This window comes from Streptomyces sp. NPDC041814 (assembly GCF_055590565.1).
On the sequence record NZ_JBVJAM010000009.1, the window covers coordinates 161,333 to 217,386 of the forward strand.

Genomic DNA, 56,054 nt, shown 5'->3' on the forward strand with positions numbered 1-56,054 from the left:
GGCCCCTGCCGGCCCGACCCGTCCGCCGGCGGGGGCCTCCCCGGGTATGTTGGGGGGGGGCGGGGGGGGGGGGGGGCGGCCGCCCCCCCCCCCCCCCCCGGGGGGGGCCCCAAACCCACCCCCCAGCACCGTCACACCCTAACGCGAATATCCGTTAGGTGTTCGACAATGCCGACCGGTGAACGGCAGTGTTTCTCCCGGGCGAAGGCAGCGTCAAGGGATGTGACGTACGAATCGATCGTTACGAGGGGAGCCGGCCCGGTACCGGCAGGCTCAGAAGCGGCGGGCGCCCAGGTCCCGCGAGACCGCGCGGGCGCAGTCGCGGACCGCCGCGACCAGCTCCGGGCGCAGCTCGCCGTCCTTGCAGACGCGCTCCACCGCGCCGGTGACGGCTATGGCTCCCACCGGCATCCGGCGCCGGTCGTGGATCGGCGCGGCCACCGCGGCCACGCCCTCCCAGGTCTCCTCCACGTCCGACCCCCAGCCCCGGGCCCGCACGACGTCGAGCACCGACTCGAACTCCTCGGCGCCGGTCACCGTCCGGGGCGTGAACAGCCGGCGCTCGGCCTCCATGGCCTCGGTGTGTGCCACCGGGTCGTACGCGGCCAGCACCTTGCCGAGGGCCGTGGAGTGCAGCGGCTGCATGGCGCCCACCTCAAGCACCTGCCGGCTGTCGTCGGGCCGGAAGACGTGGTGGACGATGAGGACGCCCTGCTGGTGCAGCACGCCCAGGTGGACGCTCTCGCCGCTGGACCGGGCCAGGTCGTCCGTCCATACCAGGGCCCGGGCCCGCAGCTCGTGCACGTCGAGATAGCTGTTGCCCAGGCGCAACAGCTCCGCGCCCAGCTGGTAGCGGCCGGAGGCGGCGTCCTGCTCCACGAAGCCCTCGTGCTGGAGGGTGCGCAGGATGCCGTGCGCGGTGCCCTTGGCCAGGCCCAGTGAGGAGGCGATGTCCGACAGCCCGAGCCGCCGCTCGCCGCCTGCCAGCAGGCGCAGCATCGCGGCCGCCCGCTCCAGCGACTGGATGTTCTTGGCCATCGCGCCGTACTCCTCCACCTTGTTCGACAATGCTGAACACTATCGGTCGATGCCGACCTGCGCTCGGTCACGGTAGAAGTCCGCAGCACCCCGCGACACCGGAACCCCCGTCATCAGGATGCCGTCCGGCTCGTGGGACAGAGTGACGGCCCAGGTCGCCGCCCGGCTACCCTGGCCGGGTGCGCCTTCCGCCGAAGACGCAAAGCCGACAGCCGTCGCATCCCAGGGAGTACATCCATGGCCTCGTCGCCGACCCCTTCCGCCGACAGCCGGAACCGATCCGCAGCCCTCCGTGAGGCACTCGCCACCCGCGTGGTGGTGGCCGACGGCGCGATGGGCACCATGCTCCAGGCCCAGGACCCCACGCTCGCGGACTTCGAGAACCTCGAAGGCTGCAACGAGATCCTCAACCTCACCCGGCCCGACATCGTGCGCTCCGTGCACGAGGCGTACTTCGCCGTCGGCGTGGACTGCGTCGAGACGAACACCTTCGGGGCCAACACGGCGGCGCTCGGCGAGTACGACATTCCCGAGCGGGTCCACGAGCTGTCCGAGGCCGGGGCGCGCATCGCCCGCGAGGTCGCCGACGAGTACACCGCCTCTTCCGGTGAGCAGCGGTGGGTCCTCGGCTCCATGGGCCCCGGCACCAAGCTGCCGACCCTCGGCCACATCGCGTACGCCACCGTCCGCGACGGCTTCCAGGCGAACGCCGAGGGCCTGATCGCAGGCGGCGCGGACGCGCTGATCGTCGAGACGACGCAGGACCTCCTCCAGACCAAGGCCGCCGTCCTCGGCGCCCGCCGCGCCCTCGACGCCCTGGGCAGCGACCTCCCGCTGCTGTGCTCCCTGGCCTTCGAGACGACCGGCACCATGCTGCTGGGCTCCGAGATCGGCGCGGCCCTGACCGCCCTGGAACCCCTCGGCATCGACATGATCGGCCTGAACTGCTCGACCGGCCCGGCCGAGATGAGCGAGCACCTGCGCTACCTCACCCGGCACTCCCGCATCCCGTTGCTCTGCATGCCCAACGCCGGACTGCCGGTCCTCACCAAGGACGGCGCGCACTTCCCGCTCGACGCCGAGGGTCTGGCCGACGCGCAGGAGACCTTCGTCCAGGAGTACGGCCTCTCGCTGGTCGGCGGCTGCTGCGGTACGACCCCGGAGCACCTGCGCCAGGTGGTCGAGCGCGTCCGCGGCACGGTCCCGGGCGCCCGCGAACCGCGCCCCGAACCCGGCGCCGCGTCGCTCTACCAGACCATCCCGTTCCGCCAGGACACGGCGTACCTGGCGATCGGTGAGCGTACGAACGCCAACGGGTCGAAGAAGTTCCGTGAGGCCATGCTCGAAGGCCGTTGGGACGACTGCGTCGAGATGGCCCGCGACCAGATCCGCGAGGGCGCGCACATGCTCGACCTGTGCGTCGACTACGTCGGCCGCGACGGCGTCGCCGACATGGAGGAGCTGGCCGGCCGGTTCGCCACCGCCTCCACCCTGCCGATCGTCCTGGACTCCACGGAACTGCCCGTGCTCCGGGCGGGCCTGGAGAAGCTGGGCGGCCGCGCGGTCCTGAACTCGGTGAACTACGAGGACGGCGACGGTCCCGAGTCGCGTTTCGCGAAGGTGACGCAGCTGGCGGCCGAGCACGGTGCCGCGTTGATCGCGCTGACGATCGACGAGGAGGGTCAGGCCCGCACCGTCGAGCACAAGGTCGCCGTCGCGGAGCGGCTGATCGAGGATCTGACCGGCACCTGGGGCATCCAGGAGTCGGACATCCTCATCGACACCCTGACCTTCACGATCTGCACCGGTCAGGAGGAGTCCCGCAAGGACGGGGTCGCCACCATCGAGGCGATCCGGGAGCTGAAGAAGCGTCACCCGGACGTGCAGACGACGCTGGGTCTGTCGAACATCTCCTTCGGCCTGAATCCGGCCGCGCGTGTCGTGCTGAACTCGGTCTTCCTGGACGAGTGCGTGAAGGCGGGCCTGGATTCCGCGATCGTGCACGCGTCGAAGATCCTGCCGATCGCCCGGCTTGAGGAGGAGCAGGTCGAGGTCGCCCTCGACCTGATCTACGACCGCCGCGCCGAGGGCTACGACCCCCTCCAGAAGCTCATGGAGCTGTTCGAGGGCGTCAACATGAAGTCGATGAAGGAGGGCAAGGCCGAGGAACTGGCCGCCCTCCCGCTGGACGAGCGGCTTCAGCGCCGCATCATCGACGGCGAGAAGAACGGCCTGGAGGACGACCTCGCCGAGGCGCTGAAGGACACTCCGGCGCTCGACATCGTCAACAACACCCTCCTGGAGGGCATGAAGGTCGTCGGCGAGCTGTTCGGCTCCGGGCAGATGCAGCTGCCGTTCGTCCTCCAGTCCGCCGAGGTCATGAAGAGCGCGGTCGCCTACCTGGAACCGCACATGGAGAAGTCGGACGCCGAGGGCAAGGGCACCATCGTGCTGGCCACCGTCCGCGGCGACGTCCACGACATCGGCAAGAACCTGGTCGACATCATCCTCTCCAACAACGGGTTCAACGTCGTCAACATCGGCATCAAGCAGCCCGTCTCCGCGATCCTGGAGGCCGCCGAGGAGCACAAGGCGGACGTCATCGGGATGTCCGGCCTCCTCGTCAAGTCCACGGTGATCATGAAGGAGAACCTGGAGGAGCTGAACCAGCGCAAGCTGGCCGCCGACTACCCGGTCATCCTCGGCGGCGCCGCGCTGACCCGCGCCTACGTCGAGCAGGACCTCCACGAGATCTACGAGGGCGAGGTGCGCTACGCGCGCGACGCCTTCGAGGGCCTGCGCCTGATGGACGCCCTCATCGCCGTCAAGCGCGGCGTCCCCGGCGCCGCACTGCCCGAGCTGAAGCAGCGCCGCGTCCCCAAGCGCGACACCGCCGTCCTGGAGGTGAACGAGCCGGAGGAGGGCGTCCGCTCCGACGTCTCCGTCACCAACCCGGTCCCCACCCCGCCGTTCTGGGGCAGCCGGGTCATCAAGGGCATCCAGCTCAAGGAGTACGCCTCCTGGCTGGACGAGGGCGCCCTGTTCAAGGGGCAGTGGGGCCTCAAGCAGGCCAGGGCCGGTGACGGACCCACGTACGAGGAGCTCGCCGAGAGCGAGGGACGCCCGCGGCTGCGCGGCCTCCTCGACCGGCTCCAGACGGACAACCTGCTCGAAGCGGCCGTCGTCTACGGCTACTACCCCTGCGTCTCCAAGGGCGACGACCTGATCCTGCTCCACGAGGACGGCTCCGAGCGCACCCGCTTCACCTTCCCGCGCCAGCGCCGCGGCCGGCGCCTCTGCCTGGCGGACTTCTTCCGGCCCGAGGAGTCCGGCGAGACGGACGTCGTCGGCCTCCAGGTCGTCACCGTCGGCTCCAGAATCGGCGGCGAGACCGCCAAGCTCTTCGAGGCCAACGCCTACCGCGACTACCTGGAGCTGCACGGCCTCTCCGTCCAGCTCGCCGAGGCCCTGGCCGAGTACTGGCACGCCCGGGTCCGCTCGGAGCTCGGCTTCGCGGGGGAGGACCCGGCGGAGGTCGAGGACATGTTCGCCCTGAAGTACCGGGGCGCGCGCTTCTCGCTCGGCTACGGCGCCTGCCCGGACCTGGAGGACCGCGCCAAGATCGCGGACCTGCTGCAGCCGGAGCGGATCGGCGTCAGCCTCTCCGAGGAGTTCCAGCTGCACCCCGAGCAGTCGACCGACGCGATCGTCATCCACCACCCGGAGGCGAAGTACTTCAACGCGCGGTAAGACGCCGTTCGACGCGTCGTAGCGGATCACGTCGTACACTGGTCGGTCCAGCGCAGGCCGGTCGCCCATCCTCCGGGACGGGTGGCCGGCCTTCTCGTCCCTCATGGAAGGTGTGCCGGATGACCAGCACGGTTCCCGCGTCCCTGACCCGCACGGCGGAAGGCGCTGCCCTCCAGGCCGTCTTTCTCGACATGGACGGCACCCTGGTCGACACCGAGGGCTTCTGGTGGGAGGTCGAGGTCGAGGTCTTCGCCGGCCTCGGCCACCGGCTGGACGAGGCGTGGCGGGACGTGGTCGTCGGCGGGCCGATGTCGCGCAGCACCGGCTACCTCATCGAGGCGACCGGCGCCGACATCACCCTCGAAGAGGCCGCCGTACTGCTCAACGACCGGTTCGAGAAGCGCATCGGCAACGGGGTCCCACTGATGCCCGGCGCCGCCCGCCTCCTCGCCGAACTGCGCCGCCACGAGATCCCCACCGCCCTCGTCTCCGCCTCGCACCGCCGCATCATCGACCGGGTCCTGGACTCGGTGGGCCACCACCACTTCGCGCTCACCGTCGCCGGCGACGAGGTCACCCGCACCAAGCCGCACCCCGAGCCGTACCTCACCGCCGCGCACGGCTTCGGGGCCGACCCCCGGCTGTGCGCCGTCATCGAGGACACCGCGACCGGGGTGGCCGCCGCCGAGGCCGCCGGCTGCCGAGTGGTCGCCGTGCCCTCGGTCTCCCCGATCGCGCCCGCCGAAGGCCGGGTGGTCGTGCGATCGCTGGAAGAAGTGAATCTCACATTCCTCCGGGGCCTCATCAACTGAATGCGTCGGTGCGGGCACCGAGAGTATTTCTGTGAATGAACAGAAAAGCTCTCGCGGTGGCCGTGCGAAAGAATTCTTCGCACGCCCCCCGTCCGGCATTCCGGAACGCGCCCGTTAATGTATTTCTCCCTGAACCGATGAGGGAGAACGGCCCATCATGAAACGCAAGACCCTGGTGCTGCCGGCCGCCGCGGCCGTCCTGGCGCCCGTGCTCGCCGGGTGCGGCACGGCGGGAGGCGGCATCACGGGGAGCGGCACCGGCGCCATCGTCGTCGGCACCACGGACCGGATCGCCGCATCCGCCGGAGCCCCCTCCCCGCTCGACCCGGCCGTCGGCTACGAGGCGGGCGTCTGGAACGTCCTGCGGCAGACCGTGCAGACCCTCATGGCCACCCCGCGCGGCGGCGGGCTCCCGGTCCCCGAAGCGGCCGAGAGCTGCGGATTCACGGACCGCGAGAGCGAGAGCTACCGCTGCCGGCTGCGTGCCGGGCTCACCTTCGCCGACGGCACCCCGGTCACCGCCGACGACGTCAAGTACTCCCTCGACCGGGTGCGGCGGATCAAGTCCGCGAACGGGCCCGCCGCCCTCCTCGACAACATCGACACCGTCGAGACCTCCGGCACCCGCGAGGTCGTCTTCCACCTCAAGACCCCCGACGCCACCTTCCCGTACAAGCTCGCCACGCCGCCCGCCGGAATCGTCCCGCACGATGAGTACCCGGCGAATTCCGCCCGCAGCGGATTCCAGGTGGATGGCTCGGGGCCGTACACCATGAAACCGGAAGTGAAATCCGGGCGGCTCGTGAAAATCTCCTTCACCAGGAATCCCCATTACCGGGGGAGTTACGAGGTGCGGAGCGGGTCCGTCGAACTCGATCTCTTTCCCGACGCCACCGCCATGGGCAAGGCGTTCGACGGCGAGAAGATCGACATGATGGCCCGCACCCTCTCCACCGAGCAGGCTCAGCGCATGCTGGCCAAGCCCGAGAACGGGGTCAGGCTCAGCGAGATGCCCGGACTCGCCATCAGCTACCTCGGCTTCGACACCGAGGAAACCGTCCTCCGGAACAAGGCCGTCCGCCAGGCCGTCGCCCAGGTGGTCGACCGGGGCAGGATCGCGAGCGAGGTCTACGGCGCCACGGTCGAACCGCTGTACTCACTCATCCCGAGCGGGATCACCGCCCACGACAACGCGTTCTACAGCACCTACGGCGAACCCAGCGCCGCCAAGGCCGCCGCCCTCCTCAGGAAGGCGAAGGTCCACACCCCGGTGCGGTTCACGCTGCACTACACCGACGACCACTACGGCCGGGACACCGCCACCGAGTTCCAGGCGCTGAAGAAGCAGCTCAACGACACCGGGCTCTTCGACATCACCGTCCAGGGCACCCCCTGGAGCCGCTACCGCCCCGCCGAACTCCGCGGCGACTACGCCGCCTACGGCATGGGCTGGTTCCCCGACTTCCCGGACCCCGACAACTACACGGCGCCCTTCCTCGGCCCGGACAACTTCCTCGGCTCGCCGTACACCTCCACCGAGGCCCGGGACCTCATCGCGCACTCCCGCCGACAGGCCGACCGGGGCGCCGCCGCGCCCGCCTTCGAACGGCTCCAGGACATCGTCGCCCGGGACGTGCCCGTCCTCCCGCTCTGGCAGGGCAAGCAGTACGTCGCCTCCCGCGAGGACCTGAGCGGCGTCGAGTGGGCGGTCGACTCCGGTGCCGACCTCCACCTGTGGGAACTGGGACGGGGCACCGACTAGGGCGTGGTTCGAAAGTCCCGCCCGTCCGGCGGGCGGACGGCGCTACTTCCGCAACACGCCCTGGCGCCCACCGCGCCCCGGGGTCACTGCGCGCCGGGGCGCACCAGGCCGCTCTCGTACGCGTAGACCGCGGCCTGGACCCGGTCGCGCAGGCCCAGCTTCGTCAGCACATGGCCCACATGGGTCTTCACCGTCGTCTCGCTGACGAACAGGTCGGCGGCGATCTCCGCGTTCGACAGGCCGCGCGCCACCAGCTTCAGCACCTCGACCTCCCGGTCCGTCAGCGTGTGCAGCGTGTCCGGCACGGGCTCCTCGCCCGACGGCAGATGATCCGCGTACTTGTCGAGCAGCCGGCGCGTCACGCTCGGGGCGAGCATCGCCTCACCGCCCGCCACCACCCGGATCGCCTGCACCAGCTCATCGGCCGGGGCGTCCTTCAGCAGGAAGCCGCTGGCCCCGGCCCGCAGCGCCTCCACCACGTACTCGTCCAGGTCGAACGTGGTCAGCACCAGCACCTTCGCCGGACCGTCCCGGCCCGGACCGGTGATCTGCCGGGTCGCCTCGACCCCGTCCATCCGCGGCATCCGGATGTCCATCAGCACCACATCGGGCTGGAGCGCGCGCACCTGGTCGAGCGCCTGGAGGCCGTCACCGGCCTCACCCACCACCGCCAGATCGCCCTCGGCCTCCAGAATCATCCGGAAGCCCGTGCGCAGCAGCGGTTGGTCATCGACCAGAAGGACGCGGATAGCCACCAGATCTCCTCAATGCCCGTCGAGGGCCACAGGCCGGCCGGCCTCGGCCCGGACCGGCTCCATTCTGCCCTGGTCATCCTCCGCCGGACCGGCCGGGCGGACCGACAGCGGATACACCGGGGGAGTCCCGCCGAATTCCGGACAGAGCGCCTGGTGGTCGCACCAGCCGCACAGCTTCGTCGGACGCGGCCGCCACTCACCCGTCCGCGTCGCCAGCGAGATCGCCTCCCACAGCGCCAGCAGCTTGCGCTCCACCCGCTCCAGGTCCGCCACCACCGGGTCGTACGTCAGCACGTCACCGCTGCCCAGGTAGACCAGCTGGAGCCGGCGCGGCACGACACCCTTCAGCCGCCAGATCACCAGGGCGTAGAACTTCATCTGGAACAGCGCCCCCTCCGCGTACTCCGGACGCGGCGCCTTCCCCGTCTTGTAGTCCACGATCCGGACCTCGCCCGTCGGCGCCACGTCGATCCGGTCGATCACCCCGCGCAGCCGCAGCCCCGACTCCAGCTCCGTCTCCACGAACAGCTCGCGCTCCGCCGGCTCCAGCCGCGTCGGGTCCTCCAGCGAGAACCAGCGCTCCACCAGCTGCTCCGCCTGCCCCAGCCACCGCGCCAGCCGCTCGCCCCCCGGATCCTCCGCGAAGAGCTCCCCCAGCTCGGGCTTCGACTCCAGCAGCCGGTCCCACTGACCCGGGATCAGCGCCGTCGCCCTGCCGGGCGTGCGCTCCACCGCCGGGTTGTCGAACAGCCGCTCAAGCACCGCATGGACCAGCGTCCCCCGGGTAGCCGCCTCGCTGGGCTTCTGCGGCAGCTTGTCGATGACACGGAAGCGGTACAGCAGGGGGCACTGCATGAAATCGCTCGCCCGCGAGGGGGAGAGCGAGGAGGGTGGCTGCGGCACCGGCTGGGACGGCGGCGGAACGGAGGTCATGCAAAGACCCTACGACCCGCCACTGACACCAATCGGCATACCATCGACCACAGACCCCCGAACACCGCATCATCGTGCCGAAAGGCACCGAACCGAAGGGACCTCGTGGACGAGAGCGGCGACGGCCCGCGGCCGCAGCCCGGCCCGACGGGCCCCGGCCCCGGCGGCGGCCCCCGCAAGGACGCGCCCCCGCGCCGGGACGAGCCCGGAGGCGGCATCCTCATGGGCCGCCCCTTCGGCGTGCCCGTCTACGTCGCGCCCAGCTGGTTCCTGGTGGCGGCCCTGATCACCTGGGTCTTCGGCGGCCAGCTCGACCGGGTGCTGCCCGACCTCGGCGCCGCCCGGTACCTCGTCGCGCTCTTCTTCGCGATCGCGTTCTACGCCTCCGTCCTCGTCCACGAGCTCGCCCACACCATCGCCGCCCTGCGCTACAAGCTCCCCGTCCGGCGTATCCAGCTCCAGTTCTTCGGCGGCGTCTCGGAGATCGAGAAGGAGTCCGAGACGCCCGGCCGCGAATTCGTCCTCGCCTTCGTCGGCCCGCTGCTCTCCCTCGTCCTGGGCGGGCTCTTCTACGTGCCCCTGCGCTTCGTGGAACGCGGCACCGTCCCCGCCGTCCTGCTCGGCGGCCTGATGATCTCCAACCTCATCGTCGCCGCCTTCAACCTGCTGCCCGGCCTCCCGCTCGACGGCGGCCGCATGCTCAGGGCCGTCGTCTGGAAGATCACCGGCAAGCCGATGAGCGGCACCGTCGCGGCCGCCTGGGTCGGCCGCGCCCTCGCCGTCGGCACCCTCGTCGGCCTCCCGCTCCTCACCCGCAGCGGTTCCCTGGGCAACGACGCGAGCGAGATCAGCGGCATGGACACCCTCACCGACGCCCTGCTCGCCGCGATCCTCGCCGCCATCATCTGGACCGGCGCCGGCAACAGCCTGCGCATGGCCCGGCTCCGCGAGCACCTGCCAGAACTGCGCGCCCGCAGCCTCACCCGCCGCGCCGTCCCCGTCGAGGCCGCGACCCCGCTCTCCGAGGCGCTGCGCCGGGCCAACGAGGCCGGTGCCCGCGCCCTCGTCGTCGTGGACGGCACCGGGGAGCCCAAGGCCCTCGTCCGGGAGACGGCCATCGTCGCCGTCCCCGAGCACCGCCGCCCCTGGGTCGCCGTCAGCGGCCTCGCCCAGGACCTCACCGACGGCATGCGGGTCCCCGCCGAACTCGCCGGCGAAGCGCTCCTGGACCGCCTCAAGGCCACTCCCGCCACCGAGTACCTCGTGGTGGAGGAGACCGGCGAGATCTACGGCGTCCTGTCCACCGCCGACGTCGAGCGCGCCTTCGTCGCCGCCATGGCCCGCCCCGCCGCCTGACGCCCGCCGGCACACCCGTACATCCGTACGGGCGGCGGGTCGGCGGCCCCCGAAACACCGGTACGCTGGTCACATGTCTGAACCGACCGGTGCCGCCCGCCGACGCGGGCCCTTCAAGGTCGGGGACCAGGTCCAGCTCACCGATCCCAAGGGACGCCACCACACCTTCACGCTCGAAGCCGGAAAGAACTTCCACACCCACAAGGGTTCTTTCCCGCACGACGAGCTGATCGGTGCCCCCGAGGGCAGTGTGGTCCGTACCACGGGAAACGTCGCCTACCTCGCGCTGCGCCCCCTGCTCCCCGACTACGTCCTGTCCATGCCCCGCGGCGCCGCCGTGGTCTACCCGAAGGACGCGGGCCAGATCCTCGCCTTCGGCGACATCTTCCCCGGCGCACGCGTCGTGGAGGCGGGCGTCGGCTCGGGCGCGCTCTCCACCTTCCTGCTCCGCGCCATCGGCGAACAGGGCATGCTGCACTCCTACGAGCGCCGCGAGGACTTCGCCGAGATCGCCCAGCAGAACGTCGAGCGCTACTTCGGCAGCCCGCACCCGGCCTGGCAGCTCACGGTCGGCGACCTCCAGGACAACCTCACGGACACCGACGTGGACCGCGTCGTGCTGGACATGCTGGCGCCCTGGGAATGCCTGGACGTCGTCTCCAAGGCGCTCGTCCCCGGCGGCATCCTCTGCGCGTACGTCGCCACCACCACCCAGCTCTCCCGGACGGTCGAGTCCATCCGTGAGATCGGCTGCTTCGCCGAGCCGCAGCCCTGGGAGTCGATGATCCGCAACTGGCACGTGGAGGGCCTGGCCGTGCGCCCGGACCACCGCATGATCGGGCACACCGGCTTCCTCGTCACCGCCCGCCGGCTCGCCGACGGCGTCGAGGCCCCGGCCCGTCGCCGCCGCCCCTCCAAGGGCGCCTACGGCGAGGACTACGACGGCCCGGGCGGCCGGAGCGGCCCCTCCCGCGACTGACCTCGCGGCAACGTACCGGCGCCGCCGCCGAGTTCCCGGACCGACCCGGGGCCCGGCGGCGGCGCCCTCTCCGTATGCGGCGCGTCATCCTTGCCCACCCCACCGTTCCGCTGCCGTGTGAGGTGTGGCACGATGCTGGCCACCCCCGTACCGCCGACGCCGACGGTCGCACCACAGGAACCACAGGAGACAGCCCGCGTGCAGACCTCCGCGCTCCCGGACCTCGCGCACACCGACAGCAGGCCCATGCACTGGCTCGCCACCGCGGCGGCCATGGCCGCCGTCGTCGCGGCAGCCGGTCTGCTCCAGCCGGACAACAGCGCCTCGGCCTCCACCCGGCACCGCACCGCGGCCCAGCAGCAGCACGAGGAAGCGGCCGTCGCTCCCGACCCGGCCAAGGCGGACTTCCCCCTGGACTGCGGCAACGTCGGCAACACCGTCGCCAAGCAGGCCCCCGGCGACCTCGACGGCGACAGCAGGCCGGAGACCGTCGCGGTGGTCCACTGCGCGGCCGGATCGGGCACGCCGCCCAGCGGCGTCTACGTCCTCACGCAGGCGGGCGGGGCCGCACCCCGGATCGTCGCGACCCTGGTGGACCCCACCCAGCAGCTGACCATCGGCGACTTCACGGTCCGCGACGGCGTCATCTCCGCCACGCTCCTCGGCTACTCCTCGTCGTCGGTGCCGTCGTGCTGCCCCGACGAGCAGGAGAAGGTCACGTGGCGGTGGAAGAACGGGGCGTTTCTCCGTGACAGCGAAAAGGCCGGAGCCTCCCGCTCCGGCGCCTGACGGTCAGGCCGCCTCGGGCCCGTAGACCTCGACCCTGTCCGAAACGCGACGCACATGAATGCAGTCGCCCGGGCACTCCTTGGCCGAATCCACGACGTCCTGGAGCAGCGGCAGCGGCACCGGTGTGGTCGCGCCCTTGTCCTGGAGCAGCTCGTCGTCCTCGCTCTTCACGTACGCCAGACCGTCGATGTCCAGCTCGAACACCTCGGGCGCGTACTGCACGCAGATGCCGTCCCCCGTGCACAGGTCCTGGTCGATCCACACCTCCAGGTCCTGCGCCTCGCCACCGGTGGGAGCGTCCTGCCGCACGGTCATGTCGCCTGCCGTTTCCTGCGTAGCCGGACCGGGAAAGAGCCAGCCCTGACGGGTGTTGAACGCTTTGACGATACAACCGGCCGCTTTCCGATGTTGAAGGGCGGGTATCCCCTTGGGACGGGGGAGAGCGCAAGGGTGAAGATCGGACACACCTCACAGTCTTTGTGATCTAGGGGTTTCAATCACCACCCACGCAGGTAGGGTCAGGAAGCGTCCAGCTCCCCTTGGAGGAGGTGAGGACCGTGGCAGCCCACGACGACGACATCAACCGCGGCATCCGGCCCGGGCGGGGGTCCGAAGACCCAGCCGGCCAGGTCGCCTATCTCGAGCAGGAAATCGCCGTCCTGCGACGTAAGCTCGCCGACTCTCCGCGCCATACGAGGATTCTCGAAGAGCGGATCGTCGAGTTGCAGACCAACCTCGCAGGCGTGTCCGCCCAGAACGAGCGGCTCGCCAGCACACTCCGCGAGGCCCGCGACCAGATCGTGGCCCTCAAGGAGGAGGTCGACCGGCTCGCACAGCCGCCGGCCGGCTTCGGGGTGTTCCTGCAGGCGAACGAGGACGGCACCTGCGACATCTTCACCGGGGGCCGCAAGCTCCGGGTGAACGTCAGCCCCAGCGTCGAACTCGAAGACCTCAGGCGTGGCCAGGAGGTCATGCTCAACGAAGCGCTCAACGTGGTCGACGCCATGGAATTCGAGCGTGCCGGGGACATCGTCACCCTCAAGGAGATCCTTGAGGACGGCGAGCGCGCCCTGGTCATCGGGCACACCGACGAGGAAAGGGTGGTGAGGCTCGCCGAGCCGCTGCTGGACATCACCATCCGCCCCGGCGACGCCCTGCTGCTCGAACCCCGGTCCGGGTACGTCTACGAGGTCGTGCCCAAGAGCGAGGTCGAAGAACTCGTCCTCGAAGAAGTACCGGACATCGACTACGACAAGATCGGCGGCCTGGGCGACCAGATCGAGCTGATCCGCGACGCGGTCGAGCTTCCCTATCTCCACCCCGACCTCTTCAAGGAGCACGAGCTCCGCCCGCCGAAGGGCATCCTGCTCTACGGCCCGCCCGGCTGCGGCAAGACGCTCATCGCCAAGGCCGTCGCCAACTCCCTGGCGAAGAAGGTCGCCGAAGTCACCGGACAGCCCGCCGGAAAGAGCTACTTCCTCAACATCAAGGGCCCCGAGCTCCTCAACAAGTACGTCGGCGAGACCGAGCGCCACATCCGCCTGGTCTTCCAGCGTGCCCGCGAGAAGGCGAGCGAGGGCACCCCCGTCATCGTCTTCTTCGACGAGATGGAGTCGCTCTTCCGCACCCGTGGATCGGGCGTCAGCTCGGACGTGGAGAACACCATCGTCCCGCAGCTGCTCGCCGAGATCGACGGCGTGGAGGGCCTGGAGAACGTCATCGTCATCGGCGCCTCCAACCGCGAGGACATGATCGACCCGGCGATCCTGCGCCCGGGCCGGCTCGACGTCAAGATCAAGATCGAGCGCCCCGACGCGGAGGCGGCGAAGGACATCTTCGCGAAGTACCTCACGCCTTCGCTGCCGTTGCACGCGGACGACCTGGCCGAGCACACGGGCTCCAAGGAAGCCGCGGCGCACGCCATGATCCAGTCGGTCGTCGAGCGGATGTACACCGAGTCCGAGGAGAACCGCTTCCTGGAGGTCACGTACGCCAACGGCGACAAGGAAGTCCTGTACTTCAAGGACTTCAACTCCGGCGCGATGATCCAGAACATCGTGGACCGGGCCAAGAAGATGGCCATCAAGGCCTTCCTCGACCACGGCCAGAAGGGCCTGCGCGTCTCCCACCTCCTCCAGGCTTGCGTGGACGAGTTCAAGGAGAACGAGGACCTGCCGAACACCACCAACCCGGACGACTGGGCCCGTATCTCCGGCAAGAAGGGCGAGCGGATCGTCTTCATCCGCACCCTCGTCACCGGAAAGCAGGGCGCGGACACCGGCCGCTCCATCGACACGGTGGCCAACACCGGTCAGTACCTGTAGAAGGCCGTACCGGCTGCGGATGCCCGCCCGGGCATCCGCAGCCGGTTGCTTTCCGGCCAGTCGCGGCGACACCGCGGCAATGACGACGCAATTGATCTCCCCACCGGCACGCGGGCGTTCTAGGCTCAGGCGTACCGCCCGTCACGCAGCGCGGGACGGGCCGACCGCGCACGCACCGACAAGCAGCGGTACTTGAGCGCCGCCCCCGGAAGGGAGCGCCGCCGGGCAAGGAGGGCCGCATGACCGTACGGCGAGTAATGGGCATCGAGACGGAGTACGGGATCTCCGTCCCCGGACACCCCAACGCCAATGCCATGCTCACCTCGTCCCAGATCGTCAACGCCTACGCGGCGGCGATGCACCGGGCGCGCCGCGCCCGCTGGGACTTCGAGGAGGAGAATCCGCTGCGGGACGCGCGAGGCTTCGACCTCGCCCGCGAGACCGCCGACTCCAGCCAGCTCACGGACGAGGACATCGGCCTGGCCAATGTCATCCTCACCAACGGGGCCCGGCTCTACGTCGACCACGCGCACCCCGAGTACAGCTCCCCGGAGATCACCAACCCCAGGGACGCGGTCCTGTGGGACAAGGCCGGCGAGCGGATCATGGCCGAGGCGGCCGAGCGTGCGGCGCTGCTCCCGGGCGCCCAGCCGATCCACCTCTACAAGAACAACACCGACAACAAGGGCGCCTCCTACGGGACGCACGAGAACTACCTGATGAAGCGGGAGACCCCGTTCTCGGACATCGTGCGGCACCTGACGCCGTTCTTCGTCTCGCGGCAGGTGGTCACCGGCGCCGGACGGGTCGGGATCGGCCAGGACGGCGGCGAGCACGGCTTCCAGATCAGCCAGCGCGCCGACTACTTCGAGGTCGAGGTCGGCCTGGAGACCACGCTCAAGCGGCCCATCATCAACACCCGCGACGAGCCGCACTCGGACGCCGAGAAGTACCGCAGGCTCCATGTGATCATCGGCGACGCGAACCTCTCCGAGATCTCGACGTATCTGAAGCTGGGCACCACCTCGCTCGTCCTGGCCATGATCGAGGACGGCTTCATCAACGTCGACCTGGCCGTCGACCAGCCGGTGCGCACCCTGCACCAGGTCTCCCACGACCCCGGGCTCCAGCAGCTGATCACGCTGCGCAGCGGCCGGACACTCACCGCGGTGCAGCTCCAGATGGAGTACTTCGAGCTGGGCCGCAAATACGTCGAGGAACGGTACGGGGCGGACGCCGACGAGCAGACCAAGGACGTCCTGAGCCGCTGGGAGGACACCCTCAACCGGCTGGAGAACGACCCGATGAGTCTGGCCGGTGAGCTGGACTGGGTGGCGAAGCGGCAGCTCATGGACGGCTACCGGCGCCGCGACGGCCTGGACTGGGACGCCGCCCGGCTGCATCTGGTGGACCTCCAGTACGCGGACGTACGGCAGGACAAGGGGCTGTACAACCGTCTGGTGGCCCGCGGCCGGATGAAGCGCCTCCTAGACGAGCGGGACGTCGAGCGGGCCCGTACGGCGCCGCCCGAGGACACCAGGGCGTACTTCCGCGGCCGCTGCCTCGAACAGTACGCGGACGACGTGGCCGCGGCCTCCTGGGACTCGGTGATCTTCGACCTGCCGGGCCAGGACTCCCTCCAGCGGGTGCCCACGATGGAGCCGCTGCGGGGCACCCGGGAGCACGTGAAGTCCCTCCTGGACCGGTGCCGTACGGCCCAGGAGCTGGTCGAGGTCCTCTCGGGCCGCTGAAGGCGCCTGAAAGGGCTCCCGGCTGGGAATCATTCCGATGACCTCCGGACGTTGAGACAAGTACCGGGCCAATGTCGGACCCCATGGGTAGGGTCTGATCAAGTGCTTCGAACCGAGCGGGGTGAGCTAGATGGCGACCAAGGACACCGGCGGCGGACAGCAGAAGGCGACGCGCTCCACGGAGGAGGTCGAGGAGCAGGCGCAGGACGCGCAGGCTTCCGAGGACCTCAAGGAACGCCAGGAGAAGCTGAGCGACGACGTGGACGACGTCCTGGACGAGATCGACGACGTACTCGAATCGAATGCCGAGGACTTCGTCAGGTCATTCGTGCAAAAGGGCGGCGAGTAACCGGCCCCGCGCCGGAGACCGGCGCCGGGTGTGCGGCACGGGCGGACCGCCCGTGCCGCACACCGCGGGCATCGACCGCGCTCCCCGTCCGATTGCCCGCGGCTTCTATGTGGATCACCGCCGCCGGGCGGGTAGGGTCCGGGGCGTAATGTGCTTCAACTGCAATACGGCGCAGGGCCATCGCATACCTGGAGGGAAACGCGTGGAAGCCAACACTCGTAGCACCGGGCGTCTACCAGCTGCCTTCCTGACGCCGGGTTCGTCGTCCTTCATGGACTTCCTGTCCGACCAGGCTCCGGACATGCTGCCGGGCAACCGCCAGACACCGCCCCTGAAGGGCGCCGTGGAGGCGCCCCACGGCACGACGATCGTGGCCGCGGCCTTCCCCGGCGGCGTCGTCCTCGCCGGTGACCGGCGGGCGACCATGGGCAACATGATCGCGCAGCGCGACATCGAGAAGGTCTTCCCGGCCGACGAGTACTCGGCGGTGGGCATCGCCGGCACGGCGGGTCTCGCCGTGGAGATGGTCAAGCTCTTCCAACTGGAGCTGGAGCACTTCGAGAAGGTGGAAGGCGCCCAGCTCTCCCTGGAGGGCAAGGCCAACCGGCTCTCCACGATGATCCGGAGCAATCTGGCGATGGCCATGCAGGGCCTCGCCGTCGTCCCGCTCTTCGCCGGTTACGACATCGACCGCGAGCGCGGCCGCATCTTCAGCTACGACGTCACCGGCGGACGCTCCGAGGAGCACGTCGGCTACGCGTCCACCGGTTCCGGCTCGATCTTCGCCCGGGGCTCGATGAAGAAGCTCTACCGCGAGGACCTCACGGAGGAGGAGACGCTCACGCTGGTCGTGCAGGCGCTGTACGACGCGGCGGACGACGACTCGGCGACGGGCGGCCCGGACGTGGGCCGCCGTATCTATCCGATCGTCACCGTCATCACGGACGAGGGCTTCCGGAAGCTGACCGACGCGGAATCCGCCGGGATCGCCCGCTCGATTCTGGAACGCCGCCTGGAACAGCCCGACGGCCCGCGCGCCGCGCTGCTCTGAGCACGCGTTCGTATCCAGCCTTCTTCGATGCTCCCGCCACTGACAGAAAGGGACGGATAGCCGGTGTCGACGCCGTTCTATGTCTCACCTCAGCAGGCCATGGCCGACCGGGCGGAATACGCCCGGAAGGGCATCGCCCGCGGTCGCAGCCTGGTTGTGCTGCAGTACGCCGACGGAATTGTTTTCGTCGGCGAGAACCCGTCCCGTGCGCTGCACAAGTTCAGCGAGATCTATGACCGGATCGGTTTCGCCGCCGCCGGCAAGTACAACGAGTACGAGAACCTCCGCATCGGCGGAGTCCGTTATGCGGATCTGCGCGGTTACACCTATGACCGCGACGATGTGACGGCCCGTGGCCTGGCGAACGTCTACGCCCAGACGCTCGGCACCATTTTCTCCAGCGCGGCCGAGAAGCCCTACGAGGTGGAGCTCGTGGTCGCCGAGGTGGGCGCCGAGCCCGAGGGCGACCAGATCTACCGGCTGCCGCACGACGGTTCGATCGTGGACGAGCACGGCTCGGTCGCGGTCGGCGGCAACGCGGAGCAGATCAGCACCTTCCTGGACCAGCGCCACCGCGACGGGATGTCCCTCGCCGAGGCGCTGAAGCTGGCGGTGCAGGCGCTCTCCCGCGAGGCCAACGGCAACGAGCGGGAGATCCCCGCCGACCGCCTGGAGGTCGCGGTCCTGGACCGCACGCGGCCGCAGCAGCGCAAGTTCAAGCGGATCGTCGGCCGGCAGCTGGCCCGGCTCCTCGAAGCCGAAGCCGCCGCGTCCACCCCGACCGACGCCCCGTCCGACGCGGAGGACGGCGAGTCCACGGACAGCCCGACGGCCACGACGGACCCGAAGAGCACCGATACGACGGATTCCGGCGGCGACGTGGAGTAACGGCTTCCCGCCCGCCGAGCCCCGGCCCGCCCGTCAGGCGAGCCGGGGCTCCGTCATGCGGGCGGCGGGGCGGTGGAGCCCCGGACCACCAGCCGCACCGGCAGGCTGCCCGGCTCGGCGGCGCGCCCGTCCAGAACCGCCAGCAGGGCGGCCATCCCGCGCTCGCCGACCTGCACGGCGGGCAGCCGGACCGTGGTCAGCTCCGGCTCCACCGCGGTGGCCAGGGCCAGGTCGTCGAAGCCGGTGACCGAGACGTCGTCCGGCACCCGCAGCCCGAACCGCCGGGCCGCCTTGCACGCGCCCGCCGCCAGGATGTCGTCGTCGCAGACGATCGCGGTCGGCCGGGGCCCCGGCTCCCCGAGCGCGCGTTCCGCCGCGTCCCGCCCCGCACGCACGTCCAGCGCGGCGGCCACCGTGCGGACCTCGGTGCCGGGGGTCCGGCGCAGCTCCTCGTGCAGGGCGTCCGCCCGGCAGGCGAAGGTCCAGGTGTCGACGGCCGAGGCGAGGTGGAGGAAGCGCCGGTGGCCGAGGGCGAGCAGATGGCGGGCCACCTGGCGCATCCCGTCGGCGATGTCCAGGTTGACCCGGGCGGCGGGCCCGGGCGCCGAGGGGTCGCTGTCCAGCATCACGAGGGGGACGTCCGCCCCGTGCAGGGCGTCGAGCGCGTCGGCGGCCATGGAGGAGGCGATGACCCCGTCCAGCGCGGCCCGGGCCGACGGGAAGGGGTCGCGGGCGGGTCCGGTGCCGTCGGGGGAGGGGTAGAGGACGACCCCGAAGCCGTGCTCGGCGGCGACCGCGGCGGCCCCGGTGTACACCCGGGCGAAGAACTCGTTGGTCAGGGCCGGGACGACCAGGAGCGCTGTCCGGGTGCGGCCCAGGCGCAGATTGCGGGCGGCGAGATTCGGCCGGTAGCCCAGACCGCGGGCGGCGTCGCGCACCCGGCCCGCCGTGGACTCGGAGACCCGGCCCCGCCATTTGTCGCCGAGCACCAACGAGACCGTGGCCTGCGAGACGCCGGCGGCGCGGGCAACGTCGCGGCTGGTGGGCCGGGGCGGGCCGGGTGGTGCGGGGCTGGTCACGCGGGCCTCCGGGCCGGTCGGTTCAGGCCCGTCAGGTGGACCTGCGGACGGGCTCATGGTACGTATGAACTCCGAAGTTATACGTAAAACCTCGCAGGCCCGCACAGGCACCCGGGGGAGAGGGGCGGGACATGGCCGCGGGATATCTGGACATCCTCCGGGCGCGGCACGCCGCCAGGCTGCTGACGGGCACTCTGGTGGGACGGCTGCCGAACGGCACGGCGAGCATCGCGATCGTGCTGTTCGTCCGGGCCGAGGGCGGCAGCTACAGCCTCGCGGGCGCGCTCGCGGCGGTGTACGGGCTGGCCACGGCGGTCGGACAGCCGTTGCTCGGCCGTGCGGTGGACCTGTACGGGCAGCCGCGCGTCCAGCTGCCCGCCGCGGTCGTCTCCGCACTCGGCATGGCCCTCCTCGCCGTGGCAGGCACCGGCTCGCCGGTGCTCGCCTACACGGCGGTGGCCGTGGCCGGTCTCTTCACGCCCCCGCTGGAGGGCGGCCTGCGGGCGCTGTGGCCGAGCGTGCTGGACGGTGAGGACCGGGTGCACCGGGCCTACGCCATGGACGCCGTCGCGCAGGAGGTCATGTTCACCGCGGGACCGCTGCTCGTGACGCTCCTGACCGCCCTCTGGTCGCCCGCCACGGCGCTGCTGGTCATCAACGCGATCGGGGTGCTCGGCGCGCTGTCGGTGGTGCTCTCGCAGCCCTCGCGGACCTGGCGCTCCGCCCCGCGCGAGGCGCACTGGCTGGGCGCGCTGCGCTCGCCCGGGCTGCTGGCGCTGCTCGGCTCGTTCTTCTTCGTGGGCCTGGCGCTGGGCTCGATCACCGTGGCCGCGATGGCGTACGCCGACGACCGGGGCCGGGAGTCGGTGTACGGCTGGCTGATGGCCGCGCTCGGCCTCGGGGCCCTGATCGGCGGGGCGGTGTACGGGGCGCGGCAGTGGGCGGGGGCGCCGGAGCGACGGCTGCGGGGCATCGTGGGGCTGCTCGCGCTGGGCTATCTGCCGCTGGCGCTGACGCCGGGACCGGTCGCGATGACCGTGCTGGCGGCCGTCTCCGGGGTGTTCCTCGCGCCGGCCGTCGCGTGCTCGTTCATCGTGGTCGACCGGCACGCGCCGCGCGGGACGGTGACGGAGGCGTTCTCGTGGCTCGTGACGACCTTCGGGGTGGGCGCGGCCGCGGGCACGGCGGTGGCCGGTCCGGCCGTCGAACTGGGCGGGACGGCGTGGAGCTTCGCGGTCGCGGGGGCCGGTGGAGTGGCGGCGCTGCTGGTTCTGCTGGCCACCGGATCGGTGCTCACGGCTCCCGCCCGTACCGCCGTAGCGGTGCGAGGATCGGAAAATGATCGAAACGGTGCTGCCGAACCCGGTTTCAGCTCGGGCCATCAGGCGTAATGTTCAGTCATGGACCGCCGCATTTTCGGGCTGGAGAACGAGTACGGCGTCACGTGCACGTTCAGGGGACAGCGCCGACTGTCTCCTGATGAAGTGGCGCGCTACCTCTTCCGCCGTGTTGTGTCATGGGGCCGCAGCAGCAATGTCTTTCTGCGGAACGGCGCCCGCCTCTACCTCGACGTGGGATCGCATCCGGAATATGCAACCCCCGAATGCGACAACCTGACCGAGCTGGTCACCCACGACAAGTCCGGCGAGCGCATTCTCGAGGGCCTGCTCGTCGACGCCGAACGCCGCCTGCACGAGGAGGGAATCGCCGGCGACGTCTATCTCTTCAAGAACAACACCGACTCCGCGGGAAACTCCTACGGCTGCCACGAGAACTACCTCGTGGCCCGGCACGGGGAATTCTCCCGCCTCGCGGACATCCTCATTCCCTTCCTCGTCACCAGGCAGCTGATCTGCGGCGCCGGCAAGGTGCTCCAGACCCCCCGGGGCGCGGTCTACTGCGTCAGCCAGCGTGCCGAGCACATCTGGGAGGGTGTCAGCTCCGCGACGACGCGCTCCCGCCCGATCATCAACACCCGCGACGAGCCGCACGCGGACGCGGAGCGCTACCGCCGCCTCCACGTCATCGTCGGCGACTCCAACATGTCCGAGACGACCATGCTGCTCAAGGTCGGCGCGACCGACCTGGTGCTCCGCATGATCGAGGCGGGCACCGTGATGCGCGACCTGACCCTGGAGAATCCGATCCGGGCGATCCGCGAGGTCAGCCACGACACCACCGGTCAGCGCAAGGTCCGCCTCGCCAGCGGCCGGGAGGCGTCGGCCATAGAGGTGCAGCGCGAGTACTACGAGAAGGCCGTGGACTTCGTGGACCGCCGCGGCATCCGCACCGGGAACGTGGAGCGCGTCCTCGAACTGTGGGGCCGCACACTCGACGCGATCGAGGCCGAGGACCTCGACCGGATCGACACCGAGATCGACTGGGTCATGAAGTACAAGCTCATCGAGCGGTACCGCGCCAAGCACAACATGACCATGTCGAATCCGCGGGTCGCGCAGATAGACCTCGCCTACCACGACATCCACCGCCGGCGGGGCCTGTACTACCTGCTGGAGCGCAAGGGGCAGGCCGCCCGCATCTGCAACGACCTGAAGATCTTCGAGGGCAAGTCGGTGCCCCCGCAGACGACCAGGGCGCGGCTGCGCGGGGACTTCATCCGGCGGGCCCAGGAGCAGCGGCGGGACTTCACCGTCGACTGGGTCCACCTCAAGCTCAACGACCAGGCGCAGCGCACGGTGCTGTGCAAGGACCCGTTCCGGTCGGTGGACGACAGGGTGGAGAAGCTGATCGCGGGTATGTGAGGCGCAGGATACGCTCCGGCGCCGGCGCGACTCGGGCCCCGTACGTTCCTCGTACGGGGCCCTTCGCACGGCCTAGAGTGGCGGGGTCCCGGAACCCCCTGGGGCGTGTCCCCCACATATGCCGTCTGAGATCTGAGGAACCAGTGCGCCGACTTGCCGGCCTTCTCGTCGTCCCCCTGCTGCTGTTGTCGTCAGCGGCCTGCGGCAGCGACGACAAGGGCTCCGACTCCGCTTCCGCCTCCGCGTCCGCCCCTTCCAAGGGAGGCTTCCCCGCCATCACCGCGGGCGCGAAGTTCGGCGAGAAGCCCACCCTGGCCAAGGGCACGGGTACGCCGCCCAAGGAGCTGAAGACCAAGGTCATCAGCGAGGGCGACGGCGCGAAGCTGAAGAACGGCGACGTGACCCAGGTCAACTACCTCGGCCAGTCCTACGACTCGACCAAGCCGTTCGACAACAGCTTCGACCGCAAGCAGCCGTTCGATCTGACGCTCGGCGCGGGCATGGTCATCCAGGGCTGGGACAAGGGCCTGGTCGGCCAGAAGGTCGGCAGCAGGGTCCAGCTCGTCATCCCGCCGGAGCTCGGTTACGGGGCCCAGGGCCAGGGCGACATCAAGCCGAACGCGACCCTGGTCTTCGTCGTGGACATCCTGAAGGCGAAGCAGATCCCGGCCTCGGCCAAGGGCACCGCCGTCGCCCAGGACAACGTGGACCTGCCGAAGGTGGGCACCAACACCGACGGCAAGGCGCCGAGCCTGACCATCCCGAGCAAGGTCGCCCCGCCGAAGAAGCTGGTCTCCAACTACGTGCTGGAGTCCAAGGGCGACGTGGTCAAGGAGACCGACTCGGTCGTCGTGAACTACGTGGCCAAGCTCTGGAAGGACGGCAAGGAGTTCGACAACACGTACACCACGGGCAAGACGCAGACCTTCCCGCTGGCGCAGGTCACCCTCAAGGGCCTGAAGGACGGCCTGGTCGGCAAGAAGATCGGCAGCCGGGTGCTGCTGGTCGTGCCGCCGGACCAGGGCCTCGGTGACAAGGAGCAGTCGGGCGTGCCCGCCAACTCCACGCTGGTCTTCGCCGTGGACCTCCTGGCGAAGATGTAAGACTGTCCCGGTTGCCCAGTTCATCTGTAAGAGGAGAAAGTCAGTGAGCATCGAGAAGCCCGAGGTCGACTTCCCGGGTGGCGAGCCGCCGGCCGATCTGGAGATCAAGGAAATCTGGGAGGGCGAGGGCGAGGAGGCCAAGCCCGGCCAGTACGTCTCCGTCCACTACGTGGGTGTCGCCTTCTCCACCGGCGAGGAGTTCGACGCCTCGTGGAACCGCGGCAAGCCGCTGCAGTTCCAGCTCGGTGCCGGCCAGGTCATCGAGGGCTGGGACAAGGGCGTGCAGGGCATGAAGGTCGGCGGCCGGCGCCAGCTGACCATCCCCGCGCACCTCGCCTACGGCGAGCGCGGCGCCGGCGGTGGCACGATCGCCCCGGGCGAGACGCTGATCTTCGTCTGCGACCTGGTCGCCGTCTGATCCCGCGCAGTACCGGCAGGGCCCGCACCCGCGAGGTGCGGGCCCTCGCTTTTGTCCGGACACCCCGGGGCGGTACGGTCGAGCGTCGTAGAGCACAAGGGAAAGGGCGTCGATGGCGATTGCCAAGGCCGAGCGGCTGATGAACCTGGCGCTGTGTCTGCTGGGGACCCGGCGCCCCCTCAGCAAGCGCGAGCTGCGAGGCTCCATCGAGGCCTACCTCGAAGCGGCTTCCGACGACGCCTTCAACCGGATGTTCGAGCGCGACAAGGACGACCTGCGCGAGCTCGGCCTGGTCATCGAGACCGTGGAGAACCTGGACGGCGACACCGGCTACCTCGCCCGCCGGGACAGCAACCGGCTGCCCCCGATCACGCTGGACGCCGAGGAGGCCGCCGCGCTCGGCCTGGCCGCCAAGGTCTGGCAGCAGGCCCGCCTCGCCGGGGCGGCCAGCGGGGCCCTGCAGAAGCTGCGGGCGGCCGGGATGCCCGAGACCGAGGACGCCTACGAGGTGCACAGCGCCCTGGAACCCCGCATCCCGGTCCACGAGGCCGCCTTCGAACCCCTGATGCTGGCCTGCCGCGACCGCCGCCCGGTGACCTTCGACTACCGCAAGGCCAACGCCGCCCAGCCCGAGCAGCGCCAGGTCGAGCCATGGACCCTGGAATGCTGGCGCGGCCACTGGTATCTCGCCGGCTGGGACCGGGAGCGCGCCGCCGAGCGCGTCTTCCGGCTCTCCCGGATCACCGGCAAGGTGCGCTCCCGGGCCGGCGCCTTCACCGCCGAGGTGCCCGACGTGGTCACCGTCCGGGAGACCGTGGAGAGCTGGGCCGGGGAGACGGCCACCCGGACCGCCCTGATCAGGCTCCGCACCGACTCCGGCTACCCGCTGCGCGCCCGCGCCCTGTCGGTCCGGGAACTCGGGAACGGGTGGGACGAGTTGGAGATCCCGTACGGACACGGCCTGGACGCCTGGCTCGTGGAGTTCGGGCCCGACGTCGTCGTCACCGGACCCGAGGACCTGCGGGCCGACGTGGTGGACCGGCTGCGCGCCGTGGCCAAGGACTGAGGGGACCGTATTCCATGGCCACGAACGCCATCGACCAGACGCGCCGGATGCTCTCCCTGGTGACGTACCTGCGCGAGCGCCCCGGCGCCCACGTCCAGGACGTCGCCCGGGCCTTCGGGATCACCGAGGACGAGCTGATCTCCGACCTGGACGTGCTGCCCATGTGCGGCACCAGCTTCCGGGGCGGCGACCTGCTCGACATCGACACCGACGGCGACCGCATCTGGTGGCACAACGCGGACGACGTCGCCGAACCGCTGCGGCTCGCCGCCGACGAGGCGACGGCCCTGCTGGTCGCCGCCCGCGCCGTGGCGACCCTGCCCGGGCTGCGCGAGAGCGACCGGCAGGCGCTGCTGCGGGCCACCGCCAAGCTGGAGACCGCCGCCGGAGAGGTGGGCGCCGCCAGTTCCCGGCTCTCGGTCACCTTCGAGTCCGAGGGCGGTGTCTTCGCCGAGGTGGACCGGGCGATCTCGGAGCGGCGCCGGCTCTGGCTGCGCTACTACTCGCCCGCCCGCGACGAGCTCACCGAACGCGAGGTCGACCCGATCCGGCTGTTCGCCGTCGGGCACACCTATATGGAGGCGTGGTGCCGCTCCTCCGAGGACCGGCGCACCTTCCGCCTCGACCGGGTCGCCGAGATCAGGCTGCTCGACGAGCCCGCCGCCCCGCCGGAGCTGGAGCTGCGGGACCTGTCCGAGGGCCTGGTCCAGCCGGCCGCCGAGGACCCGGAAGTCGTGATCGAGGTCGGCCCGGGCGGGCGCTGGGTCGCCGAGTACTACCCGCACGACCGGGCGGAGGAACGGCCCGACGGCGGTCTGCGGATCACCCTGCGCACCCCGGACCCGGCCTCCCTGCGCCGGCTCGCGCTGCGGCTCGGCCGGGAGGGGCGCATCGTCTCGCCCCCGGAGCTGGCCGGAAGCGCGCGGAGTGCGGCGCGGGCGGCGCTCGCCGCGTACGACGGCACGGCCTGAGGGGGCGGCGGTAGACATGGGCCACCTGTCCGCGCTGCCGGGCCGCGCCGCCGTATCCACCGTGGCGGTGCCGGAGTCGGCGCGCTTCAAGGCCGCCTGCCCGGACTGCCGCGCGCGGTTCGAGCTGGCGGCGGCGGAGTTCCGGCTGGTGATCGGCGCGACCAGCCGCACCACGTTCTACTCCTTCACCTGCCCCGACTGCGCCGCGTGTGTCCGTAAGCCGGCGGGGGAGCGGATAGTGGAGCTTCTGACCGACGGCGGCGTCCGCACGCTGCGTCTGCACACCGGCTCCTGAAAGGTTCCTCGCGCATGTTCTGGCCCATGCTCGCCATCGCCCTGGGATTCCTCGGAATCGCCGTGCTCGGCACGCTGGCCATCAGGGTGTTCGTCGAGGCCCAGCGCCTCGGCCACCAGGTGACCCGTACCACGGAGCGCATCAACCGCGCGGCCGACGACCTGGAGCGAGCTGCCGAACGGCTCGCCGCCACGGGCCGGACCCTGCCCTGAGGCCCTTGAGGCCCCGTAGACGCGGCCTCCTGTTTCGGGAGCCCGGGAGGTACGCTGCTGCAGGACGGCCCAGGCAGGGAGGTGCGGGCCGCTATCGAAAGTATGCACGGGCATTGCCTCGCGTTTACTCCCGCGGGTTACGATCGCTGCCGGCGAATGGTCGGATGTGTATCCGCCACTCAAGGGCAGCGAGCCCACCTCCAGCCGCCTCAGCTAGAAGGAAGCACATCATGGGCAATCTGAAGCCTCTCGAGATCGTACTGATCATCGCTGTCATCCTGCTGTTGTTCGGCGCCAAGAAGCTTCCCGACATGGCCCGTTCGCTCGGCAAGTCGGCCCGCATCCTCAAGAGCGAGGCCAAGGCCATGAAGAAGGACGACGAGCCGACGGCCACCGCCACCACGGACGCCCCCGCCGACGCCCCGCAGGCCGCCGCCCGTACGATCCAGGCCGCGCCCGGTGACGTCACGAGCTCCCGCCCGGTGAGCGAACCGAAGCCCACCACCCAGAGCTGACCGCGCTGACGGACTCTTCCGTCAGCCGCCGCACGAGACGAGGGAAGTGGGTTGCTCAAGTCTGCCCGCAAGCAGGAGAAGGACAGCGAGGGGCGGATGCCTCTCGCTGATCACCTGCGAGAGTTGCGTAACCGACTGTTGATCGCCGTTGTGGGGATTCTCGTGATCACGGTGGTCACGGCCTTCTTCTACAAGGACCTGATCAACTTCCTGATCCGCCCGGTCCTGGAGTCCGTCGGTTGCGCCCACGGTGAGAGCAAGCAGGCCAACGGCAACCCGTGTGCCGAGATGACGGTGCAGGGTATTGTCGCGCCCTTCTCCATCGCCCTCAAGGTCTCCCTCATGGCCGGCGTGGTGTTCTCCACCCCGGTCTGGCTCTACCAGCTGTGGGCCTTCCTCGCCCCCGGTCTGCACAAGCACGAGAAGCGGTACGCGCTCGGCTTCGTCGGCGTCGGTGTCCCGCTCTTCCTGGTGGGCGCCGCTCTCGCCTACCTCCTGATGCCCCAGACCGTGTCCGTGCTGCAGGAATTCACCCCGGACAACACGAAGCCCCTGCTGCCCATCGACGACTACCTCAACATCATCACGCGCATGGTGGTCGTGTTCGGCCTCGCCTTCGAGCTGCCGCTTCTGCTCATCCTGCTGAACTTCACCGGGGTGCTCACGGCCAAGCGGCTCGGCTCCTGGTGGCGCTGGATGGTCATGGGCATCACGATCTTCGCCGCGGTGGCGACCCCCACCGGCGACCCGCTCACGATGATCACACTGGCCGCGCCCATCGTGGTGCTGTACTTCCTCGCGCTCGGCATCTGCATGGCCAACGACCGGCGCCGGAAGCGGAACAACCCCGACGCCGACCTCGATGACGACGAGGCATCGGAGCTCGACCTCACCCCCGAGGACATCGGCGACATGGAGCACGTCTCGGCGTCGCCCACGCTCCCCGGTCAGGCCGATGGCGGACGGTCCTCCGCGCGCGACGGTTACGACGACATCACCTGACCTTGTAGGGTCCCCGGGTGACCAGCGAGATCACCCTCTTCGTCAATCCCACCGCGGGACGCGGCCGGGGCGCGCGAGCCGCGCAGCCGGCCGCTTCCGCGTTGCGGGAGGCCGGTTTCTCCGTGCGCACGATCCTCGGCGAGGACGCCGGTGACGCGCTGCGCCGGGCGCGGGAAGCGGTCGCCGAGGGGACGGGCGCGCTCATAGCCGTCGGCGGGGACGGGCTCGTCTCCCTCGCCCTCCAGGCGGTCGCCGGGACGCTCACCCCGCTCGGCGTGGTGGCGGTGGGGACCGGCAACGACTTCGCGCGCGCCCTGGGCCTGCCGATACGCGACCCGGAGGCGGCGGGCCGGCTCGCCGCCGACGCGCTCAAGGGCCGGGCACCGGTGCGCGAGACCGACCTCGGCCGGGTCGGGGAACGCTGGTTCGGCTCCGTACTCGCCTCCGGCTTCGACTCCCGGGTCAACGACCGGGGCAACCGGATGCGCTGGGTGGGCGGCCGCTTCAAGTACGACCTGGCGATCCTCGCCGAGCTGGCCGCCTTCAAGCCGGTCACGTACCGCATGACGCTCGACGGCGGGCCCGCGCGCGAGATCCGGGCCACGCTCGTCGCGGTCGGCAACGGCACCTCGTACGGCGGCGGCATGCGCATCTGCGCGGACGCGGACATGAGCGACGGGCTCTTCGACATCACGGTGGTCGGCGAGTGCAGCCGTACGACCCTGCTCAAGGTCTTCCCCCGGGTGTACAAGGGGACGCACCTCAGCCACCCCGTCGTCACCGTGCACCGGGCCTCATCGGTCACCCTCGAAGCCGTCGGCGTCACCGCGTACGCGGACGGCGAACCGCTCGGCGCGCTCCCGGTGACCGCCACGTGCGTGCCGAAGGCGGTACGCCTGCTGGGGGCCTCCCCGGCCTCTGTCATGGGCGATTAAAGATCGCGTCACTGTCAGAGGTGGCGGGTAGGCTCGACAACAAGATGACAGAGGACCTCTCACCAGCTGAGCGCTACCAGGCTTCCCGGCTCCGGGCGGCCGAGCAGGCGACCGCCCTCGGGCCGTTCCGCGAGATGTACGACTTCGGTCTCGACCCGTATCAGATCGAGGCGTGCAAGGCGCTGGAGGCCGGGAAGGGCGTGCTCGTCGCCGCCCCCACCGGCTCGGGCAAGACGATCGTGGGCGAATTCGCCGTGCACCTCGCCCTGGAGCAGGGCCGCAAATGTTTCTACACCACGCCGATCAAGGCCCTGTCGAACCAGAAGTTCGCCGATCTGGTCCGGCGCTACGGCTCCGACAAGGTCGGCCTGCTCACCGGTGACAACAGCGTCAACGCGGACGCCCCGGTCGTCGTCATGACCACCGAGGTCCTGCGGAACATGCTGTACGCGGGCTCCCAGGCGCTGAACGGCCTCGGATACGTGGTCATGGACGAGGTGCACTACCTCTCCGACCGATTCCGGGGCGCCGTCTGGGAAGAGGTGATCATCCACCTCCCCGAGTCGGTCACCCTGGTCTCCCTGTCGGCGACCGTGTCCAACGCGGAGGAGTTCGGCGACTGGCTGGACACCGTGCGCGGCGACACCGAGGTGATCGTCTCCGAGCAGCGGCCCGTCCCGCTCTGGCAGCACGTGCTGGCCGGGCGCCGGATGTACGACCTCTTCGAGGAGGAGAGCGACCACGGCGGACGCGGCACCGGCCGCCGTGAGGTCAACCCCGACCTCGTCCGCCTCGCCCGCATGGAGAACCAGCGCGGGTACAACCCGCGCGAGCGCCGCCGGGGCAAGATGGTCCGCGAGGCCGACCGCGAGCGCGAGCGCCGCCAGCGCAGCCGGATCTGGACGCCCTCGCGCCCCGAGGTGATCGACCGGCTGGACGCCGAGGGGCTGCTCCCCGCGATCACGTTCATCTTCAGCCGGGCCGCCTGCGAGGCCGCCGTCCAGCAGTGCCTGCACGCCGGGCTCCGGCTCAACGACGACGACAAGCGCCGACTGGTCCGGGAGATCGTGGAGGAGCGGACGGCGTCCATCCCGTCCGAGGACCTGCACGTCCTGGGCTACTACGAGTGGCTGGAGGGCCTTGAGCGGGGTATCGCCGCGCACCACGCCGGGATGCTCCCGAGGTTCAAGGAGATCGTCGAGGAGCTGTTCGTCCGGGGCCTCGTCAAGGCCGTCTTCGCGACGGAGACGCTGGCGCTCGGCATCAACATGCCCGCGCGCTCGGTGGTCCTGGAGAAGCTCGTCAAGTGGAACGGCGAGCAGCACGCCGACATCACCCCCGGTGAGTACACCCAGCTCACCGGCCGTGCCGGACGGCGCGGGATCGACGTCGAGGGCCACGCCGTGGTGCTCTGGCAGCGCGGCATGGACCCGGGCGCCCTCGCCGGACTGGCCGGCACCCGCACGTATCCGCTGCGCTCCAGCTTCCGCCCCTCGTACAACATGGCCGTGAACCTGGTCCAGCAGTTCGGGCGGCACCGCTCGCGCGAGCTCCTGGAGACCTCTTTCGCGCAGTTCCAGGCAGACCGCTCGGTCGTCGGGATCTCCCGCCAGGTCCAGCGCAACGAGGAAGGTCTGGAGGGCTACCGCGAGGGCATGACCTGCCATCTCGGTGACTTCGAGGAGTACGCGCGGCTGCGCCGCGACCTCAAGGACCGGGAGACGGAGCTGGCCAAGCAGGGCGCGACGCAGCGGCGGGCCGCCGCGGCGGCGTCGCTGGAGAAGCTGAAGCCCGGCGATGTCATCCATGTGCCGACCGGCAAGTTCGCCGGCCTCGCGCTCGTCCTCGACCCCGGGCTTCCGGCCGGCCGCACCAACGGGCACGGGCACCGCGGCATGGAGTACCACGACGGGCCCCGCCCGCTGGTCCTCACCGCCGAGCGGCAGGTGAAGCGGCTCGCCGCGATCGACTTCCCGGTGCCGGTGGAGGCCGTGGAGCGGATGCGGGTGCCGAAGTCCTTCAACGCGCGCTCGCCGCAGTCGCGCCGGGACCTGGCCTCCGCGCTGCGGACCAAGGCCGGGCACATCGTCCCGGACCGGCACCGCCGGGGGCGTGCCCCCGCCGCCGACGACCGCGAGATCGCGCGGCTGCGGGCCGAGCTGCGCGCCCACCCCTGCCACGGGTGCGACGAGCGCGAGGACCACGCCCGCTGGGCCGAGCGCTACCACCGGCTCCAGCGCGACACCCGGCAGCTGGAGCGCCGCATCGAGGGGCGCACCAACACCATCGCCCGCACCTTCGACCGGATCGTCGCCCTGCTCACCGAGCTGGACTACCTGCGGGGCAGCGAGGTCACCGAGCACGGGAAGCGGCTGGCCCGGCTCTACGGCGAGCTGGACCTGCTGGCGAGCGAGTGCCTGCGCGCCGGTGTCTGGGAGGGGCTGAACGCGGCGGAGCTCGCGGCGTGCGTCTCCGCCCTGGTGTACGAGGCGCGGCAGGCCGACGACGCGGTGGCGCCGAAGCTGCCGTCGGGCCCCGCGAGGACCGCGTTGGGCGAGATGGTCCGCATCTGGGGGCGGCTCGACTCCCTGGAGGAGGACTTCAAGATCAACCAGGCGGAGGGGGTCGGCCAGCGCGAGCCCGACCTCGGTTTCGCCTGGGCGGTGTACATGTGGGCGTCGGGCCGCTCGCTGGACGAGGTGCTGCGCGAGGCGGACATGCCGGCGGGCGACTTCGTGCGCTGGTGCAAGCAGGTCATCGACGTGCTGGGCCAGGTGGCCGCCGCCGCGCCGCGCGAGAACAGCACGGTGGCACGGAACGCCCGGAAGGCGGTCGACGAGGTGCTGCGGGGCGTGGTCGCGTACAGCTCGCTGGGCTGAGACACGCGGAAGCCGGCCGGGCGCGCGGTCCGGTCGGCTTCTGTGCGGCTCCCTTTCTAGGACCGGCCGCCCCGGCTCATTTTCATCGACGCGCCCGCGCAGACCAGTCCGAGCAGGGCGGTCAGTCCGCCGATGATGACGTTGTTGAGGATGACGCCGGTGTCCGGACTGCTGCCCACCACCCAGGGCGAGATGATCATCCACGCACCCATGGCGCAGATGGCCCAGCTCAGGCCGTACATCCGCTGCGGCATCGCGGTGAACCCGAGGCCGAGGAGGGCGATCGCGATGCCCATGACCAGGTTGTGCGTCACCAGAGCGGACTGCGACGTGGTGAAGTGCAGCACCCACGGGGAGACGGCGCAGTAGAGACCGACCAGAAAGACCGGCGCGTCCACGAGCGCGACGTCGCGGCCGCCCATCACGCGGGCATAGCGGTCGCTCATTTCCGATACATCGGGGTGTCCGGCCATGTCGTGGCCGACGTGCGAGACGTTTGACATGAGTTTCGTCCCCTTCGGATCATGCGGACCCGGTCACCGCCACGCGCGGGAAGTGGCCCGCACTGCCCATTCTGCGCTTATCCGTTGCTTATGTGTAGGTTTGCGGCGACCGGATTCCGTGCGATCCGCACCGGCCCTCGCGGTGGGCCGCCGGGCCCACCGCGAGGAACGCGATCAGGCGGCGGGCGGCATCAGGACCGTGTCCACGATGTAGACCGTGGCGTTGGCCGTGGGGACGTTGCCGCAGACGACCTTCGACGAGTCGTTCACGGTGTACGTCATGTCCGAACCGGAGGTCGTCAGCTCGCCCTTCTCCAGGGTCTCGAAGGAGCCCTTCTCCAGCTGCTCCGGCGTCAGCTTCTGGCCCACCACGTGGTAGGTGAGGACCTTGGTGAGTGCGTCCTTGTCGGCCAGCAGCTTGTCCAGGTCGGCCTTCGGGACCTTGGCGAAGGCGTCGTTGGTCGGGGCGAACACGGTGATGTTCTGCGCGTTGTTGAGCGTGTCCACCAGGCCGGCCTTCTTGACCGCGGTGACCAGGGTGGACAGGGCCGGGTTGTTCGACGCGGCCGTGGCGACGGGGTCCTTCGCCATGCCGGTGAAGGACCCGGCGCCGCTCTTCGGGACCGAGGCGCAGGCCGGGCCGAAGGGCTTGTCCGGGTCCATGGACTTCTCGGCGGACGGCGAGGCCGGGGCCTTGGCGGAGCCGGCGGCCGGTCCGGCCGCGCTGTCCTTGGAGTCGTCGGAGCAGGCCGTCAGGGCCAGCGGCAGGAGGAGCGCGGCGGACAGCGCGACGGCGGCGCGGCGGGCGTGGATGACCTTCATGATGTTCTCCTGTTTGGGTAACTGATTGACTGCGTAGGGTAATTGGGCTGGGGTGTGTGCGGCCCGGACCGACGGCGCCCAGGTCGGGGGAGGCGGCGGGACCGCGTGTTCAGGACACGTTGACCACCACCGTGTGCCGGCCGGTGGCGCCGTCCGGCACGGTGCCGGTGCGCCGGGCGGTCTGGGTGGCGCCGGTCCCGTCGGTCGCGCGGACCTCCAGGGTGTGGCTGCCCCGGGTGGCCGGCCACTCCCACACCCACTGGCGCCAGATGTCCCGGCCGGCGCCCGCGGCGAGTCGCGCCGGGTGCCACGGGCCGCCGTCCACCCGGACCTCGACCCGGGTGATCCCGCGGTGCTGGGCCCAGGCCACCCCGGCGACCGCCACCGTGCCCGCCTTGGGGGAGGCGAACGGGCGCGGGGTGTCGATGCGGGCCTGGGTCTTGACGGGTGCCCGCCGGGACCAGGACCGCTTCACCCAGTACGCGTCGTACGCGTCGAAGGTGGTCAGCTCGATGTCCTTGATCCATTTGCAGGCCGACACGTATCCGTACAGGCCGGGGACGACCATCCGGACCGGGAAACCGTGCTCGAAGGGCAGCGGCTCCCCGTTCATGCCGAAGGCGAGCAGGGCGTCGCGACCGTCCATGACGTCCTCGACCGGGGTGCCGATCGTCATGCCGTCCACCGAACGCGCCACGAGCTGGTCGGCCGGTCCGCCCTCGGAGGGTGGGCGCACCCCCGCCTCGCGCAGCAGGTCGGCCAGGCGCACACCGAGCCACCGGGCGTTGCCGACGTACGGCCCGCCCACCTCGTTCGAGACGCAGGTCAGCGTGATGTCGCGCTCCACGGCCTCCCGGCGCACCAGATCCTCGAAGGTGAGCGTCACCGGACGGGGCACGCCCTTCCCGTGGATCCGCAGCCGCCACGCCCCGGCGTCCACCCTCGGCACGACCAGGGCCGTGTCGACGCGGTAGAAGTCCTTGTTGGGCGTGACGAACGGGCTCAGCCCCCGGATCGCCAGCTCCGCGCCGGACGGCACGGCGGGGGCGGGTGAGGCGGGCGCGGGGAGCTTCAGATCGCGGCGGGACGCCGCGGCATCGGCCCGCACGGCCGAGGTGCGCCGTCGCCCCAGCAGCCCCGCCCCGGCGGAGGCCGCCGCCGCGACACCCGCCGCGACGACGAACCCACGCCGGTCGAAGCCCCCGGTGGCCCGCTCTCCGGCCGGGCGGACCGGGACCAGCCGCCCGGACAGCAGATACAGCACCCCCGCACCCGCCAGCGCACCCACCACCGACGGCAGCGCGTCCAGGGCCTGGCCCTCGGGCCGTCCGACCGCCGCCACCGCCCCGACCGCGCCGAAGACCAGTACGGCCGCCGAGCCGGCGATCCGGTGGCGGAGCGTCAGCAGCCCGACCGCCACGGCGAACAGCGCCAGGATCGTCAGGATCCCGAGCTCCAGGACCAGCTTGTCGTCGGTCCCGAAGTTCCGTACGGCGAAGTCCTTCAGCGCCGGGGGAGTGCGGTCGATCACCGCACCGCCCACCGCCGTCACCGGACCCGCCTCGGGCCGCACCAGCGCCGCCGCGAGCTCGGCGACGGCCAGCGCGCTGAACCCGGCGATCACACCGCTGAGCGCGGCGCAGGCCGCCCGCAGCACGCGGGACCGCCGGGGCTCGGTGGCCCCGGTCTCCGGATCGTTCCGCTTTTCACTCACGCCGGGAATTCGGTGCCGGGCCCCCGCCGGATTGGTCTGTCACCTGATCGAGTGACGGCCGGATGACGCCGTTCCGCCGAGCCACCGGCAACGCGTCACTTCCGGAGAGGCATACGCGCCGGAGCCGAAGCGGGCCGGTCCGGGGAGCCCCGGGCCGGCCGCCGCTCACGCGGGCAGCTCCATCAGCGCCACCGGGTCCGAGGTCGGCCGCGCCGAACCGCCCGCCGGTTCCACGGTGATGCCCATGCCCGTGGCCCCGTCGACCGGGCCGTCGAGAAGCGTCGTGTACGTGGTCGAGGACGGGCCCGAGGCGTGCAGCAGGCCCGCCGGGCGCATCGTGTCGCCGTCGGCGAACCACAGCTGGTAGACCTTCCCGCTGGGAGCCTCGGGCAGCCCGGAGGCGAGGAACACCGCCCGGTCCTCGCTCCGCGAGACCACCACCGTGCCCTGCGCCCCGTCGTCCAGCTTGCCGGAAGCGGTCTTCGCGTCGGGCGCGGCGAGGACCCGGGCCAGCTGCTCGGCGCGCAGCCGGGCCGCGTCCGCCTGCCGCTGCGCGTCCCGCGCCTCCTGGTGCTGCCACACGGCGATCCCGCCGAAGCCCGCCACCGCGGCGAGGCACGCGGCCAGGGCGAACCGGGACCACCGGGCCCCGCCGCGCCACCGGCCCGTGGAGCGCTCGCGGCGGGGCAGGGCGGGCGGTTCCTGGCGTACGGTCGTGATCTCCCGGAGCACCCGCTCCCGCAGCTCACGGGGGGCCGGTGCGGCGACGGCGAGGCCGAGGCGGGTCGCGGTCTCGGAGAGTTCGCGCACCTCGGTGGAGCAGGCTTCGCAGTCGCCCAGGTGCCGTTCGAAGTCCTGGCGTTCGTTGTCCGGCAGGGCGTGCAGGGCGTAGGCGCCCGTCAGTGTGTGGAGTCCGGCGTCGGTCATGAGGCCACCCCGAGGCAGTCGCGCATCCGGATCAGCCCGTCGCGCAGTCGAGTCTTGATCGTGCCGAGCGGCACCGCGAGCAGTTCGGCCACCTCGCGATAGGTGAGGCCCCGGTAGTACGCCAGGGTGACGGACTCCCGCTGGAGTTCGGAGAGCGTCCGCATGCAGCGGCGCACCTGTTCCCGTTCGAGCCGGGTCTCGACCTGTTCGGTGACCTCGTCGAAGGCGGGGGTGCGGTCGAGGAGGGCGGCCTTGTGCTCGCGGGCGGCGGACGCCTGTGCCGAGCGCACCCGGTCGACGGCGCGGCGGTGGGCGAGGGTCAGCACCCAGTTCATGGCGCTGCCCCGGGCGGCCTGGAAACGGGACGCGGTGCGCCACACCTCCACCAGGACCTCCTGGACGACCTCCTCCGACTGGGCGGGGTCGCGCAGCACCGCGCGGACGAGCCCGAGCACCGGCCCGCTCACCGCGTCGTAGACCTTGGCGAACGCCTCCTGGTCGCCCCGGGCGACCTGGCCCATGAGCTCCTGGAGGTCGGGCCCCGCCGAGGCCGTTCCGCTGATGTACACGGCTTCTTTCACGCCGGGTTCCCTTCGGTGGTCATCGCTCTCCGGAGGTGATTCGGAGCCGGTGCCCCGGCGGATTGGCCGGAATCCGGGGATCCTTCCACGACCTCGCGCAGGACCGGCCCGGAAACGCGATACATCGTGGTTGACGCGTCTTCGGAAATCGAGCTATGTTCGGCCACGAGTATTCGGGGGCGAGGGAAAGTCCGGAGGTGGGGGGCCGTGGCCAAGAGGCGCAAGCTCAGCAATCCGCTGGCGCTCACGGTGATGGTGCTGCTCGCCGAGCGGTGCATGCATCCGTACGAGATCGCCCAGACCCTCCGCAGGCGCGGCAAGCAGCACAGTGTGAAGATCAACTTCGGCTCGCTCTACACCGTCGTCCAGAACCTGGAGAAGCACGGGTACGTCGAGGTGGCGGGCGTACAACGCCAGGGCAACCGCCCGGAGCGCACGCTGTACGGCCTCACCGAGGCCGGGCGCGCCGAGATGCTGCACTGGCTGTCCGACCTGATCGCGGTGCCGGCCGAGGAGTATCCGGTCTTCGACACGGCCCTGGCCCTGCTTCCCGCGCTGCCCCCGGAGGAGGTGGGCGAGCTCCTCGTGGACCGCGAGCAGGCGCAGACCGTGCGGGCCGCGGCGCTGCGCGGGGTGCTCGCCCAGCTCGGGGACTCGGTGCCCCGCGTCTTCGTCGTGGAGACGGAGTACCAGCTCCACATGCTGGAGGCGCAGCTGGAATGGATCCGTACCTTCCGCAAGGAGATCGGCGAGGCCACCATCAGCGGCATCGAGGAGTGGAAGTCGTTCCACGAGACCGGCGAGGTCCCGCAGGACTGGCAGGACCTCGAAGACCGGGAGTAAGCAGAAGAAGACCCCGGCGGGTCCGTTGCAGCGGTCCGCGCCGGGGTCTCGAACCCCAAAGCCGGACCACCGTGGAGGCGGCCCGGGCGATCGAGGTGCGGCACACCCAGGATAGCCCGGCACTCCTCACACGGACCGGCCCGACGGCGTCCGCCGAACCGGACGCCCGGCCGACCAGAGGAGAGCTCCGTCATGAGCACCCGTGCGCCCGCTGTCGAGGCGCGACACATCGTCAAGACCTATCCGGGAGGCGTCACCGCGCTGCGCGGCATGGACCTCACCGTCACCGCGGGCACCGTCTTCGGGCTCCTCGGGCCCAACGGCGCAGGGAAGTCCACCACCGTCAAGATCCTCACCACCCTCGCCCGCCCCGACTCCGGGACCGCCTCCGTCGCCGGGCACGACGTCCTCGCCCACCCGGACCGGGTGCGCCGCGCGATCGGTGTCGTCGCCCAGAAGTCCGGCGCCGACCCGGTCGCCACCGGCCGCGAGAACCTGCTCCTCCAGGGCCGGCTGTACGGGATGCGGCGCGCGGCCGTGCAGCGCCGCGCCGATGAGCTGCTGGAGCGGTTCTCCCTCGCGGACGCCGGGAAGCGCCTGGTCAAGGGGTACTCGGGCGGCATGCTGCGCCGCCTGGACGTGGCGCTCGGGCTGATGCACCGTCCCGAGGTGCTGTTCCTGGACGAGCCGACGACCGGGCTCGACCCGGAGGCCCGTACGGCGATGTGGGACGAGATATCCCGGCTGGCCGGCGACGAGGGCCTGACCATCGTCCTGACCACCCACTACCTGGAGGAGGCGGACCGCCTCGCGGAACGCATCGCGATAGTCGACCGCGGCCGGGTCGTGGTCGAGGGCACCCCCGACGAGCTCAAGGGCGAGCTGCGCGGCGACGCCGTCCATGTGGAGCTGCGCGCGGACGCCGGTCCCGAGGCCGTCACCGCGCTCACCGGGCTGCCCGGGGTCCACGAGGCGGTGGCCGAGGGGCGCCGGGTCAGTGTCCGGGCCGAGGACGGCGCGGCGGCGGTGCCCGTGCTGCTGGCCGCGCTCGAACAGGCCGGGGCCGCCGTCGCGGCGGCCACCGTCGCCCGCCCCTCGCTGGACGACGTCTATCTGCGGTACGCCGGCCGCCGATTCCAGGACGCGGAGTCCGAGGTCGCGGCGACCGCCTCCGAGCCCGCCCTCGCGGGAGGTGCCCGATGAGCGGTCAGGTCCTCGTCCACACCTGGTACATGACGCAGCGCCAGCTGATGGCGATCCTCCGGCAGCCCGTGTTCCTCGCGATGGCCCTCATCCAGCCGGTGATCTGGCTCTTCCTCTTCGGCAACCTGTTCCGGAAGGTGGTCGAGCTCGGCGGCTTCGGCACCACCTCCTACCTGGACTACCTCGTCCCCGGCATCGTCGTGATGAGCGCCCTCGGGTCGAGCATGTGGGCCGGGATGGGCACCCTGGAGGAGATCGAGCGCGGCACGCTCAACCGCTTCCTGACCACGCCGGTCAGCCGGAACGCCCTGATGAACGCCAATGTCGTGCAGAACGGCATCGCCAACACCGCCCAGTCCGTCATCATCCTGCTGCTCGGCTGGGCGGCCGGGGCCGGCTATCCGGGCGGGGCCGCCGGGCTGCTGATCCTGGTCGCCGCCTCGGTGCTGCTCGGCACCGTCTTCGGGGCGCTCTCGAACGCCGTGGGCATGATCGTGCGGGAGCGGGAGTCGATCATCGGTATCAACACCTTCCTGCTGATGCCGCTCACCTTCCTGTCCACGTCCTTCATGGCCGCGAGCCAGATGCCCGGCTGGATGCGGGACATCGCCGCCTTCAATCCGGCCAACTGGGCCATGGTGGCCGGACGTTCCGCGCTGGGTGCTGATCCCGACTGGCAACTGGTCGTCACCCGGTGCGGCGGGCTGCTGCTGCTCGCCGTGGCCGCCGTGGCACTGTCGACCCGCACGTTCCGCTCGTACCAGAAGTCGGTCTGACCCGCCGGACAACGCTGTGCCCCGGTCCACCGGACCGGGGCACAGCCACGCCGTACGAAGGTCAGGCCGCGCTCTCCTGCTCGCGCTCCACCTGCTCGTTCCACTGGCGCTTGACGGAGCGCCACGCCTCGTCGTCGTGGCCGAGCCGCCAGTAGCCGGAGATCGACAGCTGCGAGGCGGGGATCTCGCGCTCAAGGCGCAGGTGGCGGCGGATCTCCTTGACGAAGCCCGCCTCACCGTGCACGAACGCCTGGACCCGGCCGGACGGGAACTCCAGCTTCCGCACCGCCTCGGTGAGCGCCTCGCCGAACGGGCGCCCGGCCCGGTGCAGCCAGGTGACCGACACGCCGTCCGGTGTGGCGATCTTCTGCTCCTCCGCAGCGTCCGCCACCTCGACGTACGCGTGCACCACCGCGCCCGCCGGCATCTGCTCCAGCGCGGCGGCGACGGCCGGCAGCGCGCTCTCGTCGCCCGCCAGCAGGTGCCAGTCCGCCGAGGCGTCGGGGGCGTAACCCCCGCCGGGGCCCAGGAACGTCACCTGGTCGCCCGGGACCGCGCGCGCCGCCCAGGGTCCGGCGAGGCCCTCGTCGCCGTGCACCACGAAGTCGATCGTCAGCTCCCGGGCGGCCGGGTCCCAGGAACGCACCGTGTAGGTACGGGTGGTGGGCCACAGCTCGCGGGGGTACTCCTCGCGGATGCGGGCCACGTCGAAGGGGTGGGTGTAGTCCGCGCCCTCCGGGGCGAAGCACAGCTTGACGTAATGGTCGGTGAAGCCCGCGAGTGCGAACTCGGCGAGACCGTCGCCGCCGAGCACCACCCGGATCATGTGCGGGGTGATCTGCTCGGTGCGCAGGACCTGCGCCCCCTGAGCCTGCGGTGCCCGCCGCTCCGGTCGATCTGCCACGAGGTCTGCTCCCTGCTGCCGGAATTGGAAAACCGCCAACCGATGCCCCCGATGCGGACATCGGTCTTAGGGTCACCTAACCTAACACCTCAGGGTCGCAGTGCGGAGTGGAGGCGCTGGAGGGCTCCGCCCAGCCCCCACCGGGTCGCGAGCGCGTCGAGGGCGGCCGGGTCGCGCGGAGCGGCGGGCAGCGCAGGGTCGAAGCCGGGCAGTGGTACGTCACCGGCGACCCGCACCACCTTCGGTGCGACGGCCACGTAGGCGCGGGCCTCGTCGAGCCGCCTGCGCTGCGAGGGCGTCAGCTTCGCCGACGGATCGTCCACCGCCGCCATGATCCCGGCCAGATCGCCGAAGGCGTCCAGCAGCTTTGCCGCGGTCTTCTCGCCGATCCCGGGCACGCCCGGCAGTCCGTCGCTCGGGTCACCGCGCAGCAGCGCCAGGTCCACGTACCCGGGGCCGTCCACCCCGTACTTCTCGCGCAGCCACGCCTCGTCCGTCACCTGGAGGGTGCCGACCCCCTTCAGCGGGTAGAGCACCCGCACCCCGCGGGCGTCGTCCACCAGCTGGTAGAGGTCCCGGTCGCCGGTGACGATGTCGACCGGTCCGGCCGCCCGTCCGGTCAGCGTGCCGATCACGTCGTCCGCCTCGTACCCCTCGGCGCCGACCCGGGCGATGCCCAGCGCGTCCAGCACGTCGGCGATGACCGGGACCTGCGGGGCCAGGGTGTCCGGCGTCTCCTCCTCGTCGGGCACGCCCGCCCCGGTCTCGACGGCCACCCGGTGCGCCTTGTACGTCGGGATGAGGTCGACGCGCCACTGCGGCCGCCAGTCCGCGTCCCAGCACGCGACGAGGTCGTCCGGCCGGTGGTCCTGCACCAGGCGGCCGATGAAGTCCAGCAGGCCGCGCACGGCGTTGACCGGGGTGCCGTCGGGCGCGCGCACCGAGTCGGGCACGCCGAAGTAGGCGCGGAAGTAGAGGGAAGCGGTGTCGAGGAGCATCAGGCGTCGCGTCACACGCCGATGATGCCGCACGGCACCGACAGCGGCCGCCGCGGACGCGGTTCCCGGAAAACCAGGGTGTTTTATATGATCCAGGTCACTCTTGTGTTTGGTCCGGGTAAGTGGGGGCAGGCGCGCCATCGGAGCGGCCCACGTCGCATTTTCAACTAGTGCATGTGCCATGCGGACAGAAGCCGCGCCGCTCCACGGTCTGCCGGCGGGGGAGGCAGACCGTTCTCGGTTCAACGCGTGAGGTGTATGTGTCCAGGCTGCAAGCCGAGCACTTGTACAAAGTGTTCGGCAGACGACCCGATCAAGCCGTGCAGATGCTGCGGAACGGCACAGGCCGCGACGCGCTGCGCGCCGACGGAACCACCGCAGCGGTGATCGACGCCTCGTTCACCGTCGAACCGGGCCAGATCTTCGTCGTGATGGGGCTGTCCGGCTCGGGCAAGTCCACGCTCCTGCGGATGCTCAACGGCCTGCTGGAGCCCACCTCCGGCCAGGTGCTCTTCGACGGCCAGGACCTGACCGCCCTGAGCCCCGCCGAGCTCCGCCACGTGCGCTCCACCAAGATCAGCATGGTGTTCCAGCACTTCGCGCTCTTCCCCCACCGGAGCGTCCTGGAGAACGCCGCGTACGGCCTGGAGGTGCAGGGCGTCCCGCGCGCCGAGCGGAACCGCCGCGCCACCGATGCCCTGGAGCTGACCGGCCTGGCCGGCTGGGAGAAGTCCTGGCCCGACGAGCTGTCCGGCGGCATGCAGCAGCGCGTGGGCCTCGCCCGCGCGCTCGCCACCGACGCCGACCTGCTCCTGATGGACGAATCCTTCAGCGCGCTCGACCCGCTGATCCGCCGGGACATGCAGGACCAGCTCCTGGAGCTCCAGAAGCGGCTGAAGAAGACCATCGTCTTCATCACCCACGACCTCAACGAGGCCATGCGCCTCGGCGACCGCATCGCCGTGATGCGCGACGGCGAGATAGTCCAGCTCGGCACCGCCGAGGACATCCTCGTCACCCCGGCCAACGACTACGTCGCCTCCTTCACCCAGGACGTGGACCGTGCCCGGGTGCTGACCGCCGGCGCGATCATGGCCGAGACGGACACGGTCATCGGCACCGTCTGCGACCAGGGCAAGGAGATCCGGAACACCGACGACGTGCTCCGGGCGACCCCTGCCACCGTCACCGAGTCCACGCCGATCATCGAGCTGTTCACGCCCTGCTCGCAGAGCCGGGTCGCGGTCGCCGTGACCGACGACAAGGGCAAGCTCGTCGGCGTCGTGCCCCGCGAGCGGCTGCTCGCCGTGCTCGGTGAGCCGATGACCCCTGCCCAGGCTCCCCAGGACGCCGCGACCTCGCTGAAGAAGGTGGCCGGTGTTTAGGCTCCATCTCGGCGACTGGGTCGACTCCGCGGTCGACTGGCTCCAGAACCACCTCTCCTGGCTCTTCGACTTCATCAGCTCCGTCGTGAGCGGCATGTTCGACGGCATCGCCGCCGTGCTCTCCGCTCCGGCACCCCTGCTCTTCGCGGGCATCGTCGCCGTCATCGCCTGGTGGCTGCGCGGTCTGCTCGCCGGTGTTCTCGCCTTCGTCGGCTTCGCCCTCATCGACTCGGTCGAATTGTGGGACGAGGCGATGGACACGCTCACCCTGGTGCTCGTCGCGACGATCGTGACGCTGGTGCTGGCCGTGCCGCTCGGCATCTGGGCCTCCCGGTCCAAGACGGTGAGCGCGGTGACCCGGCCGGTCCTGGACTTCATGCAGACCATGCCCGCCATGGTCTACCTGATCCCCGGCGTCATCTTCTTCGGTGTCGGTGTCGTTCCCGGCATCATCGCCACCATCATCTTCGCGCTGCCCCCGGGCGTCCGGATGACCGAACTCGGCATCCGCCAGGTCGACGGCGAGCTGGTCGAGGCGGCCGAGGCGTTCGGCACGACCTCCCGCAACACCCTGCTGCGCGTCCAGCTGCCGCTGGCGCTGCCCACGATCATGGCGGGCATCAACCAGGTCATCATGCTGGGCCTGTCCATGGTGGTCATCGCCGGCATGGTCGGCGGCGGCGGCCTCGGCGGCTCCGTCTACCGGGCCATCGGCAACGTCGACGTCGGCCTGGGCTTCGAGGCCGGTGTCTCGATCGTCATCCTGGCCATGTACCTGGACCGGATGACCAGCGCCCTGGGCCGCGAGGTCTCCCCGCTCGCCCGCCGCGCGCTCGCCAAGGCCCAGTCGATGGCCGGCGGCCTGAAGATCTGGCACCACCGCCCGCAGCCCGTCGTCGCCGTCGCGGGCGTCGTCGCCCTGGCGCTCGTCGCCGGCGGCATGGGGATCTTCGGCTCCTCCGACGACGAGGCCGTCGCGGCCTCCGACACGAAGAACATCGGCGCCGGCAAGAAGATCAGCATGGGCTACATCCCGTGGGACGAGGGCATCGCCTCCACCTTCCTGTGGAAGGAGCTGCTGGAGCGGCGCGGCTTCGAGGTCGACGTCAAGCAGTACGAGGCCGGCGCGCTCTACACCGGCATGGCGAGCGGTCAGATCGACTTCGAGACCGACTCCTGGCTGCCGGTCACCCACGCCTCGTACTGGAAGAAGTACAAGGACCGCCTGGAGGACATGGGCTCCTGGTACGGCCCCACCTCGCTGGAGCTGGCCGTTCCCACGTACGTCAAGGACGTGAAGTCCCTGACCGACCTCAAGGGCAAGGCGTCCGACTTCAAGGGCCGGATCGTCGGCATCGAGCCCAGCGCCGGTGAGATGGGCCTGCTCAAGGACAAGATCCTGCCGGGCTACGGCCTGGACAAGGAGTACAAGGTCGTCGACGGCTCCACGCCGTCCATGCTGGCCGAGCTGAAGCGCGCGTACGCCAAGAAGGAACCGATCGTCGTCCCGCTGTGGTCGCCGCACTGGGCGTACAACCAGTTCGAGCTGACCAAGCTCAAGGACCCCAAGAACCTCTGGGGCAAGGGCGACGGCATCCACACGCTGACCCGCAAGGGCTTCGCCGGGGACAACCCCGAGGTCGGCAAGTGGCTCAAGGACTTCAAGATGAGCGAGGACCAGCTCACCAGCCTTGAGGCCCAGATCCAGAAGAGCGGCTCCGGCAAGGAGCAGGAGGCGGTCCGCACCTGGCTGAAGGCCAACCCGGACGTCGCCGACAAGTGGACCCCGGTCGAGAAGTCCGCCCCGGCCAAGGGCGCGAACGGCAAGGACGAGCGCGACCGCCCGGTCGAGATGGCCTGGTTCCCCTGGGAGGAGGACATCGCCGCCACGTACCTGTGGAAGGCCGTCCTGGAGGAGCGCGGCTACAAGATCAACCTCAAGCAGTTCGAGGTCGGTCCGATGTACACCGCGATGTCGCGCGGCCAGATCGACGTGCAGTTCGACGGCTGGCTCCCCTTCACCCAGAAGAACTACTGGGACAAGTACGGCTCCAAGCTGACGGACATCGGCTCCTGGTACGGCCCCACCTCCATCGAGGTCGCGGTGCCCGACTACGTCAAGGACGTGAAGTCCCTGGCCGACCTCAAGGGCAAGAGCTCGAAGTTCAAGGGCCGCATCGTGGGCATCGAGCCCGGCACCGCCACGATGGAGAACCTGAAGAAGAACGTGCTCCCGGCCTACGGCCTGGACGACGAGTACAAGGTGGTCGACTCCTCGACGCCCGGCATGCTCGCCGAGCTGAAGCGCGCGTACGCCAAGAAGGAGCCCATCGCCGTTCTGCTGTGGACCCCGCACTGGGCGTACAGCGAGTACGGGATGACCAAGCTCAAGGACCCGAAGAAGGCGTTCGGTGAGGGCGACCGGCTGCACACCATCGCCTCCAAGGAGTTCCCGGAGAACTACCCGCAGCTGACGAAGTGGTTCAAGGACTTCAAGCTGAGCGAGGAGCAGCTCGCCGGCCTGGAGAACCAGATCCAGAAGCTCGGTACAGGGCACGAAGAGGACGCCGTGAAGGCCTGGCTGGAGAAGAACCCGGGCATCGCGGACAAGATGGCCCCCCAGTAGGAGCCGTCACCGGCCCTCACCAGGGCCGCAGCCCGTGAAGGGGTGGGTCGCGCCGACGGCGCGGCCCACCCCTTCCGCGTTCCGGTGTGCTCACTTTCCGGGCCGTCCTGGCGTAACAGTGTGCGCGACGGGCCCACAACCGGAAGGATGGCGTTTCGGGAGGGAGCCGGACATGGACGAGAAGGAAACACTCCGAGTGGGCGCCGCCGTCCGCCGACAGCGCAGGGCCCTGGGACTCACCCTGGCCGCCGTCGCGTCGCGCAGCGGCCTCTCCGTACCGTTCCTCAGCCAGATCGAGAACGAGCGTGCGAGACCCAGCGCCCGGTCGCTCGACCGGGTCGCCGAGGCGCTGGAGACCACCACGGCCCGGCTGCGCGCCGCCGCGGACTCCGCGCGCGCTGTCGACGTCGTGCGCGCCGCCCACGAGGACGGGGTGCACCGGGTGGTCCGCGGACGCCACCAGCTCAGCGCCCTGGAATTCACCGGGGAGCTCGACCTCGGGCGCGAGTTCCAGCACCGCAACGACGAGCTCCTGTACGTCGCCGAGGGTGCCGCCGAAGTGGAGGCCGAGGGCCGGGCCTACCGGCTGGTCCAGGGCGACACGCTCTTCCTGTCCGGCGGGGTCCGCCACCGCTGGCGGGCCACCCTCCCCGGCACCCGGCTGCTGTGCGTCGCGGTCGCCGAACACATCGACGCGACGTCCGACCCCCGGCGCTGAGGGCGTCCGGGGGCCGTCGAAAGCGTGCTCAGGCGGTACGGGCCGCCACCGGGGCGGGCCGCTGCGGCGCCGAGAGCAGCGCCCCGCTGAGCAGCCCGCGCACCGTACGCGCCCCGGCCACGGCCCACGCCGACACCAGCAGCACGTACAGCGCGACGGCCAGCCAGGTGAACGCGGTCAGGCCGGTGTGCCGGGCCAGGCCCGCCGCGCCCGTCACACAGGTGCCGACGGGGAACGTGAAGCCCCACCAGGTCATCGAGAACGTCATCCCGCCCCGAGCCGCCCGCACCACCAGCGCCACGGCCAGGGCCAGCCACATCAGGGCGAAGCCCATCACCGGCACCCCGTACAGCACCGCGAAGGCCCGCAGCGCCGAGGCGTACGGGCTTCCGATCGCACCCGGCGCCACATCGGCCAGCGCGTTCACCGCGGTGGTCGACTGGCCCAGCGGGCCGAGCACCAGGAACAGGGTGGGCGTCAGGGCGAGCGGCAGCGGGCCCCCGTGCACCAGGCGGCCGAAGACCAGCGGGAGCATGGCCAGCGTCGCCAGCAGGCTCAGCCCGAACATCGCATAGCAGCCCAGCAGCAGCGCCTCGCGCCCCTGGCCCGGGGGCAGCTCCGCCACGAGCAGCGGGCCGAGCGCGGCCGACACCATCGGCGCCACCACCGGCAGCAGCCACACCGGGGACGCGGTGCCCGGCTCCGGCCGGTGGCGCACGATCATGAGATACGGGACCGCCACGGCCGCGACCAGACCGGTCACCGTGCCCGCCGTGTACAGCACCACGTCCAGCGCGAGCGCCGCCCGGTGCCCGACGAGGTCCCTGCCCACGGTCATGCCGGAGCCCCCGACGGCCAGCAGCGCCATCGAGAGACAGCCGTAGAACGGGGCGACGGCCTGGTCCGCGAGATGGGCGCGCGCCTGGTCGCGGTGGGCCGCCCAGTGCCCGGCGCGGGCGGCCAGCACGGCGACGAGCAGCAGCGCCGAGAACAGCCACACCACGATGCACGCGCCGCGCAGCCCGGGCACGTGCACGGGAAGCGCCGCACCGGCGCTCGCGACGATCGCGGTGCCCATCACCGTGGCGTACCAGTTGGGGCCGAAGTGCCGCAGCGCGGGCCCCCGGAGGGTGCCGGAGTACGGGGGAGAGGTGCGGGTCCGCAGATAGATGGCCATGCCACGATCTTCTGCGGCGCGGGAGTACCCCACCAGGGAGCACGGCCCTATGAGGTCATAAACTGGGCTTATGCCCAGCGAACCGCCCGCCCCCCTGTCCCACCGGGTGCCCGACCTGGGCGCGCTGGAACTTCTCCTCGCCGTCGCCCGGCACGGCAGCCTCGGCCGGGCTGCCCGGGACGTCGGCATCACCCAGCCCGCCGCCAGCAGCCGGGTCCGCTCGATGGAACGGCAGCTCGGCCTCGCCCTCCTCGACCGCTCGCCCCGTGGCTCCCGGCTCACCGACGCGGGCGCCCTGGTCACCGACTGGGCGCGCCGGGTCGTGGAGGCCGCCGAGGTGTTCGACGCGGGCGCCCAGGCGCTGCGCGACCGCCGCGACTCCCGGCTGCGGGTCGCCGCCTCCATGACCATCGCCGAATACCTGCTCCCCGGCTGGCTCATCGCCCTGCGCGCCGAACGCCCCGGCACCGCCGTCTCGCTGCTCGCCGGGAACTCCGCGGTCGTCGCCGAGCGGCTGCTGGGCGGCGAGGCGGACCTGGGCTTCGTGGAGGGCCTGTCCGTCCCGGCCGGGCTCGACGGCACGGTCATCGCCCACGACCGCCTCGTCGTCGTGGTCGCCCCCGCCCATCCGTGGGCCCGCCGCCGCACCCCGCTGACCCCGGGCGAACTGGCCGCCACCCCGCTGATCCTCCGCGAGCACGGCTCAGGCACCCGCCAGGTCCTGGACGCCGCGCTGGCCGTCCACGGCCCCCTGGCCCCGCCGCTGCTGGAACTCTCCTCGACGACCGCGGTCAAGGGCGCGGCGGAGAGCGGCGCCGGTCCCTGCGTCCTGAGCGAGCTCGCGCTCGGCGAGGAGCTGTCCGCCCGCCGCCTGGTCAAGGTCCCGATCGCCGGGGCCCGGCTGCGCCGCCAGCTGCGCGCCGTCTGGCCCTCGGGCCACCGCCCGACCGGCCCGGCCCGCGACCTGCTCGCACTGACCCGGTCCGAGCCTTCCGGGGAAGCGCCCTAAGCGGTAGCCCCGGGCCGGGCGTCGTAGGCGTCGCGGTGGCTCAGGACCTCCTCCATGTTGCTCTCCGCCCACTTCTTGATGTCCTGCATGACGGACTGGAGCGAGCGGCCGAGGCCGGTCAGCTCATAGCTGACGGTCACCGGCACGGTGGCGGTCACCGTCCTGGTCACCATGCCGTCACGCTCCAGCGAGCGCAGCGTCTGCGTCAGCATCTTCTGGCTCACGCCCGAGATCAGGCGCGACAACTCCGAGAAGCGCAGGGGCCGCGCCTCTTCGACGGTGGTCTTCCCGGGGCGCGGGCCGTCCCCGCCGAGCGCGGCGAGCACGAGGGCGACCCACTTGTCGGAAATCCGCTCCAGGAGCCGGCGGCTGGGACAGAGCGCGAGAAACGCGTCGTACTCCCGCTTGGCCTCGGCTCGTCGCTCGGACGCGGTGCTGGTCGCCATGGGGCAGTCATCTCCTCGGTTCGGTGACTTACTTACTTCAAGGTGCCTACTTCCCAGTGGTAACCGGGTTCTTCCATGCTGGTTTCCCGGAGCAGGGATAGCAAGACCCCATATGAACCCTGCAGCAATGAGGAGTTGACGATGAATCAGCTGAACTCGCGGCGAGTCGTGGTTCGTGTTCCGTCCGGTCCCGCGTCCATCGAGACCGTCGAGGCGCCGGTGGCCGAGCCGAGGGCCGGGGAGATCCGCGTGAGAATCGCCGCTGCGGCCGTCAACCCGGTCGACCTGGGCGTGGCCTCAGGCGTCTTCCACCGGCTGGGCATGGTCCACCAGCCCGACTGGACAGGTCTCGGCTGGGACTTCGCCGGCACCGTAGAGGCCGCCGGGCCGGACGTCGAGCTGCGGGCCGGCAGCCGGGTCGCCGGCTTCCTCGACGGTTTCGACCGCGACCACGGCTCCCATGCCGAGCACCTTGTCGTCCCCGCCGCAGACGTCGCCGCTGTACCGGACGGAGTCGACCTCGTCGCGGCGGCCACGGTGCCGCTCAACGCCACCGCCGCCGCCCAGGCGGTTCACCTCGTCGGCGAGGCGCCGAGCGACGCCCGGCGGCTGCTGGTGACCGGTGCGGCCGGTGCAGTGGGCGCGTACGCCGCCGTGCTCGCCCAGGAACGCGGCTGGCAGGTGACCGGACTGGCGCGGGCGGTCGACGAGCCGTTCGTCCGCGGCCTGCACGTCGGCTTCACCACCGAACCCGGCCGGGGGTGGGACGCCGTCCTCGACGCCGGAGCCCTCCAGGAGCCGGCCCTCGGGGCGGTGCGCGACGGCGGCCGCTTCGTGGGCGTGCAGCCCGCTGCCAGGCTCCCCGAGGAACGCGGCATCACCGTCGAGGTGATCTTCGCCCGCCCCGACGGCCCGCTGCTCGCCGGTCTGCTGGAACGGGTGGCGGCGGGGCAGCTGCCGACGCGCGTCCACACCGTCGTGCCGCTCGACAAGGCTGCCGACGCCTACCGAACGATGGCGGAGGGCGGCGTCCGAGGGCGGATCGTCCTCGTCCCCTGACGCCACGTCACACGTACCCGACGACCACGACACTCTCTTACGACAAGGACAGCCGATGCTCACCACGCTTGCCACCGTCGTTGCCGGTCTCCTCGGCGCGGGACTCATCCTCATGGGCGCGAACGCCTTCGTCAGACCGCGGGACGCCGTCGGATTCGGCATTCCCGGCGCACCGGTCGAGGACCTCGGATTTCAGTCCTGGCTGCGCGTGAAGGGGCTGCGGGAGATCGGGCCCGGTGTTTTCCTCTTCGTGCTGATGGCCGTCGCGAGCTCGTCGCTCCTCGGTTGGTACCTCCTGGTGTTCGGCCTGATACCCGCCGGGGACGCGCTGGTCGTGCTGCGCAGCGGCGGGCCGAAGGCGACCGCGTACGGAGTCCACGCCGCGACCTCCGCTGTGATGCTGCTGACCGGCGTCGGACTCCTGGTCTGACAGGGCCAGCCCTGAAAAAAAAGGGGGCGACGTGCCGGGCCGGGCACGACACCCTGTCGGGGCACGGCACCCACCGAAAGGACGCCCCATGAGCACACCGCCGCACCTGCGACGGGCCGGCGCGGACGACGCCGCCGAGGTCACCCGGCTGCGCCTGGTCATGTTCGCCTCCATGGGCCTCGTTCCGGAGCCCGACTGGACCCCGGTGTGCGAGGCGCACTTCCGCGAACGGCTCGGCACCGACCCGCACTTCGTCGCCTATGTGATCGATGCGGGGGACCGGCTGCTGTCCAGCTCGGTGGGCCAGTACACGCGGTCCCTGCCCCGGCCGGGCCGCGCCCCGTACGTCGGGCACATCGCCTCGGTCGCCACCGACCCGGACCACCGGCGGAAGGGCTACGCCCGCCTGACCTTCCGGGCCGTCCACGACCACCTGGTCGAGGCCGGGTGCTCCCGGATCAACCTGACCGCGACACCCGAGGGCGCGGGCCTGTACCGCTCGCTGGGTTACGGAGACCCCACCGGGCCGATGCCTCTCACCTGGACCGGACCGGGGGAGGCACGCCGATGACCGCCACCGCGCCGCCCGCGCAGGGCGTCCGCCACCCCTGGTCCGCCCTGCCCGCCGCCGTGCGCGCGGCCGTCGAGGACATCCTCGGTGCACCGGTCACCGAGGCCCGCACCCAGAACGGCGGCTTCTCGCCCGGAGTCGCCGCCCGGGTCCGGCTCGCGAACGGCGGCTGGGCCTTCGTCAAGGCGGTGAGCGCCGAGGTGAACCCGGACAGCCCCGACATGCACCGCGCCGAGGCCCGTGTCACGGCGTCGCTGCCGGCGGACGCGCCCGTGCCCCGGCTGCTCGGCTCCTACGACGACGGCACCTGCGTCGCCCTCGTGCTGGAGGACATCGACGGCCACCAGCCCCGGGTGCCCTGGGACCGGGCCGAACTGCACCGGGTCCTGACGGCCGTCGGCGACCTCTCCCGCGTCCTCACCCCGGCCCCGGACGACGTGGCCTCGGCCGCCTGGGGCAAGTCCTCGATGTTCGACGGCTGGCGCACCCTGCACGCCGCCGGTGGCGACGCCCGCCTCGACCCCTGGGCCGCCGGCCATCTCGCCGCCCTCGCGGAGCTGGAGGCCCGCTGGCCCGAGGCCGCCGCCGGGGACACCCTCGCCCACAGCGACCTGCGCGCCGACAACATCCTGCTCACCGGGGACCGGGCCGTCTTCGTGGACTGGCCGCACGCGGTGCGCGCCGCGCCCTGGTTCGACCTGCTGGTGATGCTCCCGTGCGTGGCGGCGCAGGGGTACGCCACCGGAGGGCGCGGCCCGGACCCCGAGGCCCTGTTCACCGCCCACCCGCTCGGCCGGGACGCCGACCCCGACGCCGTCACCGCCGTACTCGCCGCCGTCGCCGGGTACTTCGCGGAGCACGCGCTGCGCCCCGACCCGCCCGGCCTGCCGACGCTCCGGGCCTTCCAGGCCGCCCAGGGCACCGCCGCTCTGACCTGGCTGCGCCAAAGGCTCTGAGGCCGGGGGCTCAGGCCCCTACCGCCTCCACCAGCCCCCGCACCACGCGGAAGTCCTCGCCCATCTCCGGATGCCACTGCACCCCCAGGACCCAGTGGCCGCCGGGGAGTTCGACCGCCTCCACGGTGCCGTCCGCCGCGTGCGCCGACGCCACCAGGCCGTTGCCGATCCGGTCCACGGCCTGGTGGTGGTACGTGGGGACGGCGCACACCTCCGGCGCCAGCGACGCGTAGAGGGTGCCCGGGACCGGCGTCACCGGGTGCGCACCGAACACGCCCACCGCGCCTACGTGGCCGTCCAGATGCTGGGTCAGGGTGCCCCCGCACACCACGTTCAGCAGCTGCATCCCGCGGCACACCCCGAGCAACGGCGTCCCCGACTCCAGGGCCGCGCCGATCAGCGCCGCCTCCCAGGAGTCCCGCTCCGGCGCCGGCGGCCCGGTCCGCGGATCGCGCCCCGCACCGTACCGCGCCGGGTCCACATCGGGACCGCCCGCCACCACGACCGCGTCCAGCCTGGCCACGGCCTCCGCCGCGGCCTCGGGCGCGTCCGGCGGCAGCAGCACGGCCAGGCCGCCCGCCTCCCGCACCATCCGGGCGTACCCGGAGGGCAGCAGCGCCGCCGGCAGGTCCCATACGCCCCAGCGCGCCGAATCCACCAGGTAGGTGCTGATCCCGACCAGCGGACGGTTCACCGGTGCCCTCCCTCGTACGGCGCGCGGAACACCCCGGCACCGTACCCACAACCACCGCCCTGCTCATAGATTGGGACGCGCCTGCCCGGCCCGCGAGGAGAGGACCCATCCGTGTCCGACCGAACACCCCCGCTCGCCCTCGGAGACCTGCGCCGCCTCGTGCACAGCGGGGAGATCGACACCGTCGTCCTGGCCTTTCCCGACATGCAGGGGCGGCTCCAGGGCAAACGCTTCGCCGCCCCCTTCTTCCTCGACGAGGTCGTCCGCCACGGCACCGAGGGCTGCGCCTACCTCCTCGCCGTCGACACCGACATGAACACCGTCGACGGCTACGCCATGTCCTCCTGGGACAACGGCTACGGCGACTTCGCCATGCGCCCCGACCTCGCCACCCTGCGCCGGGTGCCCTGGCACGACGGCACCGCCCTGGTCCTCGCCGACCTCGCCTGGGCCGACGGCGCGCCCGTCACCGCCGCGCCCCGGCAGATCCTGCGCCGCCAGCTCGAACGCCTCGCCGACCACGGCTACACCGCCCACGTCGGCACCGAGCTGGAGTTCATCGTCTTCAAGGACACCTACGAGCAGGCGTGGGACCGGGGCTACCGCGAGCTGACCCCGGTCAACCAGTACAACGTCGACTACTCCGTCCTCGGGACCGGCCGCGTCGAACCCCTGCTGCGCCGCATCCGCAACGAGATGGCGGGCGCGGGCCTCGCCGTCGAGTCCGCCAAGGGCGAGTGCAACCCGGGCCAGCACGAGATCGTGTTCCGCTACGACGAGGCCCTGGTCACCTGCGACCAGCACGCCGTCTACAAGACCGGCGCCAAGGAGATCGCAGCCCAGGAGGGCATGGCACTCACCTTCATGGCCAAGTTCAACGAACGCGAGGGCAACTCCTGCCACATCCACCTCTCGCTGCGCTCCACCACCGACCCCGGACGCTCCGTCATGGCCGGTCCGGACGGCGCCATGTCACCCGTGATGCGGCACTTCCTGGCTGGCCAGCTCGCCGCCCTGCGCGACCTCTCCCTCCTCTTCGCGCCGAACATCAACTCGTACAAGCGGCTGCGCCCCGGCTCCTTCGCCCCGACCGCCGTCGCCTGGGGCCACGACAACCGCACCTGCGCCCTGCGCGTCGTCGGCCACGGCGCCTCGCTGCGCTTCGAGAACCGGCTCCCCGGCGGCGACGTCAACCCGTATCTGGCCGTCGCCGGCCTCGTCGCCGCCGGCCTGTACGGCATCGAGCACGAGCTCGGACTCCCCGAACCCTGCGAGGGCAACGCCTACACCGCCGCGTACGACCACGTCCCGGCCACCCTGCGCGAGGCCGCCGCGCTCTGGGAGGAGAGCGGGATCGCCCGCGAGGCGTTCGGCGAGGACGTCGTGGCCCACTACCGCACCATGGCCCGCGTCGAACTCGACGCCTTCGACGCGGCCGTGACCGACTGGGAACTGCGCCGCTCCTTCGAACGCCTGTGAGGACCATGTGATTCACGAGCACCACGTCCTGAACCCGGCGACCGAAGAGGTCGTCGCCACCGTCCCCGCCACCCCGGCCCCGGCCGTCCACACCGCCGTCGTCCGGGCCACCGCCGCCCAGCGCACCTGGGCCGCGCTCGCCCCCTCCGACCGGGCCCGGCTGCTGCGCCGGTTCGCCGCGGCCGTCGACGCCCGCACCGAGGAACTGGCCCGGCTGGAGGTCCGGGAGGCCGGCCACACCCTCGGCAACGCCCGCTGGGAGGCGGGCAACGTCCGCGACCTGCTCGACTACGCGGCCGGGGGAGTGGAACGGCTCACCGGACGGCAGATCCCCGTCCCCGGCGGCATCGACCTCACGATCCTCGAACCCCTGGGCGTCGTCGGCGTCATCGCCCCCTGGAACTTCCCGATGCCCATCGCGGCCTGGGGCACCGCCCCCGCCCTCGCCGCCGGGAACGCGGTGATCCTGAAACCCGCCGAGACCACCCCGCTCACCGCCCTCCGCCTCGCGGAGATCGCCCTGGAGGCGGGCCTGCCCGACCACCTCTTCCAGGTCCTGCCCGGCGCGGGGGACGAGGCCGGCAACGCCCTCGTCGAACACCCGGACGTCGCCAAGATCGTGTTCACCGGCTCCACCCGCACCGGCAAGCGGATCATGGCCAAGTGCGCCGACCGCCTCAAGCGCGTCACCCTGGAACTCGGCGGCAAGAGCCCCAACATCGTCTTCGCCGACGCCGACATCGAGGCCGCCGCGGCCGCCGCGCCCGACTCCTTCCTGGACAACGCCGGCCAGGACTGCTGCGCCCGCACCCGCATCCTCGTCCAGCGCTCCGCGTACGACCGCTTCCTGGAACACCTCGCCCCGGCCCTCGCCGCGTACACCGTCGGCGACCCCGCCGACGAGAAGACCCGGATGGGCCCGCTCATCTCCCGTACCCAGCTCGAACGCGTACGCGGTTACGTCCCCGAGGGGGCCGCCGCGATCCGGGGGAGCGCGCCCGACGGGCCCGGGTTCTGGTTCCCGCCGACCGTGCTCACCGGCGTCCCGGCGGACGCGCCCGTCGCCACCGAGGAGGTCTTCGGGCCCGTCGCCGTCGTGCTGCCCTTCGAGGACGAGGCGGACGCCGTGCGGCTCGCCAACGCCACCGACTACGGCCTCGCCGGCTCGCTCTGGACCCGTGACGTGGGGCGCGCCCTGCGCGTGTCCCGGGCCGTCCGGGCGGGCAACCTCTCCGTCAACTCGCACTCGGCGGTGCGCTACTGGACCCCGTTCGGCGGGTTCAAACAGTCCGGCGTCGGGCGCGAGCTGGGGCCCGACGCCCTCACCGCCTTCACCGAGACCAAGAACGTCTTCCTGAGCACGGAGGCATGAAGCACCCATGACCACGGACTCCGAGATCATCTGCCGCCGCCTCGTCGGCCGCACCGCCGTCATCACCGGCGCCGGGAGCGGCATCGGCCTGGCCACCGCCCACCGGCTCGCCTCCGAAGGGGCGCACGTCGTCTGCGGCGACATCGACGCGAAGGCCGGCGAGGCCGCGGCCGAAGCGGTCGGCGGCACCTTCGTACGCGTCGACGTGACCGACCCCGGACAGGTCACCGAACTGTTCCGTACGGCCGACGACACCTACGGCTCCGTCGACATCGCGTTCAACAACGCGGGCATCTCACCGCCCGACGACGACTCCATCCTCACGACGGAGCTGGAGGCGTGGAAACGCGTCCAGGACGTCAACCTCACCTCCGTCTACCTCTGCTGCAAGGCCGCCCTGCCCTATATGCGCCGCCAGGGCAGGGGCTCCATCATCAACACCGCCTCCTTCGTGGCCCGGATGGGCGCGGCCACGTCGCAGATCTCGTACACCGCGTCCAAGGGCGGGGTGCTGGCGATGACCCGCGAACTGGGCGTCCAGTTCGCCCGCGAGGGCATCCGCGTCAACGCGCTCTGCCCGGGACCGGTCAACACCCCGCTGCTCCGGGAGCTGTTCGCCAAGGACCCGGAGCGGGCGGCCCGGCGGCTGGTGCACATCCCGCTCGGCCGGTTCGCCGAGGCCACCGAGATCGCGGCCGCCGTCGCCTTCCTGGCGAGCGACGACTCCTCGTTCGTCAACGCCACCGACTTCCTGGTGGACGGCGGCATCTCCGGCGCCTATGTCACACCGCTGTAGACCGCTCTCTAGAGTGGAGCGATGAGCTACCCGACGCCGCCCGGCTGGTACCCGGACACCTCCGCGCCCGGCACCGAGCGCTGGTGGGACGGGACGGCGTGGACCGCGCACACCCGGGCGCCGGCCGCGCCCGTCCCCGCGCCGATGCCGGTCCGGGCTCCGGTCCCGGTCCAGGCCCCCGGCCCGGCTACGCGGAGCGGCGGCGGCAGCGCCCGGGCCGTCGCGCTCGTGGCGGCCGGGGCGGTCGTCGTCGGCGCCGTCGTGACCGGGGCCGTCGTCCTCACCCGGAAC

53 protein-coding genes and 1 pseudogene (1 of these 54 cut by a window edge) are annotated in these 56,054 nt (G+C 71.3%); 39 read left to right on the top strand and 15 right to left on the bottom strand.

Annotation, left to right across the window (positions count from 1 at the left end; all coding sequences use genetic code 11):
• Positions 1-273 precede the first annotated feature (273 nt).
• Positions 274-1,038: an IclR family transcriptional regulator gene (locus tag ACZ6C6_RS23075; protein WP_469205326.1), complete on the bottom strand. Its 765-nt coding sequence runs from the start codon at positions 1,036-1,038 to the stop codon at positions 274-276.
• Positions 1,039-1,275: 237 nt separating this feature from the next.
• On the opposite strand from ACZ6C6_RS23075, the gene metH reads away from it, so the two are divergent.
• From metH to ACZ6C6_RS23090, 3 genes are all read left to right on the top strand, one after another.
• Positions 1,276-4,788 (top strand): methionine synthase, encoded by a 3,513-nt coding sequence (gene metH, locus ACZ6C6_RS23080; RefSeq protein ID WP_469205158.1) that lies wholly within the window; start codon positions 1,276-1,278, stop codon positions 4,786-4,788.
• Positions 4,789-4,907: 119 nt separating this feature from the next.
• Entirely contained in the window at positions 4,908-5,600 is a 693-nt protein-coding gene (locus tag ACZ6C6_RS23085) for an HAD family hydrolase (RefSeq protein WP_469205159.1), read from the top strand.
• 157 nt (positions 5,601-5,757) lie between these two features.
• Positions 5,758-7,362, top strand: a complete 1,605-nt coding sequence (locus ACZ6C6_RS23090) for an ABC transporter substrate-binding protein (protein ID WP_469205160.1) — start codon at positions 5,758-5,760, stop codon at positions 7,360-7,362.
• Positions 7,363-7,445: 83 nt separating this feature from the next.
• On the opposite strand, the gene ACZ6C6_RS23095 is transcribed toward ACZ6C6_RS23090, so the two are convergent.
• Both ACZ6C6_RS23095 and ACZ6C6_RS23100 read right to left on the bottom strand, forming a co-directional pair.
• Complete coding sequence (locus ACZ6C6_RS23095; protein ID WP_018103734.1) at positions 7,446-8,117, bottom strand: response regulator; 672 nt, start codon at positions 8,115-8,117, stop codon at positions 7,446-7,448.
• 9 nt (positions 8,118-8,126) lie between these two features.
• A complete protein-coding gene (locus ACZ6C6_RS23100; protein WP_469205327.1) occupies positions 8,127-8,972 on the bottom strand; it encodes a RecB family exonuclease in 846 nt (281 codons plus the stop codon).
• A gap of 183 nt (positions 8,973-9,155) precedes the next feature.
• Between ACZ6C6_RS23100 and ACZ6C6_RS23105 the strand changes: the two genes are divergently transcribed.
• The 3 genes from ACZ6C6_RS23105 (at position 9,156) to ACZ6C6_RS23115 (ending at position 12,174) form a co-directional block, all read left to right on the top strand.
• Positions 9,156-10,406 (top strand): site-2 protease family protein, encoded by a 1,251-nt coding sequence (locus ACZ6C6_RS23105; protein WP_469205161.1) that lies wholly within the window; start codon positions 9,156-9,158, stop codon positions 10,404-10,406.
• Between the two features lie 73 nt (positions 10,407-10,479).
• Entirely contained in the window at positions 10,480-11,385 is a 906-nt protein-coding gene (locus tag ACZ6C6_RS23110) for a tRNA (adenine-N1)-methyltransferase (protein WP_469205162.1), read from the top strand.
• A gap of 198 nt (positions 11,386-11,583) precedes the next feature.
• Positions 11,584-12,174, top strand: a complete 591-nt coding sequence (locus tag ACZ6C6_RS23115; RefSeq protein WP_469205163.1) for a hypothetical protein — start codon at positions 11,584-11,586, stop codon at positions 12,172-12,174.
• 3 nt (positions 12,175-12,177) lie between these two features.
• Here ACZ6C6_RS23115 and ACZ6C6_RS23120 read toward each other — a convergent pair whose 3' ends face one another.
• Positions 12,178-12,489 (bottom strand): ferredoxin, encoded by a 312-nt coding sequence (locus tag ACZ6C6_RS23120; RefSeq protein ID WP_469205164.1) that lies wholly within the window; start codon positions 12,487-12,489, stop codon positions 12,178-12,180.
• Positions 12,490-12,731: 242 nt separating this feature from the next.
• Here ACZ6C6_RS23120 and arc point away from each other — a divergent pair, with 242 nt between their 5' ends.
• The 6 genes and pseudogenes from arc to prcA all read left to right on the top strand — a co-directional run bounded on the left by arc (position 12,732) and on the right by prcA (position 18,537).
• The gene (gene arc / locus ACZ6C6_RS23125; protein ID WP_365687317.1) at positions 12,732-14,498 is read left to right on the top strand and encodes a proteasome ATPase; all 1,767 of its coding nucleotides are present in this window, start codon (positions 12,732-12,734) and stop codon (positions 14,496-14,498) included.
• A 239-nt stretch (positions 14,499-14,737) separates the two neighbouring features.
• Positions 14,738-16,249: a depupylase/deamidase Dop gene (dop, locus tag ACZ6C6_RS23130; protein WP_469205165.1), complete on the top strand. Its 1,512-nt coding sequence runs from the start codon at positions 14,738-14,740 to the stop codon at positions 16,247-16,249.
• Positions 16,250-16,379: 130 nt separating this feature from the next.
• On the top strand, positions 16,380-16,598 hold the full coding sequence (locus ACZ6C6_RS23135; protein ID WP_018103742.1) for a ubiquitin-like protein Pup: 219 nt from the start codon (positions 16,380-16,382) through the stop codon (positions 16,596-16,598).
• Positions 16,599-16,704: 106 nt separating this feature from the next.
• Positions 16,705-16,849: pseudogene (locus tag ACZ6C6_RS23140) on the top strand (endonuclease domain-containing protein); the annotation flags it as partial.
• Positions 16,801-17,649 carry a proteasome subunit beta gene (gene prcB / locus ACZ6C6_RS23145; RefSeq protein ID WP_469205166.1) on the top strand — a complete coding sequence of 283 codons (849 nt, stop codon included), beginning with the start codon at positions 16,801-16,803 and terminating at the stop codon, positions 17,647-17,649. The pseudogene ACZ6C6_RS23140 and the gene prcB, both read left to right, overlap by 49 nt.
• A gap of 63 nt (positions 17,650-17,712) precedes the next feature.
• Positions 17,713-18,537, top strand: coding sequence for a proteasome subunit alpha (prcA, locus tag ACZ6C6_RS23150; RefSeq protein WP_469205167.1), 825 nt, complete (start codon positions 17,713-17,715; stop codon positions 18,535-18,537).
• Between the two features lie 53 nt (positions 18,538-18,590).
• Here prcA and ACZ6C6_RS23155 read toward each other — a convergent pair whose 3' ends face one another.
• Positions 18,591-19,616 carry a LacI family DNA-binding transcriptional regulator gene (locus ACZ6C6_RS23155; RefSeq protein ID WP_469205168.1) on the bottom strand — a complete coding sequence of 342 codons (1,026 nt, stop codon included), beginning with the start codon at positions 19,614-19,616 and terminating at the stop codon, positions 18,591-18,593.
• Positions 19,617-19,747: 131 nt separating this feature from the next.
• Here ACZ6C6_RS23155 and ACZ6C6_RS23160 point away from each other — a divergent pair, with 131 nt between their 5' ends.
• The 12 genes from ACZ6C6_RS23160 to ACZ6C6_RS23215 all read left to right on the top strand — a co-directional run bounded on the left by ACZ6C6_RS23160 (position 19,748) and on the right by ACZ6C6_RS23215 (position 31,774).
• Positions 19,748-21,007, top strand: coding sequence for an MFS transporter (locus ACZ6C6_RS23160; protein ID WP_469205169.1), 1,260 nt, complete (start codon positions 19,748-19,750; stop codon positions 21,005-21,007).
• Positions 21,008-21,016: 9 nt separating this feature from the next.
• Positions 21,017-22,378 carry a Pup--protein ligase gene (pafA, locus tag ACZ6C6_RS23165; protein ID WP_073967929.1) on the top strand — a complete coding sequence of 454 codons (1,362 nt, stop codon included), beginning with the start codon at positions 21,017-21,019 and terminating at the stop codon, positions 22,376-22,378.
• 143 nt (positions 22,379-22,521) lie between these two features.
• On the top strand, positions 22,522-23,481 hold the full coding sequence (locus ACZ6C6_RS23170; RefSeq protein ID WP_469205170.1) for an FKBP-type peptidyl-prolyl cis-trans isomerase: 960 nt from the start codon (positions 22,522-22,524) through the stop codon (positions 23,479-23,481).
• Positions 23,482-23,524: 43 nt separating this feature from the next.
• Entirely contained in the window at positions 23,525-23,899 is a 375-nt protein-coding gene (locus tag ACZ6C6_RS23175) for an FKBP-type peptidyl-prolyl cis-trans isomerase (RefSeq protein ID WP_469205171.1), read from the top strand.
• Between the two features lie 112 nt (positions 23,900-24,011).
• The gene (locus ACZ6C6_RS23180) at positions 24,012-24,965 is read left to right on the top strand and encodes a helix-turn-helix transcriptional regulator (RefSeq protein ID WP_469205172.1); all 954 of its coding nucleotides are present in this window, start codon (positions 24,012-24,014) and stop codon (positions 24,963-24,965) included.
• Between the two features lie 14 nt (positions 24,966-24,979).
• Positions 24,980-25,936 carry a helix-turn-helix transcriptional regulator gene (locus tag ACZ6C6_RS23185; protein WP_018103751.1) on the top strand — a complete coding sequence of 319 codons (957 nt, stop codon included), beginning with the start codon at positions 24,980-24,982 and terminating at the stop codon, positions 25,934-25,936.
• A gap of 16 nt (positions 25,937-25,952) precedes the next feature.
• Positions 25,953-26,231, top strand: a complete 279-nt coding sequence (locus ACZ6C6_RS23190; RefSeq protein WP_469205173.1) for a hypothetical protein — start codon at positions 25,953-25,955, stop codon at positions 26,229-26,231.
• Between the two features lie 14 nt (positions 26,232-26,245).
• Positions 26,246-26,443: a hypothetical protein gene (locus ACZ6C6_RS23195; RefSeq protein ID WP_469205174.1), complete on the top strand. Its 198-nt coding sequence runs from the start codon at positions 26,246-26,248 to the stop codon at positions 26,441-26,443.
• 227 nt (positions 26,444-26,670) lie between these two features.
• Positions 26,671-26,958, top strand: a complete 288-nt coding sequence (tatA, locus tag ACZ6C6_RS23200) for a Sec-independent protein translocase subunit TatA (protein WP_469205328.1) — start codon at positions 26,671-26,673, stop codon at positions 26,956-26,958.
• A 51-nt stretch (positions 26,959-27,009) separates the two neighbouring features.
• Positions 27,010-27,960, top strand: a complete 951-nt coding sequence (tatC, locus tag ACZ6C6_RS23205; protein WP_469205175.1) for a twin-arginine translocase subunit TatC — start codon at positions 27,010-27,012, stop codon at positions 27,958-27,960.
• Positions 27,961-27,977: 17 nt separating this feature from the next.
• The gene (locus ACZ6C6_RS23210) at positions 27,978-28,895 is read left to right on the top strand and encodes a diacylglycerol kinase (protein WP_469205176.1); all 918 of its coding nucleotides are present in this window, start codon (positions 27,978-27,980) and stop codon (positions 28,893-28,895) included.
• 44 nt (positions 28,896-28,939) lie between these two features.
• A complete protein-coding gene (locus ACZ6C6_RS23215; protein WP_469205177.1) occupies positions 28,940-31,774 on the top strand; it encodes a DEAD/DEAH box helicase in 2,835 nt (944 codons plus the stop codon).
• Between the two features lie 56 nt (positions 31,775-31,830).
• On the opposite strand, the gene ACZ6C6_RS23220 is transcribed toward ACZ6C6_RS23215, so the two are convergent.
• The 5 genes from ACZ6C6_RS23220 to ACZ6C6_RS23240 form a co-directional block, all read right to left on the bottom strand.
• Complete coding sequence (locus ACZ6C6_RS23220) at positions 31,831-32,220, bottom strand: SPW repeat protein (protein ID WP_365687302.1); 390 nt, start codon at positions 32,218-32,220, stop codon at positions 31,831-31,833.
• A gap of 231 nt (positions 32,221-32,451) precedes the next feature.
• A complete protein-coding gene (locus tag ACZ6C6_RS23225; protein WP_469205178.1) occupies positions 32,452-33,099 on the bottom strand; it encodes a fasciclin domain-containing protein in 648 nt (215 codons plus the stop codon).
• A gap of 109 nt (positions 33,100-33,208) precedes the next feature.
• On the bottom strand, positions 33,209-34,753 hold the full coding sequence (locus ACZ6C6_RS23230; protein WP_469205329.1) for a molybdopterin-dependent oxidoreductase: 1,545 nt from the start codon (positions 34,751-34,753) through the stop codon (positions 33,209-33,211).
• A 225-nt stretch (positions 34,754-34,978) separates the two neighbouring features.
• Entirely contained in the window at positions 34,979-35,740 is a 762-nt protein-coding gene (locus tag ACZ6C6_RS23235; protein ID WP_469205179.1) for an anti-sigma factor, read from the bottom strand.
• Positions 35,737-36,321 carry a sigma-70 family RNA polymerase sigma factor gene (locus tag ACZ6C6_RS23240; RefSeq protein ID WP_469205180.1) on the bottom strand — a complete coding sequence of 195 codons (585 nt, stop codon included), beginning with the start codon at positions 36,319-36,321 and terminating at the stop codon, positions 35,737-35,739. The genes ACZ6C6_RS23235 and ACZ6C6_RS23240 overlap by 4 nt, the downstream gene beginning before the upstream one ends.
• A 207-nt stretch (positions 36,322-36,528) precedes the next feature.
• Here ACZ6C6_RS23240 and ACZ6C6_RS23245 point away from each other — a divergent pair, with 207 nt between their 5' ends.
• The 3 genes from ACZ6C6_RS23245 (at position 36,529) to ACZ6C6_RS23255 (ending at position 39,143) form a co-directional block, all read left to right on the top strand.
• A complete protein-coding gene (locus ACZ6C6_RS23245) occupies positions 36,529-37,164 on the top strand; it encodes a PadR family transcriptional regulator (protein ID WP_469205181.1) in 636 nt (211 codons plus the stop codon).
• Positions 37,165-37,356: 192 nt separating this feature from the next.
• Complete coding sequence (locus ACZ6C6_RS23250; protein WP_469205182.1) at positions 37,357-38,367, top strand: ABC transporter ATP-binding protein; 1,011 nt, start codon at positions 37,357-37,359, stop codon at positions 38,365-38,367.
• Positions 38,364-39,143: an ABC transporter permease gene (locus ACZ6C6_RS23255; protein WP_469205183.1), complete on the top strand. Its 780-nt coding sequence runs from the start codon at positions 38,364-38,366 to the stop codon at positions 39,141-39,143. Before ACZ6C6_RS23250 ends, ACZ6C6_RS23255 begins: the two co-directional genes overlap by 4 nt.
• Before the next feature lie 61 nt (positions 39,144-39,204).
• On the opposite strand, the gene ACZ6C6_RS23260 is transcribed toward ACZ6C6_RS23255, so the two are convergent.
• A complete protein-coding gene (locus tag ACZ6C6_RS23260) occupies positions 39,205-40,047 on the bottom strand; it encodes a siderophore-interacting protein (protein ID WP_469205184.1) in 843 nt (280 codons plus the stop codon).
• 89 nt (positions 40,048-40,136) lie between these two features.
• A complete protein-coding gene (locus tag ACZ6C6_RS23265) occupies positions 40,137-41,045 on the bottom strand; it encodes a 5'-3' exonuclease (RefSeq protein WP_469205330.1) in 909 nt (302 codons plus the stop codon).
• A 320-nt stretch (positions 41,046-41,365) separates the two neighbouring features.
• Here ACZ6C6_RS23265 and ACZ6C6_RS23270 point away from each other — a divergent pair, with 320 nt between their 5' ends.
• From ACZ6C6_RS23270 to ACZ6C6_RS23280, 3 genes are all read left to right on the top strand, one after another.
• On the top strand, positions 41,366-42,430 hold the full coding sequence (locus ACZ6C6_RS23270; RefSeq protein WP_469205185.1) for a quaternary amine ABC transporter ATP-binding protein: 1,065 nt from the start codon (positions 41,366-41,368) through the stop codon (positions 42,428-42,430).
• Positions 42,423-45,056, top strand: a complete 2,634-nt coding sequence (locus ACZ6C6_RS23275) for an ABC transporter permease/substrate binding protein (RefSeq protein ID WP_469205186.1) — start codon at positions 42,423-42,425, stop codon at positions 45,054-45,056. Before ACZ6C6_RS23270 ends, ACZ6C6_RS23275 begins: the two co-directional genes overlap by 8 nt.
• A gap of 172 nt (positions 45,057-45,228) precedes the next feature.
• Positions 45,229-45,774: a helix-turn-helix domain-containing protein gene (locus ACZ6C6_RS23280; protein ID WP_469205187.1), complete on the top strand. Its 546-nt coding sequence runs from the start codon at positions 45,229-45,231 to the stop codon at positions 45,772-45,774.
• Between the two features lie 28 nt (positions 45,775-45,802).
• On the opposite strand, the gene ACZ6C6_RS23285 is transcribed toward ACZ6C6_RS23280, so the two are convergent.
• Positions 45,803-46,951, bottom strand: coding sequence for a TDT family transporter (locus tag ACZ6C6_RS23285; RefSeq protein ID WP_469205188.1), 1,149 nt, complete (start codon positions 46,949-46,951; stop codon positions 45,803-45,805).
• A 70-nt stretch (positions 46,952-47,021) separates the two neighbouring features.
• Between ACZ6C6_RS23285 and ACZ6C6_RS23290 the strand changes: the two genes are divergently transcribed.
• Positions 47,022-47,960 (top strand): LysR family transcriptional regulator, encoded by a 939-nt coding sequence (locus ACZ6C6_RS23290; protein ID WP_469205189.1) that lies wholly within the window; start codon positions 47,022-47,024, stop codon positions 47,958-47,960.
• Here the strand turns inward: ACZ6C6_RS23290 and ACZ6C6_RS23295 are convergent.
• Positions 47,957-48,406 (bottom strand): winged helix-turn-helix transcriptional regulator, encoded by a 450-nt coding sequence (locus ACZ6C6_RS23295; protein WP_469205190.1) that lies wholly within the window; start codon positions 48,404-48,406, stop codon positions 47,957-47,959. The genes ACZ6C6_RS23290 and ACZ6C6_RS23295 overlap by 4 nt on opposite strands.
• Positions 48,407-48,547: 141 nt before the next feature.
• Between ACZ6C6_RS23295 and ACZ6C6_RS23300 the strand changes: the two genes are divergently transcribed.
• The 4 genes from ACZ6C6_RS23300 (at position 48,548) to ACZ6C6_RS23315 (ending at position 51,422) form a co-directional block, all read left to right on the top strand.
• Positions 48,548-49,465, top strand: a complete 918-nt coding sequence (locus tag ACZ6C6_RS23300) for a zinc-binding dehydrogenase (RefSeq protein WP_469205191.1) — start codon at positions 48,548-48,550, stop codon at positions 49,463-49,465.
• Positions 49,466-49,520: 55 nt separating this feature from the next.
• The gene (locus ACZ6C6_RS23305; protein WP_469205192.1) at positions 49,521-49,895 is read left to right on the top strand and encodes a DUF4267 domain-containing protein; all 375 of its coding nucleotides are present in this window, start codon (positions 49,521-49,523) and stop codon (positions 49,893-49,895) included.
• Between the two features lie 88 nt (positions 49,896-49,983).
• Positions 49,984-50,466, top strand: coding sequence for a GNAT family N-acetyltransferase (locus ACZ6C6_RS23310; RefSeq protein WP_469205193.1), 483 nt, complete (start codon positions 49,984-49,986; stop codon positions 50,464-50,466).
• Positions 50,463-51,422, top strand: coding sequence for an aminoglycoside phosphotransferase family protein (locus ACZ6C6_RS23315; RefSeq protein ID WP_469205194.1), 960 nt, complete (start codon positions 50,463-50,465; stop codon positions 51,420-51,422). The genes ACZ6C6_RS23310 and ACZ6C6_RS23315 overlap by 4 nt, the downstream gene beginning before the upstream one ends.
• Before the next feature lie 10 nt (positions 51,423-51,432).
• Here ACZ6C6_RS23315 and ACZ6C6_RS23320 read toward each other — a convergent pair whose 3' ends face one another.
• Positions 51,433-52,116 (bottom strand): gamma-glutamyl-gamma-aminobutyrate hydrolase family protein, encoded by a 684-nt coding sequence (locus ACZ6C6_RS23320; protein ID WP_469205195.1) that lies wholly within the window; start codon positions 52,114-52,116, stop codon positions 51,433-51,435.
• A 111-nt stretch (positions 52,117-52,227) separates the two neighbouring features.
• On the opposite strand from ACZ6C6_RS23320, the gene ACZ6C6_RS23325 reads away from it, so the two are divergent.
• The 4 genes in view from ACZ6C6_RS23325 to ACZ6C6_RS23340 are tightly spaced (at most 21 nt apart) and all read left to right on the top strand, a layout consistent with a single transcriptional unit that may run on beyond the window.
• Positions 52,228-53,595 (top strand): glutamine synthetase family protein, encoded by a 1,368-nt coding sequence (locus tag ACZ6C6_RS23325; RefSeq protein WP_469205196.1) that lies wholly within the window; start codon positions 52,228-52,230, stop codon positions 53,593-53,595.
• 7 nt (positions 53,596-53,602) lie between these two features.
• Entirely contained in the window at positions 53,603-54,967 is a 1,365-nt protein-coding gene (locus ACZ6C6_RS23330) for an aldehyde dehydrogenase family protein (RefSeq protein ID WP_469205197.1), read from the top strand.
• A gap of 7 nt (positions 54,968-54,974) precedes the next feature.
• The gene (locus tag ACZ6C6_RS23335; protein ID WP_469205198.1) at positions 54,975-55,763 is read left to right on the top strand and encodes a 3-oxoacyl-ACP reductase; all 789 of its coding nucleotides are present in this window, start codon (positions 54,975-54,977) and stop codon (positions 55,761-55,763) included.
• Positions 55,764-55,784: 21 nt separating this feature from the next.
• A protein-coding gene (locus tag ACZ6C6_RS23340) for a DUF2510 domain-containing protein (protein ID WP_469205199.1) crosses the window boundary here: on the top strand, positions 55,785-56,054 show its 5' portion. The gene runs 675 nt beyond the window's last position; the window shows 270 of its 945 coding nt (coding positions 1-270); it begins with the start codon at positions 55,785-55,787; its stop codon lies off the right edge, out of view.

What these genes read in the sequence shown, in the direction of transcription:
- ACZ6C6_RS23075 (WP_469205326.1), bottom strand. Translation starts at nt 1,038, where the DNA reads ATGGCCAAGAACATCCAGTCGCTGGAGCGGGCGGCCGCGATGCTGCGC.
- metH (WP_469205158.1), top strand. Translation starts at nt 1,276, where the DNA reads ATGGCCTCGTCGCCGACCCCTTCCGCCGACAGCCGGAACCGATCCGCA.
- ACZ6C6_RS23085 (WP_469205159.1), top strand. Translation starts at nt 4,908, where the DNA reads ATGACCAGCACGGTTCCCGCGTCCCTGACCCGCACGGCGGAAGGCGCT.
- ACZ6C6_RS23090 (WP_469205160.1), top strand. Translation starts at nt 5,758, where the DNA reads ATGAAACGCAAGACCCTGGTGCTGCCGGCCGCCGCGGCCGTCCTGGCG.
- ACZ6C6_RS23100 (WP_469205327.1), bottom strand. Translation starts at nt 8,972, where the DNA reads ATGCAGTGCCCCCTGCTGTACCGCTTCCGTGTCATCGACAAGCTGCCG.
- ACZ6C6_RS23110 (WP_469205162.1), top strand. Translation starts at nt 10,480, where the DNA reads ATGTCTGAACCGACCGGTGCCGCCCGCCGACGCGGGCCCTTCAAGGTC.
- ACZ6C6_RS23120 (WP_469205164.1), bottom strand. Translation starts at nt 12,489, where the DNA reads ATGACCGTGCGGCAGGACGCTCCCACCGGTGGCGAGGCGCAGGACCTG.
- dop (WP_469205165.1), top strand. Translation starts at nt 14,738, where the DNA reads ATGACCGTACGGCGAGTAATGGGCATCGAGACGGAGTACGGGATCTCC.
- ACZ6C6_RS23135 (WP_018103742.1), top strand. Translation starts at nt 16,380, where the DNA reads ATGGCGACCAAGGACACCGGCGGCGGACAGCAGAAGGCGACGCGCTCC.
- ACZ6C6_RS23160 (WP_469205169.1), top strand. Translation starts at nt 19,748, where the DNA reads ATGGCCGCGGGATATCTGGACATCCTCCGGGCGCGGCACGCCGCCAGG.
- pafA (WP_073967929.1), top strand. Translation starts at nt 21,017, where the DNA reads ATGGACCGCCGCATTTTCGGGCTGGAGAACGAGTACGGCGTCACGTGC.
- ACZ6C6_RS23180 (WP_469205172.1), top strand. Translation starts at nt 24,012, where the DNA reads ATGGCGATTGCCAAGGCCGAGCGGCTGATGAACCTGGCGCTGTGTCTG.
- ACZ6C6_RS23185 (WP_018103751.1), top strand. Translation starts at nt 24,980, where the DNA reads ATGGCCACGAACGCCATCGACCAGACGCGCCGGATGCTCTCCCTGGTG.
- ACZ6C6_RS23190 (WP_469205173.1), top strand. Translation starts at nt 25,953, where the DNA reads ATGGGCCACCTGTCCGCGCTGCCGGGCCGCGCCGCCGTATCCACCGTG.
- ACZ6C6_RS23195 (WP_469205174.1), top strand. Translation starts at nt 26,246, where the DNA reads ATGTTCTGGCCCATGCTCGCCATCGCCCTGGGATTCCTCGGAATCGCC.
- ACZ6C6_RS23215 (WP_469205177.1), top strand. Translation starts at nt 28,940, where the DNA reads ATGACAGAGGACCTCTCACCAGCTGAGCGCTACCAGGCTTCCCGGCTC.
- ACZ6C6_RS23220 (WP_365687302.1), bottom strand. Translation starts at nt 32,220, where the DNA reads ATGAGCGACCGCTATGCCCGCGTGATGGGCGGCCGCGACGTCGCGCTC.
- ACZ6C6_RS23225 (WP_469205178.1), bottom strand. Translation starts at nt 33,099, where the DNA reads ATGAAGGTCATCCACGCCCGCCGCGCCGCCGTCGCGCTGTCCGCCGCG.
- ACZ6C6_RS23235 (WP_469205179.1), bottom strand. Translation starts at nt 35,740, where the DNA reads ATGACCGACGCCGGACTCCACACACTGACGGGCGCCTACGCCCTGCAC.
- ACZ6C6_RS23250 (WP_469205182.1), top strand. Translation starts at nt 37,357, where the DNA reads ATGAGCACCCGTGCGCCCGCTGTCGAGGCGCGACACATCGTCAAGACC.
- ACZ6C6_RS23255 (WP_469205183.1), top strand. Translation starts at nt 38,364, where the DNA reads ATGAGCGGTCAGGTCCTCGTCCACACCTGGTACATGACGCAGCGCCAG.
- ACZ6C6_RS23265 (WP_469205330.1), bottom strand. Translation starts at nt 41,045, where the DNA reads ATGCTCCTCGACACCGCTTCCCTCTACTTCCGCGCCTACTTCGGCGTG.
- ACZ6C6_RS23280 (WP_469205187.1), top strand. Translation starts at nt 45,229, where the DNA reads ATGGACGAGAAGGAAACACTCCGAGTGGGCGCCGCCGTCCGCCGACAG.
- ACZ6C6_RS23285 (WP_469205188.1), bottom strand. Translation starts at nt 46,951, where the DNA reads ATGGCCATCTATCTGCGGACCCGCACCTCTCCCCCGTACTCCGGCACC.
- ACZ6C6_RS23290 (WP_469205189.1), top strand. Translation starts at nt 47,022, where the DNA reads ATGCCCAGCGAACCGCCCGCCCCCCTGTCCCACCGGGTGCCCGACCTG.
- ACZ6C6_RS23295 (WP_469205190.1), bottom strand. Translation starts at nt 48,406, where the DNA reads ATGGCGACCAGCACCGCGTCCGAGCGACGAGCCGAGGCCAAGCGGGAG.
- ACZ6C6_RS23300 (WP_469205191.1), top strand. Translation starts at nt 48,548, where the DNA reads ATGAATCAGCTGAACTCGCGGCGAGTCGTGGTTCGTGTTCCGTCCGGT.
- ACZ6C6_RS23305 (WP_469205192.1), top strand. Translation starts at nt 49,521, where the DNA reads ATGCTCACCACGCTTGCCACCGTCGTTGCCGGTCTCCTCGGCGCGGGA.
- ACZ6C6_RS23310 (WP_469205193.1), top strand. Translation starts at nt 49,984, where the DNA reads ATGAGCACACCGCCGCACCTGCGACGGGCCGGCGCGGACGACGCCGCC.
- ACZ6C6_RS23315 (WP_469205194.1), top strand. Translation starts at nt 50,463, where the DNA reads ATGACCGCCACCGCGCCGCCCGCGCAGGGCGTCCGCCACCCCTGGTCC.
- ACZ6C6_RS23335 (WP_469205198.1), top strand. Translation starts at nt 54,975, where the DNA reads ATGACCACGGACTCCGAGATCATCTGCCGCCGCCTCGTCGGCCGCACC.